This is a genomic window from Arthrobacter sp. AZCC_0090, from assembly GCF_014207375.1.
Classification (GTDB): Bacteria; Actinomycetota; Actinomycetes; order Actinomycetales; family Micrococcaceae; genus Arthrobacter.
This window is the reverse complement of record NZ_JACHEE010000002.1, coordinates 1-57,671: the sequence shown is the minus strand read 5'-3', so window position 1 is coordinate 57,671 and position 57,671 is coordinate 1. Positions and strand designations below refer to the sequence as shown.

Annotated in this window: 51 protein-coding genes; 38 read left to right on the top strand and 13 right to left on the bottom strand. The window is 64.1% G+C overall.

Features of this window, described 5'->3' with window-relative positions; all coding sequences use genetic code 11:
* Window positions 1-217 precede the first annotated feature (217 nt).
* From recA to dapF, 6 genes are all read left to right on the top strand, one after another.
* Window positions 218-1,267: a recombinase RecA gene (recA, locus tag HNP00_RS02995; protein WP_184735784.1), complete on the top strand. Its 1,050-nt coding sequence runs from the start codon at window positions 218-220 to the stop codon at window positions 1,265-1,267.
* Window positions 1,268-1,367: 100 nt separating this feature from the next.
* Window positions 1,368-1,985: a regulatory protein RecX gene (locus tag HNP00_RS23120; protein WP_395893775.1), complete on the top strand. Its 618-nt coding sequence runs from the start codon at window positions 1,368-1,370 to the stop codon at window positions 1,983-1,985.
* 130 nt (window positions 1,986-2,115) lie between these two features.
* Window positions 2,116-3,282: a lytic transglycosylase domain-containing protein gene (locus HNP00_RS02985; protein ID WP_311770484.1), complete on the top strand. Its 1,167-nt coding sequence runs from the start codon at window positions 2,116-2,118 to the stop codon at window positions 3,280-3,282.
* A gap of 127 nt (window positions 3,283-3,409) precedes the next feature.
* Window positions 3,410-4,879 carry a tRNA (N6-isopentenyl adenosine(37)-C2)-methylthiotransferase MiaB gene (gene miaB / locus HNP00_RS02980; RefSeq protein WP_311770499.1) on the top strand — a complete coding sequence of 490 codons (1,470 nt, stop codon included), beginning with the start codon at window positions 3,410-3,412 and terminating at the stop codon, window positions 4,877-4,879.
* Between the two features lie 6 nt (window positions 4,880-4,885).
* Entirely contained in the window at window positions 4,886-5,827 is a 942-nt protein-coding gene (miaA, locus tag HNP00_RS02975; RefSeq protein WP_184735780.1) for a tRNA (adenosine(37)-N6)-dimethylallyltransferase MiaA, read from the top strand.
* 31 nt (window positions 5,828-5,858) lie between these two features.
* Window positions 5,859-6,827 carry a diaminopimelate epimerase gene (gene dapF / locus HNP00_RS02970; RefSeq protein WP_184735778.1) on the top strand — a complete coding sequence of 323 codons (969 nt, stop codon included), beginning with the start codon at window positions 5,859-5,861 and terminating at the stop codon, window positions 6,825-6,827.
* Here dapF and HNP00_RS02965 read toward each other — a convergent pair.
* Entirely contained in the window at window positions 6,808-7,422 is a 615-nt protein-coding gene (locus tag HNP00_RS02965) for a class I SAM-dependent methyltransferase (protein ID WP_184735776.1), read from the bottom strand. The genes dapF and HNP00_RS02965 overlap by 20 nt on opposite strands.
* A gap of 388 nt (window positions 7,423-7,810) precedes the next feature.
* Here HNP00_RS02965 and hflX point away from each other — a divergent pair, with 388 nt between their 5' ends.
* Window positions 7,811-9,373, top strand: a complete 1,563-nt coding sequence (gene hflX / locus HNP00_RS02960; RefSeq protein ID WP_184735774.1) for a GTPase HflX — start codon at window positions 7,811-7,813, stop codon at window positions 9,371-9,373.
* Window positions 9,366-11,429 carry an ATP-dependent DNA helicase gene (locus tag HNP00_RS02955; protein ID WP_184735772.1) on the top strand — a complete coding sequence of 688 codons (2,064 nt, stop codon included), beginning with the start codon at window positions 9,366-9,368 and terminating at the stop codon, window positions 11,427-11,429. Before hflX ends, HNP00_RS02955 begins: the two co-directional genes overlap by 8 nt.
* Here the strand turns inward: HNP00_RS02955 and lexA are convergent.
* The gene (gene lexA, locus HNP00_RS02950; protein WP_184735769.1) at window positions 11,426-12,175 is read right to left on the bottom strand and encodes a transcriptional repressor LexA; all 750 of its coding nucleotides are present in this window, start codon (window positions 12,173-12,175) and stop codon (window positions 11,426-11,428) included. The genes HNP00_RS02955 and lexA overlap by 4 nt on opposite strands.
* A gap of 369 nt (window positions 12,176-12,544) precedes the next feature.
* On the opposite strand from lexA, the gene HNP00_RS02945 reads away from it, so the two are divergent.
* The 8 genes from HNP00_RS02945 to HNP00_RS02910 all read left to right on the top strand — a co-directional run bounded on the left by HNP00_RS02945 (window position 12,545) and on the right by HNP00_RS02910 (window position 18,798).
* On the top strand, window positions 12,545-12,904 hold the full coding sequence (locus HNP00_RS02945) for a LysM peptidoglycan-binding domain-containing protein (RefSeq protein WP_260404739.1): 360 nt from the start codon (window positions 12,545-12,547) through the stop codon (window positions 12,902-12,904).
* Window positions 12,905-12,994: 90 nt separating this feature from the next.
* Window positions 12,995-14,113 carry a histidinol-phosphate transaminase gene (locus tag HNP00_RS02940; RefSeq protein WP_184735767.1) on the top strand — a complete coding sequence of 373 codons (1,119 nt, stop codon included), beginning with the start codon at window positions 12,995-12,997 and terminating at the stop codon, window positions 14,111-14,113.
* 43 nt (window positions 14,114-14,156) lie between these two features.
* On the top strand, window positions 14,157-14,783 hold the full coding sequence (gene hisB / locus HNP00_RS02935) for an imidazoleglycerol-phosphate dehydratase HisB (RefSeq protein WP_184735765.1): 627 nt from the start codon (window positions 14,157-14,159) through the stop codon (window positions 14,781-14,783).
* On the top strand, window positions 14,780-15,535 hold the full coding sequence (gene hisH, locus HNP00_RS02930; RefSeq protein ID WP_184735763.1) for an imidazole glycerol phosphate synthase subunit HisH: 756 nt from the start codon (window positions 14,780-14,782) through the stop codon (window positions 15,533-15,535). The genes hisB and hisH overlap by 4 nt, the downstream gene beginning before the upstream one ends.
* On the top strand, window positions 15,528-15,695 hold the full coding sequence (locus tag HNP00_RS02925; protein WP_184736768.1) for a hypothetical protein: 168 nt from the start codon (window positions 15,528-15,530) through the stop codon (window positions 15,693-15,695). Before hisH ends, HNP00_RS02925 begins: the two co-directional genes overlap by 8 nt.
* A gap of 61 nt (window positions 15,696-15,756) precedes the next feature.
* Window positions 15,757-16,503, top strand: coding sequence for a bifunctional 1-(5-phosphoribosyl)-5-((5-phosphoribosylamino)methylideneamino)imidazole-4-carboxamide isomerase/phosphoribosylanthranilate isomerase PriA (gene priA, locus HNP00_RS02920; protein WP_184735761.1), 747 nt, complete (start codon window positions 15,757-15,759; stop codon window positions 16,501-16,503).
* Window positions 16,503-17,405, top strand: a complete 903-nt coding sequence (locus HNP00_RS02915) for an SseB family protein (protein ID WP_184735759.1) — start codon at window positions 16,503-16,505, stop codon at window positions 17,403-17,405. The genes priA and HNP00_RS02915 overlap by 1 nt, the downstream gene beginning before the upstream one ends.
* Window positions 17,406-17,463: 58 nt before the next feature.
* Complete coding sequence (locus tag HNP00_RS02910) at window positions 17,464-18,798, top strand: MFS transporter (protein ID WP_184735757.1); 1,335 nt, start codon at window positions 17,464-17,466, stop codon at window positions 18,796-18,798.
* Between the two features lie 73 nt (window positions 18,799-18,871).
* Here the strand turns inward: HNP00_RS02910 and HNP00_RS02905 are convergent, their stop codons facing one another.
* Window positions 18,872-19,258: a DUF1844 domain-containing protein gene (locus HNP00_RS02905; protein WP_078105657.1), complete on the bottom strand. Its 387-nt coding sequence runs from the start codon at window positions 19,256-19,258 to the stop codon at window positions 18,872-18,874.
* A 380-nt stretch (window positions 19,259-19,638) separates the two neighbouring features.
* Between HNP00_RS02905 and infC the strand changes: the two genes are divergently transcribed.
* The 5 genes from infC to HNP00_RS02880 all read left to right on the top strand — a co-directional run bounded on the left by infC (window position 19,639) and on the right by HNP00_RS02880 (window position 23,641).
* Window positions 19,639-20,709, top strand: a complete 1,071-nt coding sequence (infC, locus tag HNP00_RS02900; protein ID WP_395893774.1) for a translation initiation factor IF-3 — start codon at window positions 19,639-19,641, stop codon at window positions 20,707-20,709.
* Between the two features lie 117 nt (window positions 20,710-20,826).
* The gene (rpmI, locus tag HNP00_RS02895) at window positions 20,827-21,021 is read left to right on the top strand and encodes a 50S ribosomal protein L35 (RefSeq protein WP_059387794.1); all 195 of its coding nucleotides are present in this window, start codon (window positions 20,827-20,829) and stop codon (window positions 21,019-21,021) included.
* A gap of 117 nt (window positions 21,022-21,138) precedes the next feature.
* Complete coding sequence (gene rplT, locus HNP00_RS02890) at window positions 21,139-21,669, top strand: 50S ribosomal protein L20 (protein WP_184735755.1); 531 nt, start codon at window positions 21,139-21,141, stop codon at window positions 21,667-21,669.
* 53 nt (window positions 21,670-21,722) lie between these two features.
* A complete protein-coding gene (locus HNP00_RS02885; protein WP_184735753.1) occupies window positions 21,723-22,619 on the top strand; it encodes an RNA methyltransferase in 897 nt (298 codons plus the stop codon).
* 104 nt (window positions 22,620-22,723) lie between these two features.
* The gene (locus HNP00_RS02880) at window positions 22,724-23,641 is read left to right on the top strand and encodes a cation diffusion facilitator family transporter (protein ID WP_184735751.1); all 918 of its coding nucleotides are present in this window, start codon (window positions 22,724-22,726) and stop codon (window positions 23,639-23,641) included.
* Window positions 23,642-23,810: 169 nt separating this feature from the next.
* Here HNP00_RS02880 and HNP00_RS02875 read toward each other — a convergent pair whose 3' ends face one another.
* Window positions 23,811-25,019, bottom strand: a complete 1,209-nt coding sequence (locus HNP00_RS02875; protein WP_184735749.1) for an MFS transporter — start codon at window positions 25,017-25,019, stop codon at window positions 23,811-23,813.
* Window positions 25,020-25,166: 147 nt separating this feature from the next.
* Between HNP00_RS02875 and HNP00_RS02870 the strand changes: the two genes are divergently transcribed.
* A complete protein-coding gene (locus HNP00_RS02870; RefSeq protein WP_184735747.1) occupies window positions 25,167-25,607 on the top strand; it encodes a (deoxy)nucleoside triphosphate pyrophosphohydrolase in 441 nt (146 codons plus the stop codon).
* Here the strand turns inward: HNP00_RS02870 and HNP00_RS02865 are convergent.
* Window positions 25,604-26,698, bottom strand: a complete 1,095-nt coding sequence (locus HNP00_RS02865; protein ID WP_184735745.1) for an Rv2578c family radical SAM protein — start codon at window positions 26,696-26,698, stop codon at window positions 25,604-25,606. The two genes, HNP00_RS02870 and HNP00_RS02865, sit on opposite strands and share 4 nt — an antisense overlap.
* Window positions 26,699-26,796: 98 nt before the next feature.
* Here HNP00_RS02865 and pcp point away from each other — a divergent pair, with 98 nt between their 5' ends.
* A complete protein-coding gene (pcp, locus tag HNP00_RS02860) occupies window positions 26,797-27,462 on the top strand; it encodes a pyroglutamyl-peptidase I (protein WP_184735743.1) in 666 nt (221 codons plus the stop codon).
* Between the two features lie 28 nt (window positions 27,463-27,490).
* On the opposite strand, the gene HNP00_RS02855 is transcribed toward pcp, so the two are convergent.
* Both HNP00_RS02855 and HNP00_RS02850 read right to left on the bottom strand, forming a co-directional pair.
* Window positions 27,491-28,141, bottom strand: coding sequence for an SIMPL domain-containing protein (locus HNP00_RS02855; protein WP_184735741.1), 651 nt, complete (start codon window positions 28,139-28,141; stop codon window positions 27,491-27,493).
* The gene (locus tag HNP00_RS02850; protein ID WP_184735738.1) at window positions 28,138-28,584 is read right to left on the bottom strand and encodes a hypothetical protein; all 447 of its coding nucleotides are present in this window, start codon (window positions 28,582-28,584) and stop codon (window positions 28,138-28,140) included. The genes HNP00_RS02855 and HNP00_RS02850 overlap by 4 nt, the downstream gene beginning before the upstream one ends.
* Before the next feature lie 184 nt (window positions 28,585-28,768).
* On the opposite strand from HNP00_RS02850, the gene pheS reads away from it, so the two are divergent.
* The 3 genes from pheS (at window position 28,769) to HNP00_RS02835 (ending at window position 33,074) form a co-directional block, all read left to right on the top strand.
* Window positions 28,769-29,830, top strand: coding sequence for a phenylalanine--tRNA ligase subunit alpha (gene pheS / locus HNP00_RS02845; protein WP_184735736.1), 1,062 nt, complete (start codon window positions 28,769-28,771; stop codon window positions 29,828-29,830).
* A 2-nt stretch (window positions 29,831-29,832) separates the two neighbouring features.
* A complete protein-coding gene (pheT, locus tag HNP00_RS02840; RefSeq protein ID WP_184735733.1) occupies window positions 29,833-32,382 on the top strand; it encodes a phenylalanine--tRNA ligase subunit beta in 2,550 nt (849 codons plus the stop codon).
* Window positions 32,383-32,462: 80 nt separating this feature from the next.
* Window positions 32,463-33,074, top strand: coding sequence for a 4'-phosphopantetheinyl transferase superfamily protein (locus HNP00_RS02835; protein ID WP_184735731.1), 612 nt, complete (start codon window positions 32,463-32,465; stop codon window positions 33,072-33,074).
* Here HNP00_RS02835 and HNP00_RS02830 read toward each other — a convergent pair.
* The 4 genes from HNP00_RS02830 to HNP00_RS02815 form a co-directional block, all read right to left on the bottom strand.
* Entirely contained in the window at window positions 33,071-34,468 is a 1,398-nt protein-coding gene (locus HNP00_RS02830) for a M1 family metallopeptidase (protein WP_184735729.1), read from the bottom strand. The two genes, HNP00_RS02835 and HNP00_RS02830, sit on opposite strands and share 4 nt — an antisense overlap.
* An 81-nt stretch (window positions 34,469-34,549) precedes the next feature.
* Window positions 34,550-38,482, bottom strand: coding sequence for a Pls/PosA family non-ribosomal peptide synthetase (locus tag HNP00_RS02825; protein WP_184735727.1), 3,933 nt, complete (start codon window positions 38,480-38,482; stop codon window positions 34,550-34,552).
* 107 nt (window positions 38,483-38,589) lie between these two features.
* A complete protein-coding gene (locus tag HNP00_RS02820; RefSeq protein ID WP_184735724.1) occupies window positions 38,590-39,555 on the bottom strand; it encodes a quinone oxidoreductase in 966 nt (321 codons plus the stop codon).
* Window positions 39,556-39,691: 136 nt separating this feature from the next.
* On the bottom strand, window positions 39,692-40,780 hold the full coding sequence (locus tag HNP00_RS02815) for an acyl-CoA desaturase (protein WP_184735722.1): 1,089 nt from the start codon (window positions 40,778-40,780) through the stop codon (window positions 39,692-39,694).
* Between the two features lie 174 nt (window positions 40,781-40,954).
* Between HNP00_RS02815 and argC the strand changes: the two genes are divergently transcribed.
* The 9 genes from argC (at window position 40,955) to HNP00_RS02770 (ending at window position 50,592) form a co-directional block, all read left to right on the top strand.
* The gene (argC, locus tag HNP00_RS02810) at window positions 40,955-41,986 is read left to right on the top strand and encodes an N-acetyl-gamma-glutamyl-phosphate reductase (protein ID WP_184735720.1); all 1,032 of its coding nucleotides are present in this window, start codon (window positions 40,955-40,957) and stop codon (window positions 41,984-41,986) included.
* A complete protein-coding gene (gene argJ, locus HNP00_RS02805) occupies window positions 41,983-43,149 on the top strand; it encodes a bifunctional glutamate N-acetyltransferase/amino-acid acetyltransferase ArgJ (RefSeq protein WP_184735717.1) in 1,167 nt (388 codons plus the stop codon). Before argC ends, argJ begins: the two co-directional genes overlap by 4 nt.
* A 12-nt stretch (window positions 43,150-43,161) precedes the next feature.
* Entirely contained in the window at window positions 43,162-44,121 is a 960-nt protein-coding gene (gene argB, locus HNP00_RS02800; RefSeq protein WP_184735715.1) for an acetylglutamate kinase, read from the top strand.
* On the top strand, window positions 44,118-45,425 hold the full coding sequence (locus HNP00_RS02795; protein ID WP_184735713.1) for an acetylornithine transaminase: 1,308 nt from the start codon (window positions 44,118-44,120) through the stop codon (window positions 45,423-45,425). Before argB ends, HNP00_RS02795 begins: the two co-directional genes overlap by 4 nt.
* On the top strand, window positions 45,422-46,432 hold the full coding sequence (argF, locus tag HNP00_RS02790; protein ID WP_184735711.1) for an ornithine carbamoyltransferase: 1,011 nt from the start codon (window positions 45,422-45,424) through the stop codon (window positions 46,430-46,432). The genes HNP00_RS02795 and argF overlap by 4 nt, the downstream gene beginning before the upstream one ends.
* Window positions 46,432-46,968, top strand: a complete 537-nt coding sequence (locus HNP00_RS02785; RefSeq protein WP_184735709.1) for an arginine repressor — start codon at window positions 46,432-46,434, stop codon at window positions 46,966-46,968. Before argF ends, HNP00_RS02785 begins: the two co-directional genes overlap by 1 nt.
* 119 nt (window positions 46,969-47,087) lie before the next feature.
* A complete protein-coding gene (locus tag HNP00_RS02780; RefSeq protein WP_184735707.1) occupies window positions 47,088-48,293 on the top strand; it encodes an argininosuccinate synthase in 1,206 nt (401 codons plus the stop codon).
* Window positions 48,290-49,705, top strand: coding sequence for an argininosuccinate lyase (argH, locus tag HNP00_RS02775; protein ID WP_184735705.1), 1,416 nt, complete (start codon window positions 48,290-48,292; stop codon window positions 49,703-49,705). The genes HNP00_RS02780 and argH overlap by 4 nt, the downstream gene beginning before the upstream one ends.
* A gap of 149 nt (window positions 49,706-49,854) precedes the next feature.
* Window positions 49,855-50,592: a maleylpyruvate isomerase family mycothiol-dependent enzyme gene (locus HNP00_RS02770; protein ID WP_184735703.1), complete on the top strand. Its 738-nt coding sequence runs from the start codon at window positions 49,855-49,857 to the stop codon at window positions 50,590-50,592.
* Here HNP00_RS02770 and HNP00_RS02765 read toward each other — a convergent pair.
* Entirely contained in the window at window positions 50,498-52,054 is a 1,557-nt protein-coding gene (locus HNP00_RS02765) for an AlkA N-terminal domain-containing protein (protein ID WP_184735701.1), read from the bottom strand. The genes HNP00_RS02770 and HNP00_RS02765 overlap by 95 nt on opposite strands.
* Before the next feature lie 95 nt (window positions 52,055-52,149).
* On the opposite strand from HNP00_RS02765, the gene HNP00_RS02760 reads away from it, so the two are divergent.
* Complete coding sequence (locus tag HNP00_RS02760; RefSeq protein ID WP_184735699.1) at window positions 52,150-52,800, top strand: DNA-3-methyladenine glycosylase; 651 nt, start codon at window positions 52,150-52,152, stop codon at window positions 52,798-52,800.
* 31 nt (window positions 52,801-52,831) lie between these two features.
* On the opposite strand, the gene HNP00_RS02755 is transcribed toward HNP00_RS02760, so the two are convergent.
* The gene (locus HNP00_RS02755; protein ID WP_184735697.1) at window positions 52,832-53,467 is read right to left on the bottom strand and encodes a GNAT family N-acetyltransferase; all 636 of its coding nucleotides are present in this window, start codon (window positions 53,465-53,467) and stop codon (window positions 52,832-52,834) included.
* Between the two features lie 158 nt (window positions 53,468-53,625).
* Here HNP00_RS02755 and HNP00_RS02750 point away from each other — a divergent pair, with 158 nt between their 5' ends.
* The gene (locus tag HNP00_RS02750; protein ID WP_184735695.1) at window positions 53,626-55,854 is read left to right on the top strand and encodes an AAA family ATPase; all 2,229 of its coding nucleotides are present in this window, start codon (window positions 53,626-53,628) and stop codon (window positions 55,852-55,854) included.
* A 44-nt stretch (window positions 55,855-55,898) separates the two neighbouring features.
* Window positions 55,899-57,209 carry a tyrosine--tRNA ligase gene (gene tyrS, locus HNP00_RS02745; protein WP_184735692.1) on the top strand — a complete coding sequence of 437 codons (1,311 nt, stop codon included), beginning with the start codon at window positions 55,899-55,901 and terminating at the stop codon, window positions 57,207-57,209.
* Window positions 57,210-57,671: the final 462 nt, after the last annotated feature.

The following is a 57,671-nucleotide window of genomic DNA, read 5'->3' as shown; positions in this document are numbered from 1 at the left end:
GCCTACCAATTGTTCGAATATCTGTTCGGATGAGGCTATGCTCCTTTCAGAGGAAAATTTACCCTGACGGACCGGTTTCCGCATCATTCGAACCTGTGGTTTTCCACATAGACGAAGTCGCACGCAATATTGTCGGCGGCCCGTACTAGCGTCGGATGAGACAGGAAAGCGGCCGTTCAGGCCAGTCCACAGCGAGAAAGCATCAGAGGTGTGAACCATGGCGGCAAATCAGGATCGTGAGAAGGCGCTCGAGGCGGCGCTTGCCCAGATTGACAAGCAATTCGGCAAGGGCTCGGTCATGCGTCTGGGTGACGAAGTCCGGGCGCCTATCGAGGTCATTCCGACCGGCTCCATAGCCTTGGACGTCGCTCTTGGCATTGGCGGACTGCCTCGTGGCCGTGTCGTCGAAATTTACGGTCCGGAATCTTCGGGTAAGACTACCGTCGCGCTGCACGCCGTGGCCAACGCCCAGCGTCAGGGCGGCATTGCCGCCTTCATCGACGCAGAGCACGCCCTTGATCCCGAATACGCGGCGAAACTAGGCGTCGACACCGACGCCCTTCTGGTTTCACAGCCGGACACCGGTGAGCAGGCGCTTGAGATCATGGACATGCTGATCGGCTCCGGCTCCTTGGACGTCATCGTGATCGACTCCGTCGCCGCGCTGGTTCCCCGTGCTGAAATCGAAGGCGAAATGGGCGATTCCCACGTCGGCCTCCAGGCCCGTCTCATGAGCCAGGCCCTGCGTAAGATCACTGGCCGGCTGAGCCAGACCAAGACGACCGCCATCTTCATCAACCAGCTCCGTGAAAAGATCGGCGTCTTCTTCGGTTCCCCGGAAACCACTACCGGTGGTAAGGCGCTGAAGTTCTATGCCTCCATCCGCATCGACGTCCGCCGCATCCAGACGCTGAAGGAAGGTGCGGATTCGGTAGGCAACCGTACCAAGGCCAAGATCGTCAAGAACAAGATGGCTCCGCCCTTCAAAATTGCCGAATTCGACATCATCTACGGCCAGGGCATTTCCCGTGAGGGTGGCATTATCGACATGGGCGTCGAGCACGGCATCATCAAGAAGTCCGGTTCGTGGTTCACCTATGACGGCGACCAGCTGGGGCAAGGTATGGAGAACTCCCGCCGCTTCCTGCGGGACAACCCGGAGTTGGCCGCGGACCTCGAGCGGCTCATCAAGGAAAAGCTTGGTGTCGGAGTAATCAAGCCTGCCGAAGCCGAGAAATCTCCGAAGCTGAAGGCCGTTGACGGCTAAGCGCCGAGGGCATTCACTGTCCTCAGGTTCGACACTGTCCTCTGGGCCGACGCAGTCCTCAGGTTCGAGACGGTCGTGGGGTCCATCCGCGGATTCGGCTGTGGCAGTGGGTGCCGACGCCAATCCGGAGGCGGTGGCCAGAGCCATTGTCCTCCGCCAACTGACTAACTCGCCGAAGAGCAGGCTTCAGCTGGCGCGCAAACTGGCTGAGCGGAACGTGCCTGAAACCGTGGCCGAAGCCGTGTTGGACCGTTTCGAGGAAGTCCGGCTCATTGATGATGCCGAGTTTGCCGAGATGTGGGTCCGCAGCCGCGCCCAGTCGAGGAAACTTGCCAGGGGTGCGTTGCGCCGCGAATTGGCGGACAAGGGGATCGACGCCGAAACGGCTGAGGGTGCCTTGGCGCAACTGAGCGATGAGGATGAGCGGAACGCGGCCAGGGATCTGGTTGCACGTCGGTTGAGGGCCGGCGTCGACCTTTCGGACAGGGCCGAACGCGACAAGCAGACGCGTCGGCTTGCGTCGATGCTCGCCCGCAAGGGCTACCAACCATCGGCTGCATTCCGGATCGTTGGCGAGGTCCTGGACGAAGCCTTGGCGAGGTCCTGGACGAAGCCTTGGCGGGGGAACCGGAGTCCCGGAACGCTCGGGAAAACAGCACTCCGGAGACGGAGCACATCGCTTAGGCAGGGAGCTTCCCAAACTGAGAGCTGCCTGTGAGTATCGTACCGAGCGGCGACGTCGGGTATGAGCATTGATCGCCTTCGGCTAAGGTTCTGGACTAGTGTTCCGATTCGGAAGCAGGTCAGATCCAATGAAAGCGTTGTCGTGGCGGCTTTCGGCAGTCGTTGTGCCTTTGCTTGTCGCGTCGTTGCTCCAAGCAGTCCCGGCCTCGGCCGACGACGCTCCGCCGTCGGGTTATCCCAGTTGGGCGGAGGTACAACAAGCCCAGGGAAATGAAGCGGCCGCGAGTGCCGAAGTGGCCCGCATCAACCAATTGCTCGTGGGACTGCAGCAGAAGTCAGGTGAACTGGGTGCGGCTGCCATCAAAGCGGGAGCTGAGTACGCCAAAGCGCACGACGCTTTGGCGCATCAGCAAGGCGTGACCCAGAAACTGGCCGAGGCGTCCCAGCAGGCCAGGGCGAAGGCGGATTCCCTGAAGAAGGCCACGTCCGCACTAGTGGTCAGGGCGTACGAGTCCGGCGGTTTCGATCCGGGCCCATGGACCCTCGCGAATGCCGCCATTCAACCTGATAATCTCCAGAGTTACGCCTTGCTGAACCGGGTGCTGGATCGTACGGCGAAACTGCACGCTGATGCGCTCAGTGCGGCCCAGGCATCTGCGGCCGCAACTGCCCAAGAGCAAGCTGCCCGCGATGTCTTGGCCCAGTTGGACAGTGACGCCGCGGCGAAGGCGCAGGCCGCAGAGTCTGCCAGACGCGCCGCCGAAGATAGCGTCGCCGCCACGGAGGGCCAGCGAAAGACCATGGTCGCCCAGCTTGCGTCATTGACTTCCACTTCTGCCGCTGTTGCTCAAAAATACCAAGAAGGCCAGGTGGCGCTTGCCGCCTACCAGGCTGCCCAAGAGGCCAAGCGAGAGGCGGCCCAGCGCGCCGCGGAAGCCGCAGCAGCGGCCAACCAGCAGGCCCAGCAGCCCGTGAGCAGCGGAGGCGGTGGCGGATTTGCGGGCGGCGGGGGAAGCGTCGTCAACGATCCGCCAGGGGCGCGGCAATATGCTTCTTCGCGACTTGGTGCCTATGGCTGGGGCCAGGATCAGATGCAGTGCCTGTCCCTGCTGTGGACGCAGGAATCGAGCTGGATGACAGACGCCACCAATCCGAGCAGTGGGGCCTACGGTATCGCGCAGGCACTGCCGCCGGACAAGTACTATTCCGCGGGCAGCGACTGGCTCAGCAACTACCGGACCCAGATCGATTGGGGCCTCGGCTATATCCGCGACCGTTACGGTTCCCCCTGCAACGCGTGGCAGCACGAGATGGGCTTCAACTGGTACTAGTCCGAGGGGCTACCCTAGATTGGTGAGTTCCCCTTCCGCAGCACCAGCACCAGCCCCCGTTCAGCAGCCCTCTCCGGCCCAGGTCGGCGACCCCGCACCCGCCCCTGGGGCGCAGCGCACCTACCAAGTGCGTACCTTCGGTTGCCAGATGAATGTCCATGACTCCGAGCGCATGGCAGGACTCCTGGAGGATGCAGGATACGTGCCCTTCGACGGAGGCGTCGCCGACGTCGTGGTTTTCAATACCTGCGCAGTCCGCGAGAACGCTGACAACAAGCTCTACGGCAACCTCGGGGAACTCAAGCAGGTCAAGGCGGCCCATCCGGGCATGCAGATCGCGGTGGGCGGATGCCTGGCGCAGAAGGACCGCGAAACCATTGTGCGCAAGGCTCCCTGGGTGGATGCCGTGTTCGGTACACACAACGTGGGCGCGCTCCCGGCATTGTTGGACCGTGCCCGCCACAACAACGAGGCCCAGCTGGAGATCTTGGAATCGCTGGACGTCTTCCCGTCTACCCTTCCCACCAGGCGCGACTCTGTGTATTCGGGTTGGGTTTCCATCTCCGTGGGCTGCAACAACACCTGCACGTTTTGCATCGTGCCGTCTCTGCGCGGCAAGGAGAAGGACCGCCGCCCAGGCGAGATCCTGGCTGAAATCCAGGCATTGGTGGACGACGGTGCCGTCGAGGTCACCCTGCTGGGCCAGAATGTGAACTCCTACGGTGTGGAATTCGGCGATCGTCTGGCCTTTTCCAAGTTGCTCCGCGCATGCGGTGACATCGAGGGCCTCGAGCGCGTGCGCTTTACGAGCCCGCACCCGGCTGCCTTCACCGACGACGTCATCGACGCGATGGCTGAGACCCCCAATGTCATGCCGCAGCTGCATATGCCTCTCCAATCCGGCTCGGACAAAGTGCTCAAGGAGATGCGCCGCTCCTACCGGTCTACCAAGTTCCTGGGCATCCTGGACAAGGTACGTGACAAGATTCCCCACGCAGCAATCACCACCGACATCATCGTGGGCTTCCCCGGCGAGACGGAAGAGGACTTCCAAGCCACGCTCGACGTCGTCGAGAAGTCACGCTTCGCCTCAGCCTTCACCTTCCAGTACTCCAAGCGCCCAGGCACCCCGGCTTCGGACCTTCCTGACCAGCTACCGAAGGCCGTTGTCCAAGAGCGCTACGAGCGCCTGACGGGCCTTCAGGACCGCATCGCGGCCGAGGAGAATGCGAAACAGCTCGGACGCCGGGTTGAACTCCTCGTCACGGCCCAGTCAGGACGCAAGGCCGAGGAAACGCATCGCTTGTCCGGTCGCTCCCAGGACCAGCGGCTGGTCCACTTCTCCGTGCCCGAAGGCGCAGAGACCCCACGGCCTGGCGACTTCGTCACCGTGACCATCACGGAGGCAGCGGCCTTCCACCTCGTTTCGGACCCGGCCACGACGGCGGACTACAGCTTGAGGCGCTCCCGTGCCGGCGACGCCTGGGACCGCTCCCAGGCTGACTCCTGTGGCGCTCCGGCCCCGCGTGCCGCCGGTGCCACAGGCCAGAAGGGCGTCTCCCTCGGCATGCCGTCGCTCCCCGCGCGACGCGGCTAGCTCGGCATGACAGCAGTACCGGCCGGCTCGACTGATCCGAATCCGCCCGTGATCGCCGTCGTCGGACCAACCGGGTCCGGCAAGTCCGATCTTGGCGTCGCTCTCGCCCTAGAGCTTGACGGCGAGGTGATCAACGCCGATGCCATGCAGTTTTACCGGGGCATGGACATCGGCACGGCCAAGATCAGCATCGCTGAACGCAGGGGAGTGCCCCACCATCTCCTGGACACCATGGACGTCACCCAAGAAGCCAGCGTCTCCGATTTCCAGGCCGAATGCCGGTCCGCTATCCGCGATATTCATCGCCGAGGCAAGCGGGCCATCCTGGTGGGCGGCTCCGGACTCTACGTTCGGGCGGCGCTGGATGTCCTGGAATTCCCGGGCACGGATCCTGACGTCAGGCAACGGCTGGAGCTAGAGCACGCAACATCCGGCCTCCTCGTGCTGCAGGAACGATTGCAGCGTGTCGACCCCATTTCGGCGGGCAGGCTCGGCGACGCGCGCCGCGTCATCCGGGCGCTGGAAGTCTTCGAGCTGACCGGACGTCCGTTCAGTTCCTTCATGCCGCAGCGCGAGTACTTTCAGCCGGCCGTACAGATAGGGCTCGACGTCGATCGCGACGTACTGCGCGATCGGCTCGCCGAGCGCGTCCATAGGATGGTCGACGCGGGACTTCTCGATGAGGTCGCGCGGCTGGACGCCGCCGGGCTGCGGCGAGGCAAGACGGCCTCGCGCGCCCTTGGCTACGCGCAATTCCTCAAGGTTCTCGACGGCGAATCGGACACGGCCACGGCGGCCGAGGAAACCATCGTGGCCACTCGCCAATTCGCCCGCCGCCAGCTCACCTGGTTCCGCGCCGACGCCCGGATCCGCTGGCTTGACTGGCAGGATCCCGATTTGGTGACCAAGGCCGCAGAAATCTGCGCAAGTCAGGCGTCGGCGATTTAGGCGCAACCCGCGGTACAGGTAGCCTTGATCCATGGACGAAACCCTTGCATTTACCGCCCCGCAGCCAGCCGCTGCCGGCGGTGCCGTACCCGCTTCCGGTCTCCACGGCCTGGCCTTCTCCAAGGGGCACGGTACGGGCAACGATTTCGTCCTCATCGCGGACCCCGAGGACGCGCACCAAATCTCTCCGGATCAAGTTGCAGCGCTTTGTAACCGCCACTTGGGCATAGGTGGGGACGGGCTCATCCGCGCCGTCCCCTCGCGGTTCCTCCCCGAAGGCCGCCAGCTCCTCGAAGCGGACTCCGACGCCGAGTGGTTCATGGACTACCGGAACGGTGACGGTTCGCTGTCCGAAATGTGCGGCAACGGCGTCCGTGTATTCATCCATTTCCTCATCGAGCAGGGTTTTGTCTCCCTCGACGCAGGAGAGTCCTTGACCATCGGAACCCGCGGCGGCATCAAGACGATTGTCCGCACCTCAGACGGCTATGCGGTGGACATGGGCCCATGGGAGTTCATTTTCCCCAAGGACGCCACCAGCAAGGCCATGGACTCCCTCGTCAGTGCCGACGGATTGGAGGTTGCCCGGCCGGCATTGTCGGTCAGCATGGGCAATCCGCACACGGTGGTGGCACTGGCCGAGCTTTCGGAGCTCACGTCCACGCAGCTCTTCAAGGCGCCCGTTGTAGATCCCAAACCAGTCAACGGCACCAACGTGGAATTCGTGGTTCCCGCGGAGCCTCTCGTGCATGACGGGACGGGCAACATCACCATGCGCGTTCATGAACGCGGCGTCGGGGAAACCCAGTCGTGCGGCACGGGTGCCTGCGCAGCGGCCGTCGCGATCCGCCACTGGGCCGGGGACGGCGCTCCGGACACGTGGCGCGTCAACGTTCCCGGCGGCGTCGTGGGTGTGCGGTTCTTCCCGGGCGCGGGCGGCCGGGAACATGTGGAGCTCAGCGGCCCTGCCGTGATTGTCGCTAGCGGGACGCTTTCCTGATTCGCAGGACGCGGAACGATTTCGACGTGCTTTCCCGGGAGACCGAGAAGGAACCGTCGAGAACGTCGGCAAGCCATCGCTGAAGCGAATCTGCGCCGAGGTTTTTCTGAACCACCAGCCACGCGTTTCCACCCGGGGCAAGCCGTGGCAGCCAGGTGAGCAGCAGTTCGTGGAGTCCATCTTTGCCGATGCGGATGGGCGGGTTGGACCAGATGGTGTCGAACATCACGTCCGGGTCGACGTCGTCGGGCAGGCTCGCGGTAACGTTCCCGAGGTCTAGCAGGGCGGCGTTTTCGTTGGTCAGGGTGATGCAGCGCTCGTTGACATCAACCGCGTGGACGCGCGCGTGCGGAGCCATGAGCCCCATGGTCAAGGCAATGGGTCCCCAACCACAGCCGATGTCCAGCAGGTTTCCCTGCGGAGCCGGTGGTGGAACTTCGGAGAGCAGGATTGCTGTTCCCTTGTCGATCCCGTCCGGGCTGAAGATGCCGCTCGACGTGTGGAGCCGGCGGGTCGCGCCGGCCAGTTCCACCGTGAGGGGTTTGCGGGTGAACGGCCCCGCGGGCTGTGCGCTGAAATAGTGAGCAGACTCCATAGCTTGCCAGATTAGTGGCCAGCAGCGGGCAAGGGAAACCGTGGATTGCTCCGAACGAGCTCAACCTGCACTTGACAGCGTCTGATAGCGTGGTGCGCATGTTCTTGATCTTTGAGTAGTCGGCACCGCCGGCGACGCAGGCCTGCATCATTCGCAGCGCCATTCCGCCTTGGCATGTCCGTTCCAGACGTTGTTTATTGACGCCTGGACACTCAGCAGATCGTCTCCCTCTCGTCCTGTGTTTTGTGCACGCAATCCGCGTGCGCAGCCCGGGATGGGGATCTCCGACCATCGGCAGAGCCTTGCCAGGCATCAGCCCTGCGCGAATTCCGCGCCACAAGACCCCAATCGGCACTATTCTGGATATGCCGAACCCCTAAAGGAGACCATGACCACGCAGAAGAACACCGGACCCGATTCCGCCGCCCAGGACCTGAGTCCTGAAGAAATCCAGGCTGTCATCGACCGGATTCTCTCCAAGGACGCACCTGCCGCAGTGCAGGAACGCGAAGAACCCAGGGGCGTGTTTGGCAAGGCCCAGGCGATTTCCCGCTTGGACGACGAACACAGCATCTACGACGGCGATCAAGAGGATCTGGCCGAGCGCCGGGCCCTGCGCCGTAGCGCGGGCCTGTCCACGGAACTTGAAGATGTCACCGAAGTCGAATACCGGCAGCTGCGCCTTGAGCGCGTCGTGCTGGCCGGTCTTTGGACCGAGGGCACCCTGGCTGACGCCGAGAACTCCTTGAGGGAACTCGCCGCGCTGGCCGAGACAGCTGGCTCGGAAGTCCTGGATGGGATCGTCCAGCGACGCATGAAGCCGGACCCAGGCACCTTCCTCGGCTCTGGCAAAGCCCTGGAGCTCAAGGACATTGTGCAGTCCACCGGCGCTGACACCGTGGTGGTCGACGCAGAATTGGCGCCGTCCCAGCGACGCGGCCTTGAAGACATCGTCAAGGTCAAGGTGGTGGACCGCACCACGTTGATCCTCGATATTTTCGCGCAGCATGCGAAGAGCCGTGAGGGCAAGGCCCAAGTTGAGCTGGCACAGCTGGAATACCTGTTGCCGCGCCTGCGCGGCTGGGGCGATTCCATGTCCCGCCAGGCCGGTGGCCAGGTGGGCGGCGCCGGAGCAGGTATGGGTTCCCGGGGTCCCGGCGAAACCAAGATCGAACTGGACCGTCGTCGGATCCGCACGCGGATGGCCAAGCTACGGCGTGAAATCGCCGCAATGAAGCCGGCCCGCGAGACCAAGCGGGCCAACCGCCGTCGTCATGCCGTTCCTTCAGTCGCCATCGCCGGATACACGAACGCGGGGAAGTCCTCCCTGCTCAATCGCCTCACGGATGCCGGCGTCCTCGTGGAGAACGCGTTGTTCGCCACCCTGGATCCTACCGTCCGTAAGGCACAGACCCCGGACGGGATCGGCTACACGCTTTCGGACACCGTGGGCTTCGTGCGTTCGCTGCCCACCCAGCTCGTGGAGGCTTTCCGCTCCACGCTGGAAGAGGTAGCCGACGCCGATCTGATCCTCCATGTGGTGGACGTTTCGCACCCGGACCCGGAAGGCCAGATCGCGGCCGTCCGCACGGTCTTCAGCGAAGTGGATGCCCGGAAGATCCCGGAAATCATTGTGCTGAACAAGGCGGACGCCGCGGATCCGTTTGTCGTCGAGCGGCTCAAGCAGAAAGAGCCACGCCATGTGGTCGTGTCGACCCGCACGGGACAGGGCATTGCCGAGCTCCTTGGGGCCATCAGTACGGCCATTCCGCGCCCCGGTGTGCGCCTTGAGGTTCTGATTCCATACAACCGTGGGGAGCTCATCAACAAGCTGCACAACACCGATGCCGAAATCCTGAGCCTTGAGCATGAGGAAGAAGGCACCCGCGTGGTGGCCATGGTCCATGAGAACCTGGCCGCCGAGTTGGAGTCGTTCGTCAGCAATGGTTGAACCGGAGGCGGGGGAGCGCGGCGAAACCGTGGGGGAAAGGACCGCCCTCGAACTCCTGGACAAGGCCGTGGCAGGCATGGGCGGCCAAAATCGCGTTGGCCAGCACCAGATGGCCAAACACGTGGCGCGGGCGATCGAGACTGGTGAGCACCTTTTGGTGCAGGCAGGCACGGGCACCGGCAAGTCCCTCGCGTACTTGATTCCGTTGATCGCGCATGCGATGGAGAGCAACAAGCCGGCGCTCGTGTCCACGGCTACCCTCGCGCTCCAGACGCAGATCGTGGGCCGGGACCTGCCGCGGCTCCTGGAAACCATCAATCCAGAGCTGGAGCGCCCGGTCAGCATCGCTTTGGTCAAGGGCCGGGCCAACTATGTGTGCCTGCAAAAGCTGGAAGGCGGTTTTCCCAGTGAGGAGCCTGCCGAGGGGCAGTTGTTCTCCCTCGGCGAGGACACCAGCGTGCCGCATCTCGCCGCAGCCATCGGCGGACCGGCCTCGCAGCTCGGAAAGGAAGTACTGAGGCTGCGGGAGTGGGCCGGGAAGACCGTCACGGGGGATCGCGACGAACTCATGCCGGGCGTGACGGACCGAGCCTGGCGCCAGGTATCCGTCACGTCCATGGAGTGCCTCGGCGCACAAAAGTGCCCGATGGCGGAAGCGTGCTTCAGCGAGCTCGCCCGCCACCGCGCCGCGGAATCCGACGTCGTAGTCACCAACCATGCGATGCTCGCCGTCAGCGCCTTCGAAGGCCTGGCGGTGCTGCCGGAGTACGACGTCGTGGTGGTGGACGAAGCCCACGAGCTCCAGGATCGCGTCACGGGCGCAGTGTCGGGGCAGCTGTCCGTGGCAATGATCCATGCTGCCGCCTCCAGCGCCCGCAAACACACGGCTATCACCGTTGACGCATTGAACGCTGCAGCGGACCGGCTGGAGCTGGCAATGACCGGCGCGCCGTCCGGCCTCCTGCCCAATGGGCTCAACGACGAACAGCTAGATTGCGTGGACCAGCTCCGGGAAGCCTGCCGCGCAGCGCTTTCCGATTCGAAGGGGGATTCGTCCAATGCGGTGGACGGAGGACGCCAACTTGCGCGCTCCCGGCTGACGTTGATCTTGGAACTGTGCGAACGGTTGCTCGCGGCCAGGGAAAACCAGGAAGTCGTATGGTTCTCCCGGAACAGCACTTTCGATCCCCAACAGGGCTACACAGCGCCGGACGAGGATTCGCCTGCGCTCATCAACATCGCTCCGCTCAGCGTGGCAGGACGTCTCCGGGACGGGCTCTTCGCGGGCCATACCGTGGTGCTGACCTCTGCCACTTTGGCTATTGGCTCCGCATTCGAGGCCACGGCCGGAGGGCTGGGACTGACTGGCCAAGGCGCTCCCAGCTGGACTGGCGTCGATGTCGGCTCGCCGTTCGACTACCCCAAGCAGGGCATGCTCTACGTCGCCCGGCACCTGCCCAAGCCCGGGCGTGGCACTTCGCCTGAGGCACTTGACGAGCTTGAAGAGCTCATCAAGGCATCTCACGGCGGGGCTTTGTGCCTCTTTTCTTCACGACGGGCAGCGGAGGACGCCGCGGACGCGATGCGGTCACGCTTGGACGTCGAGATCCTGTGCCAGGGTGAATCGACCATGGCCGCGTTGGTCAGGCAGTTCGCCGAGGAGGAAGACACGTGCCTGTTCGGCACCATGTCCCTCTGGCAGGGCGTTGATGTTCCCGGCGGTTCGTGCCGCCTGGTGGTGATTGATCGGATCCCGTTCCCGCGACCGGACGATCCCCTCATGACAGCACGGTCCCGCGCCGTGGCGCAGGCCGGCGGCAACGGTTTCATGGCAGTTTCCGCGACACATGCGGCCATCCGGCTCGCCCAGGGAGCCGGACGCCTCATCCGTTCAACCGGTGACAAAGGCGTCGTGGCAGTACTGGATTCAAGGCTTTCGACGGAGCGCTACGGCAACTTCCTGCGGGCCGCGCTGCCGCCCTTTTGGGCCACCACCGACCGTTCAGTGGTCCGCGGTGCGCTCGAACGGCTCTACGCAGATTCAGCGAAGGCTTAAAGCGAGCGCAGGACCGAGACGACCTTGCCCATGATGGTGGCATGGTCGCCCAGAATGGGTTCGTACTGCGTGTTCTGGGGGAGCAACCATGTATGGCCGTCGCGCTGACGGAAGGTCTTGACGGTGGCCTCGTCGTCTAGGAGAGCTGCCACGATGTCGCCGTTGAGTGCGTCGTTTTGGCGCCGCACTACCACCCAGTCGCCATCGCAAATGGCGGCGTCAATCATGGAATCACCGGTGACCTTCAGCATGAAGAGCTCGCCGTGGCCTACCAACTGACGGGGCAGTGGCAAGACGTCCTCGACCGTCTGGTCCGCCAAGATGGGTCCACCAGCGGCGATGCGGCCAACGAGGGGCACCATGGCCGTGTCGCTGGCACTGGCAAGCTCAGTGACGGCCAAGCCGCCGGCGCTACGGAGCTTCGCCGGCGCTTCAACCCCTGGTATGGCGGTGCCGCCATCCAAGGTCAATGGCATGAGGACTTCCATCGCCCGCGGGCGCTTGGGATCGCGACGGAGATAGCCGAGCTTTTCGAGCTGCGACAACTGGTGCGTGACGCTGGACAAGCTGGCCAGGCCAACGGTGTCCCCGATTTCGCGCATCGACGGCGGATAGCCGTGATCGTTGACGGAACGTTGGATGGTCTCCAGGATCTTCTTCTGGCGGACGGTCAGGCTCTTGGGAGCCTTCTGCGGCTGCTGGCTCCGCGGTGAGGCCGACCCGCTGCCAGTGGCTTTCGCTGCCATGTTCGCCAACGCCCTTCCGTTCCGCCCGGTCCACGCTGGAGGCGCTTGCCGGGACTGCTGGCCTGAAATGTCAGACCCTCCTGTTGCACTGATTCAGTGCTCGTTCCTTCACTCAAACGTAGGGCAGGCACAGGCGTTTATCAAACATTTGTTCTAGCGAGTCTCGACACCGTTCGTTGATAAGTGCTAAAAATGTCATAGCAAGGTTCGAATATGTGTTCTATAAAAGTGTTGCAGGGTCCGGGTGTTCGCTCGCATCGTTCGAAGACAACGACGAACAGCCGATCCGCAGACACTGACTGAAGGCAAGAATTGGCAGCCGCACTCCAGGGTTCCGGAATGCGGCAATTGTTCAGAAGGGCTCGGCTCATGTCCGCATTCACCACCATCAACGCCCCCGGCCGCAATGTGGCACCAGGCCGGCTTCGGCTGACTCGCCGGGGCCGCATTGTCTTTTTCGGCGTCCCCGCAATGCTCTTGGTTGCAGCGCTTCTCAGCCTGGTCGGGTTCCTGAACTCGCCTGCCAAGGCCGCGGATTCCGCGGCCCAACTGCAGCCCACCTCCACCACCAGTGTCACGGTGCAAACAGGCCAATCGCTGTGGGGGATTGCCGGGGTGGCTGCACCTTCCCGGGATCCGCGCGATGTCGTTGCCGAGATCATCCAGTTGAACAACCTCCAGGACGGCCGCATCGTACCGGGCCAGCAGTTGTTCGTTCCGGCCGTTTGAACACAGTTCCGTCCGTTTGATCACAATCTTGAGCGGACGCTTGGCCGTCACAGTTTCAGGGCATCAGCTGCCGCACCTTAAACTGTCATGGTGAGTGACCAGCTTGAGCGACTTGACCGACTTCCCCTCCGGACCAACCTCCGTGGCTTGAGCCCCTATGGCGCGCCGCAGCTTGATGTTCCGATTTTGCTCAACGTCAATGAAAACACCCATGGCGTACCGGCGGATGTCCAAGCGGCTATCACGGAAGCCGTTGCGGCGGCCGCCACGGGACTGAACCGCTACCCGGACCGAGAGTTCACCGAATTGCGTGAGGCCCTCGCCGAGTATCTAGGCCATGGAATGGCGGCCGAGAACATCTGGGCGGCCAACGGCTCCAACGAGGTTCTGCAGCAGATCCTCCAGGCTTTCGGTGGCCCGGGGCGCACCGCGCTTGGCTTCCCGCCCACGTACTCCATGTACCCCCTGCTTGCCAGCGGGACCGACACCGCATACATCGCCGGGGTCCGGGCCGAGGATTATGGCCTTGACGCGGCCTCGGCAGCCGCGCAGGTTCGTGAGCTCCAGCCGAACGTCGTGTTCTTGTGCTCTCCGAACAACCCCACCGGCACGGGACTTGGCCTTGACGTTGTCGAGGCTGTCTACGAAGCCGGAGAAGCAAGCCAGGCGATTGTGATCGTGGACGAGGCTTACCACGAGTTCGCCCACGACAACACTCCAAGTGCGTTGACCCTGCTCCCTGGCCGTGAGCGTCTCATCGTTTCCCGCACCATGAGCAAAGCCTTCGCCCTCGCTGGTGCGCGCATCGGCTACATGGCGGCGGCCCCCGAGGTCGCCGACGCGATCCGTTTGGTCCGCCTCCCTTATCACCTCTCGGCCATCACCCAAGCAACCGCGCTGGCCGCACTGCGGCACCGCGAAGCCCTGATGGCAGATGTCGAGGACATCAAGATCCAACGGGACCGAATTGTCAACGAGCTGACCCGTATGGGGCTCAAGCCGGCCGCCTCGGATTCCAACTACGTGTTCTTCGGCGGACTCAAGAACCCGCATGCCCTATGGCAAGGCCTGCTGGAACGCGGAGTCCTCATCCGTGATGTCGGCATACCGGGCCACCTCCGGGTCACGGCCGGTACCGAGCCGGAGACCACGGCCTTCCTCGAGGCGCTCGAAGCCTTGCTGGACGGCCAAGTCGCCGCACCGGCCTAGACTTGAACCCAGACCCACACCTCCTTCCTCCTAAGGACCATCAATGAGCGAAAACGGCGCCAGCACGGCGGCCGCCCGGACAGCACGCATGGAACGCGCCACCAGCGAGTCCTCCGTCCTGGTTGAAATCAACCTCGACGGCACTGGAGTCTCGGATATCAGCACTTCGGTGCCGTTCTATGACCACATGCTGACGGCGCTCTCCAAGCATTCGCTCATTGACATGACCGTCAAGGCCACGGGAGATACCCACATCGACGCCCACCACACCGTGGAGGACGTTGCCATCACCTTCGGCGAGGTCCTGCGTACCGCCCTCGGGAACAAAGCGGGCATCCGTCGCTTCGGCGAGGCCACGGTCCCGTTGGATGAGGCTCTTGCCCACGCCGTGGTCGACGTTTCCGGACGGCCATACCTGGTCCACGGCGGGGAGCCCGCCGGTCAGGAATACCACCTGATCGGTGGACATTTCACCGGTTCACTGACGCGCCACGTCTTTGAAGCCATCACGCTGCACGCCGGTATCTGCCTCCACATGAACGTTTTGGCTGGTCGGGATCCGCACCACATTGTGGAGGCCCAGTTCAAGGCCTTCGCGCGTGCACTCCGTTCCGCCGTCGAGCCCGACCCCCGTGTCGAAGGCATTCCGTCCACCAAGGGTGCCCTGTGAGTACGCACATCCTCAAGGATGGTGCCATCGTGGATCCCAAGGCTGCCAGCCGCATTGTCTCGCCTGAAGGAAAGCCGACCGTCACGGTCCTTGACTACGGCTCGGGCAATGTCCGCTCGGCGGTTCGGGCGCTTGAACGTGCCGGAGCGGATGTCACGCTGAGCGCCAAGCCTGAAGACGTCCTGAACGCTGATGGACTCCTGGTCCCCGGCGTCGGTGCCTTCGAAACGGTCATGCGCGAGCTCAAGGCGGTGGACGCCATCCGGATGATCGGTCGTCGCGTTGCCGGTGGCCGCCCCGTTTTGGGCATCTGTGTCGGCCTCCAAGTCTTGTTCGAGGCCGGAGTGGAGCACGGAACGGAAGCCGAAGGCATGGGCGAGTGGCCCGGCAAGGTGGAACTCCTCCCTGCCCCCGTCGTCCCGCACATGGGCTGGAACACCGTGGATGTGCCGGAAGGATCAAAGCTGTTCGCCGGCGTCGAACACGAACGCTTCTACTTTGTGCACTCATATGGCGTGCAGAAGTGGGAATTCGACGTCGTCCAGCCTCGCATGGCGCCGCCTAAGGTGACCTGGTCCGAACATGGTGCCCCATTCATCGCCGCCGTGGAAAATGGTCCGTTGTGCGCCACACAGTTCCACCCCGAGAAGTCCGGCGACGCCGGCGCCCGGCTCTTGCGCAACTGGGTTGAGAGCCTGCGTCCGCAGGCCAAGCCCCAGCCGCAGGCGCCAGAGGCCGGAGTTGTTGCCTAACATGTGGTCGGTGATCTTCATGGGTGCAGCGGGGCTGCTGGTTGGCGGAGGCATCTCCTTCCATCAGCAGAAACGTCCTGCCTGGGTTTCCATCTGCTTTTACGTACTCGCCGGCATGGCACTGCTGGCCGCCTACCTCTTCACTCTGCCCGCCAAATGATCCTGCCTGCCAAATGATTTTCCGGGCAACTAACGCCCGTCCCACAACACCGAGGACTTCAATGACCACCGCCTCCGAACTGCCTGTTCTGGAACTCCTGCCCGCCGTCGACATCGTGGACGGCCAGGCCGTCCGTCTCCTGCAGGGAGAGGCCGGCTCGGAGACCAGTTACGGCACCCCGCTGGAAGCAGCCCTGAACTGGCAGAATGCGGGCGCCGAATGGGTGCATATGGTGGATCTCGACGCGGCTTTCGGCCGCGGAAACAACGCTGACCTCATCAGCGAGGTCGTTTCACAGCTGAACGTCAAGGTGGAGCTCTCCGGCGGTCTGCGCGATGACGAGTCCCTCGAGCGGGCACTGGAGCTCGGCGTGGCCCGCGTGAACCTCGGTACTGCAGCCTTGGAGAACCCGGAATGGACCCGACGGGCCATCGACCGCTTCGGTGACAAGATCGCCGTCGGGCTCGACGTCCGCGGCACAACGCTCGCAGGCCGCGGCTGGACCAAGGAGGGCGGGGATCTCTGGGAGGTGCTGGCCCGCCTTGAGGACGCCGGTTGCGCCCGCTACGTCGTCACCGACGTCACGAAGGACGGAACATTGCAGGGTCCCAACGTCGAGCTGTTGCGCCAGATGGTGGAAAAGACCGGCAAGCCCGTGGTTGCTTCCGGCGGTATCTCTAGCCTGGAAGACCTTCGTGTCTTGCGCGAGCTCGTGCCGCTCGGTGTCGAAGGCGCGATCGTCGGCAAGGCGCTGTACGCCGGTGCCTTCACGCTCCCGGAAGCCCTGGACGTCGCCGGCCGCCGCTGATGTCGCACGATCCGCAGTCCTCGGCTGCTGACAAGGCTGCAGCTCCGGCCCCCCGGCAGTTGCCTGGGCACATCGCCGCGGCCCTGGCAGGTGCCGGGGGCGCAGGCGATTCTGCCGGCCAGCCTTGGGCGGGCCGGAGCCTGAGCGGCGATGCCGCCAAGATCCATAATTTCGAGGACGACGACGGAACGGCCGACGCCGGGTATGTCGCCGCGGTCGCGGCGCTCCTCGCCGGTACGGGAAGCGAAGCTGCGGTGGTGGCTTCCTTGGCCACGGCCAGGGTCTTTGTCCCGGTGGTCGCCCAGCTCGCGGAGGAAGCCGAAGGTGTGGACGGCCTTCACGCCGACAAACAGGCCGACATGGCTCTCGTGACACTGAAGGCGCCGGATGGCCGCACGGCCATGCCGGTCTTCACCTCGGCTGCTGCCCTGGAAGCTTGGCACCCGCAGGCTCGTCCCGTCGCCGTTTATGCGGCCAGGGCGGCACTGTCCGCCGTCTCCGAGGGAGCCCAGCTGCTCGTCCTGGATCCCGGTTCGGAGGTCACCTTCGTAGTGCGTCGCCCCGCCATGTGGTCACTGGCACAGCAGCGGGACTGGACGCCGTCGTACCTTGATGATGAACTGGAGTCTGCTCTCAATTCCATGGCGGGGATGTACCCGGCCGTGCGGCGCCTTGAGATCCGGCCAGGATCAGGTATGGCTTCGCGGACAGCCGACGGATCGACCATGGCCGGCGGGGGACCGGGACCCGAACTGCGCGTGGTGCTGTACCTCGAAGACGGCCTGGACGCCGTCGCGGTGCAGGATCTGGTCTCCGGGCTGAACGGGCGTTGGGCGCAGAACGAATTGTTCGCCGAGCGGGTTGACTCGATCGAAGTCAGCCTGCAGCGGGCGGCACAGTAGCCGAAGGCACAGGGGGAACGTCCTTGTCCTGCCGTCGGCAGAACAGAGGATGTAGCTCGTGAATTTCTCTCTCTACCGGGAGATGCTGTCTGTCACGTCGGTGCGGCGTCTTTTGCTGGTGGGCATGGTGGCCCGCATACCGCACTCGGCCGCGGGAGTTCTGCTCACCTTGCACATCGTGCTGACCTTGGGCAAGGGATACGCCGCCGCCGGTGCTGCCGCCGCGGTATTCACCATCGGCATCGCGATTGGCGCTCCGTGGCGAGGGCGGCGCGTGGACACTGTCGGCCTGCGGAAGGCGCTTATTCCTTCCGTGGTCTCGGAACTGGTCATTTGGTCCGTCGTGCCCCATGTGAGCTATGAGTGGATCCTGCCGCTCGTGTTTGTCGGGGGCCTGCTGACGCTCCCGATCTTCAGTGTGATCCGCCAGTCGCTCGGTGTCCTGGTAGATGGTGAGCAACGGCGTTCCGCGTACGCCCTCGACTCGATTGCCACCGAAGTGGTCTTCATGATCGGTCCCGCGGTGGGCGCGGTGGTGGCTACCAGCGGGTTCACTGTCCTCGGCCTGACCATCGTGGGCGTTTGCACCTCGGCCGCCGGGCTCTTCCTTCTGTGGTTCAACCCCCCCACCCGAAGCGATGATGTCCTGGATGCCAGCCAAACGGCCGACCGGGATGCCGATGAGCTCCATGCGGCTGAAGCCGCCGTTGTGGCATCGGCTCCGGCCCATCTCCAGGAAGCCGCTTCGGAGATGGCCCAGGCAGTTTCCCAAGCTTCCGGGCTGCGGGGAAAGATGGCCAGGAACTTCACCTGGTTCAGCGCGGCGGTGGCGGCGGTGTTTGCCGTTGCCGCAGGATCCGGCATGGTTCTGAGCGGTACCGACGTCGGTATCGTGGCGGTTTTGCAGCGCGGCGGGCACCAGAACGAGATTGGCATTGTTTTCTTCTTCTGGTGCGCCTCCTCGGTGGTTGGCGGACTCATTTACGGAGCGATGCACCGGCCCGTTTCACCGATCCTGCTCCTGCTGGGCATGGCGGCCCTGACCATTCCGATGGGCTTCGCCGGGGACACTTGGACTCTTGCCTGGTTGTCCTTGTTGCCCGGGGTGCTCTGCGCGCCGGTATTGTCCGCGGCCTCCGAAAAGGTCGCCGACATCGTGGAGGAGGACCGCCGCGGCGAGGCGATGGGCTGGTATGGCTCGGCTCTGACGGCTGGGGTGGCTTTCGGTTCGCCGTTCGCCGGGCTCTTCATTGACGGGGTAGGGCCTTGGGCCGGATTCGTGGCCATCGGAACGGCTGGAGTGGTGCTGTGCCTCGCCGGACTGGTTCTTCAACTACGTCGGCGCCGGATCATGACCAACGCCCAGGCCGGCGCAGTGGATCCAGCCGACTGAGCTGCCCGGATACGACGACGGCGGGCCGGCCAGAAGGCCAACCCGCCGTCGCTGTCTAACAGATGAGTCCGGGTCAGTTGACCGGACCGGTGAACTTTTCGCCCGGGCCCTTGCCCGGCTCGTCCGGGATCAGGGATGCTTCGCGGAACGCAAGCTGGAGGGAACGGAGGCCATCGCGCAAGGGGCCCGCATGCTGTGAACCGATTTCCGGTGCAGCGGCCGTGACTAGCCCGGCCAAGGCGGTGATCAGTTTGCGGGCTTCGTCCAGGTCCTTGAGCTCCTCGGCCTCGGGGTCGTCGGCCAAGCCCACCTTGACAGCCGCTGCGCTCATCAGGTGAACGGCGCCGGTGGTGATGACCTCAACAGCCGGAACTTCCGAAATATCGCGAATCTGCTGGCCTACCCCGGCGTCAGTACCGGTGGGCTCGTGGTCGAGGGAATTGCTGTCTGAAGTGCTCATGCTGGTAAGCTTGTCACAGACCGACTGGAAGTCGCCATTTTTCAATGGCACACGCAGTATTCGGCCACCCATCGTAAATGTGCGGTTGGCGGACGATTTCTGTAGAATTGGTTTTCAGTTTGCAAGCGGAGTTCTCTCCCACCCGCGTCAGCCGTTTCCCTTCGGGGATGTAAGTTGCCGGGTACCTGGTCGGACACCGTTCAAGGTAAGCCTTGGATGGTGCGAACGCCTCCATGGAGGGGCCGTATCCGATCTTTCGAGGCCTTCGATTGCGCCAGCAATTGGGGGCCTTCTCTATTTGCCGGTGGAATACTCATCACAACAACAGGAGCTTTGACATTAGCGAGCCAAGAATCAATGAGCGTATCCGCGTCCCCGAGGTGCGTTTGGTCGGCCCCGCCGGCGAACAGGTTGGAATCGTCCGTATCGAGGACGCCCTGCGTCTTGCTGCCGAGGCTGATCTGGATCTCGTTGAAGTTGCACCGCAGGCCAAGCCTCCGGTGTGCAAGCTGATGGACTTCGGCAAGTACAAGTACGAAGCCGCTGTTAAAGCCCGTGAGGCCCGCAAGAACCAGACCAACACGGTTCTGAAGGAAATCCGCTTCCGCCTGAAGATCGATACCCACGACTACGAGACCAAGCGCGGCCACGCGCTTCGCTTCCTGGGTGCCGGTGACAAGGTAAAGGCCATGATCCAGTTCCGCGGACGTGAGCAGCAGCGCCCCGAAATGGGCATCCGCCTGTTGCAGCGATTCGCCGAGGACGTTGCCGAAGTTGGCGTGATTGAGTCCAGCCCGCGCATCGATGGCCGCAACATGGTCATGGTGATCGGCCCGCTGAAGAACAAGGCCGAGGCCAAGGCCGAGGCCCGCCGTGCGGCGCAGCGCGCAGAAGCCAAAGCCCAGAACGAAGCGAAGGCTGCCGGCCGGATCGACGTTTCAGGCGAGGATGCTCCCTTGACGCAGTCCCTTGCGGACCTGCTTCCGGCGGAACTCTTGACCCAGGCTGAGGAAGCCCAGGCCGAGGAAACGGCGGCAGAAGTAACCGTGCCGGAATCTGTTGACGCCGAGGTTGCCGAAGCTGAAGAGGCAGCTCCTGCTGTTGAGGAAGCCGTTGAAGAGACGCCGGTTGGCGAAGCTCCCATAGTTGAAGAGACGCCGGTTGGCGAAGCTCCCATAGTTGAAGAGACGCCGGTTGTCGAAGAGGCTCCCGTAGTTGAAGAGACGCCGGTTGTCGAAGAGGCTCCCGTAGTTGAAGCAGCGCCGGCGGCCGCACCGGCGCTGGCAAAGGCTCCGGAGCAGGCAGCTCCGAAGCCTGTTGTACCGGCTGCTCCCAAGCCTGCTGCTACACCAATGCCGAAGCCGATGGCGAAGCCCGCGGTTCCGAAGCCTGCAGCTCGACCGGCAGCCCCCAAAGCTGCTCCGAAGCCTGCGGCACGCAAGACCAACTAGTCACGCCGCAGGAGGTGCCCCCTCCGCCCGGCAAGAAAGCAGCGGCCACCCCCTATGGGGTGGTTGCACGAAAGAACTGCAGACCCAGTCTGTGGACACGTAAGGAGATCGGTTCCCATGCCGAAGATGAAGACCCACAGTGGTGCTAAGAAGCGCTTCAAGCTGACCGGTACCGGCAAGCTGAAGCGTCAGCAGGCCAATCGCCGCCACTACCTGGAGCACAAGTCCTCCACCCTGACCCGTCGCCTTGCCGGCGACAAGATCGTCTTCAAGGGCGATGCCAAGGTCATCAAGAAGATGCTCGGCGTCTAAGTTCCAAGTTTTCTGGTTGCTGCCATCCGGTAGCCGCCGACTACACCAAAGCCTTCTCAGGCCGGCCGGGTTTCCGGCAGTAGCAGCTTGGGATAAGAATTTTGAAGGAGTACGCACGTGGCACGTGTGAAGCGGGCGGTAAACGCCCACAAGAAGCGTCGGGTTGTCCTTGAACGGGCCAAGGGTTACCGCGGTCAGCGGTCTCGCCTGTACCGCAAGGCAAAAGAGCAGCTGCTGCACTCGTTTGTGTACAGCTATGGCGACCGCCGCAAGAAGAAGGGTGACTTCCGTCGCCTCTGGATCCAGCGTATCAACGCTGCGTCCCGCGCCAACGGCCTGACCTACAACCGCCTCATCCAGGGCCTGAAGGCTGCTGAGGTAGAGGTTGACCGCCGCATGCTGGCAGAGCTGGCCGTTTCCGACGCCAACGCTTTTGCTGCGCTCGTCAAGGTCGCCAAGGACTCCCTGCCTGCCGACACCTCCGCCCCGGCCGCCAAGGCCGAGGCTGCTCCGAAGGCTGCCGCCAAGACTTCCGCGGCTACCAAGGCTGCTCCGGCAGTCAAGGCCTCCGTGTCCGAGGAAGAGCCCGCTGCCAAGGCTCCCAAGGCCAAGGCTGCGAAGAAGCCGGCCGCTGAAGCTGCTGAGTAGCACGCGTAGCCTCAGTTCATGGGACAGTGGCAACTGCCACTAAAGTTCTGTATATGAACGAAACCGGGCGCCCGCAAGAATTTCCGATGTCCAACCCCCGAGCCGATCGGGTGAAGGATGTCGCAAAGCTTGCAGGGCGCCCGGCCCGTTTAAAGCGGGGCAGGTTCCTCGCGGAGGGCCCCCAGGCTGTTCGCGAGGCACTGGTCCTGCATCGGGAGCGGACAGCGGCGGGGCAGACCGGCGTTGTACACGAAGTCTACGCAAGCGAAAGCTGCCTGGACCGGCTTCCGGAACTGGCCGAGCTCGCCGATGGCGTTGCCTTGCGCCTGGCGAATGACGATGTGCTGGCCGCCATGGCGGACACGGTCAACCCCCAGGGCATTGTGGCCGTCTGCGGTTTTGTGGATGTGAGCCTTGAATCAGTGCTCGACGCCGGTCCTCGGCTGATCGCCGTCATGTGCCAGGTACGGGACCCCGGCAACGCGGGAACAGTGCTTCGGGCTGCCGATGCTGCAGGGGCGGATGCAGTGGTGCTGACGGCCTCGAGCGTGGATATTTACAATCCGAAGGCTGTGCGCTCCACCGCGGGCTCGCTCTTCCATTTGCCGGTTGTCCTGGGAGCAGACGTCGAGGAGCTCGTGGCCCTCTGCAAGGAGCGTGGCATCGGGATCCTGGCCGCGGACGGCTACGGCACCCTCAATCTGGATAAACTTCAGGATGAGAACGCGGCACGCCGCCTGGGCGCGTCGGCAACTCCTTCTGACTACGCACTTGAGGCCCCGACGGCCTGGTTGTTCGGCAACGAAGCGCAAGGACTATCAGACTCCGAGCTGGCACTCGCAGACCATCGTGTTGCGGTGCCCGTCTACGGCTCGGCTGAAAGTTTGAACCTCGGCACTGCCGCTACTGTTTGCCTTTACGCCAGCGCGCGCTCTCAACAAGGTTCCTGACAATTTCGCTATAGGTACGGTAAATGCTTGCAGGGATGCGATCCCGGGGTCCGTTCCTGTCGATTCACTCACATCCCCTGAACCGAAGAAGAGGTGGAGCTTTCGTGGCTGCAAATGGCGGTACCAAGGCAATCGTGGCGGCATTGAGTGCCAACCTGGCGATTGCTGTGCTCAAGTTCGTCGCTTTCGTCCTAACGATGTCGTCGTCCATGTTGGCCGAGGCAATCCACTCCGTAGCCGACTCCGGCAACCAGTTGCTCCTGCTGCTTGGCGGGAAGCGGGCGCAGCGGGCCGCAAGTCCAGAACACCCGTTTGGCTATGGCCGTGAGCGCTATATTTACGCCTTCATCGTCTCGATCGTGCTATTCAGCGTGGGCGGTCTTTTTGCCCTCTACGAATCCTGGGAGAAATTCCAGCACCCGCATGCCATTGAAGGCGATTTCTGGTGGGTGCCGCTCGCCGTGCTGCTGGGTGCCATTGTGGCGGAATCCTTCTCGTTCCGCACTGCAATCCACGAATCCAATCCCTTGCGCGGCAAGCAGAGTTGGATCAAGTTCATCCGCAACGCCAAGCAACCGGAATTGCCCGTGATCCTCCTCGAGGACTTCGGAGCTCTCCTGGGCCTCGTTTTCGCGCTGTTCGGCGTGAGCCTGACCCTCATCACGGGCAACGGCCTGTGGGACGCCGCGGGCACAGGAATGATCGGGCTGCTTCTTGTGGGAATCGCCGTGGTGCTTGCCGTGGAGACCAAGTCCTTGCTGCTCGGCGAATCGGCCACCAGAGAGGACAACGCGCGCATCACGGAAGCCATTGAGTCCGATGGCACCCGCATTATCCACCTCAAGACCATGCACTTGGGCCCGGAGGAGTTGCTGGTCGCTGCGAAGATCAGCGTGGGCGCGGCAGATACCGGCCAGGCGATTGCCAAAGCGATCGACGACGCCGAACTCAGGATCCGCACTGCGGTGCCGATCGCCCGGGTCATCTACCTTGAACCGGACGTGGAGCGCGTCCAGGTCTGAGCAGCACAGGGGCGGGGGCGCGTTATCCGGCAGCATGCGTCTAAGCAACGAAGGAGCGAGCATGCATGGGCCCACGCCGCGCAGGTTCCCTGGCTGAGCTTGCGAGGCGAGGGCAGCGGTGGGGAGGATGATGCGCTTTCGTCGCGTAGCCAAGCACGCGAAGGCAGCACTATGCCGCCAGTGGCCTTTTTCGTTCCAACCAGCCGCTGATGCTTGCGACGCCGAGGCCCAGGACTGCCAGGACAGCACCAACGAGGGCCGGAGCCACGTAGCCCCAACCCCAAGCGATGACCACGCCGCCAAGGAAAGCGCCAAGGGCGTTGGCGATGTTGAGTGCAGAATGGTTGAGGGAAGAAGCCAGCGACGGTGCGTCCGGCGAAGCGTCGAGGAGCCGCGTCTGCAGGGGCGGAATGAGCATGGAGCCGATGCCGCCCACGATGAACACCATGACGAATGCAGACCACGCCCAGTGGGCCGCGATGGCGTAGACCACCAGGGCCAGTGCGATGGCGGGAAGAACCCGATAGATGGTCCCCATGACGGACTTGTCGGCGATCCGGCCGCCCAGAATGTTTCCTGCCACCATACCGAGTCCGTAGAGGGCCACCACTAGGGGTATCAGCGACTGCGGGATGCCGGCCACGGATGTCATGGTGTGGGCGATGTACGTATAGGTGGCGAAGAACCCGCCAAAACCGATGATTCCGATCAGCAATGCCAGCCACACTTGGATGCGCTTGAGGGCGCCAAGTTCCCGGCGAATGCTCGCCTCGGGGTGGGCAGGTTCAAAGGGGACGAACTTCCACAGCAGCACACTAGTGGCCAGGCCGATGACGCCGACCATCACAAAGAGCAGTCGCCAGCCGAAGGTCTGACCAAGCCAGGTGGCCGCGGGAACGCCGATGACGTTGGCGATGGTGAGCCCGCCCATGACCATCGAAATCGCCCACCCACGCTTGGTGGGCGCAACCAGGCTCGCAGCGATGACTGCAGCGATCCCGAAGAAGGCGCCGTGGGGCAGGCCCGAGGCAAACCTCGTGATCACCATGGTTCCGTAGTCCGGGGCAAGGAAGGACGTCAGGTTGGCTATGGACAGGAACAGCATGAGCCCCAAGGCAAGTTGCTTTCGGGGGAGGCGGGCGCCAAGTGCCGCGAAGATCGGTGCGCCCACCACGACGCCCAAGGCATAAGCGGAAATCAGATTGCCGGCCTCGGGAGTGCTGATGTTGAGTCCCTGCTCGATCTCCTTGAGCAAGCCCATCATGGTGAACTCCGTGGTCCCGATAGCGAATCCACCCATGGCGAGGGCAAAGATGGCCAGTGCCATGTGGCGGCTTCCGGCCTTTTGGGAGGTCTTGCTGACTGCAGTGGTGGTCATTGTCCTGTTTCTTGGGGATGAGCTGGGCGCCGCACGAACGGGATTAAATCCGACTTTCAAGCTTAGTGCGAGACCCATGCGAATGTCCCTGTATGTGACCACTTCCATAGGCAAGATGCTTGGCCTGACGGCCAATAGACTGTTGCGGTGACTGGACTGATAAGTGTGGCGGGCGCCGCCGTCGTCGATTCCCTTGAAAACCCGAGCCGGCTGTTGGTCGCCAGGCGCAGCGCTCCGCCGCAATTCGCTGGAATGTGGGAGTTCCCCGGCGGCAAGCTCGAAGCCGGGGAGTCCTTCGAGGACGCGCTGCACCGGGAACTGATCGAAGAACTTGGGGTCACTGTCCGGCTCGGTGCCGAAGTGGTCGCGGACGACGGTGCTGGGTGGCCGCTGAATGAGCGGGCCGTGATGAGGGTATGGTTCGCTGAACTGCTCGACGGCGAACCGCGTCCGCTCCAGGACCACGATGAACTCCGCTGGGTCCCCCTCGGCAACGGCGACGAGGCGTTCGCGTTGCCCTGGATTCCCGCTGACCTGCCGATTGTCCAGGCCCTGCTGGAACAGGCGGATTCAGGACTGCTCGGCTAGAAAAGCGTCGACTGGCCCGTTGTTGGAAAAGGAGAGGGTGGAAGGGGCGCTGGCTTTTCCCTGCTGGCAGCTGCGTTCCGGTGGCTGAAACCGCTGCTCCCTGAAAAGCCGTGACGAGCCTTGAAGTAATTGATGCGGCCGCTCAACCAGGTCCTGTATTCCTTTGACGCATACGAGCCTTGGCCATAGAGACGCCGATACTTGCCGACGAGGCCGGGATGATTGGACGCCAGCCACTGCATGAACCATTCACGGGTGCCCGGCTTCAGATACAACGCTCCGGCGGTCACTCCGGTGGCACCGGCCTCGGACAGGGCCGTGAAGAGTGACTCCAAGGCGTCGTCGCTGTCGGTTAGCCACGGCAGGATGGGCATGGCCATGACTCCGCAGGGCAAACCCGCCTCGCGCAGCCGGCGGATGAGTTTGAGCCTGGCGCGTGGTGCGGGCGTGCCCGGTTCGACGGCCGAGGCGAGGGTTTCGTCGGTCATGGCCAAGGAGATGCCCAAATCCACGGGTACCTGACTGGAAGCGTGCTTAAGCAGGGGGATGTCGCGGCCCATGAGGGTTCCCTTGGTGAGGATGGAGAGCGGCGTCCCGGAATCGGCCAGTGCCCGGATGATTCCGGGCATGAGTTGGTAACGGCCCTCGGCGCGCTGGTATGGATCCGTGTTGGTGCCCAGGGCGACATGATGGTGCCCCCATGACGGCTTGGACAGTTCCTTGCGCAAGACCTCCGCCGCGTTGATCTTCACTATCACTTGCGAATCGAAATCGTGACCGGCGTCGAAGTCCAGATACGTGTGGCTTTTGCGCGCGAAGCAGTACACGCAGGCGTGGCTGCATCCACGGTAAGGGTTGACGGTCCATTCGAAAGGCATCTGGGAACCGGACGCCACCTTGTTGAGCACCGATTTGGCGGTGACCTCATGAAAGGTGACTCCGGAGAACTCGGGGGTTGAGATGGAACGCACAAGCCCGGCCAGCGGCAGCAGGGCATCCGAAGCTGGGGCGGCTCCGGACGGAACGCTGTTGCTGTTGTCTCCGGGTGCCGGACCACGTTGTGGTGAAAGTGCCTGTGCGTCCCATCTCATGGGCTCCATTCGAATATATGTTCGAACGGTTGTCAAGGCCTGCTGAAAGATCGGAGCCGGGGCCTCGAAGCGGGGACGGCTGTTGCTAGGGTGGATCCATGATTCTGCTGACAGGATTCGAGCCTTTTGGCGGCGACTCGAGCAACCCCTCGTGGGCTGCAGTCCTGGTAGCGCAGGAAGTCCTGCGCGCTGAAGGACATGAGGTGGAGGCGCTTGAGCTACCGTGCGTTTTCGGTGAGTCCGCTGCGGTCCTCCGCGAGGCCGTGGGGCGGCTGCGTCCTGAACTGGTCATCTGTGCGGGTCTCGCCGCTGGACGGGACCGGCTCTCCCTGGAGCGCGTGGCCATCAACGTCGATGACGCCAGGATTCCGGACAATGCAGGAAACCAGCCCATCGACGAACCTGTCATTCCGGCAGGTCCTGCAGCGTACTTCAGTACCCTGCCGGTGAAGTCCGCGCTTCGAGCGTTGCAGATCGCCGGAATCCGCGCGGAAGTCTCGCAGACAGCCGGGACGTATGTCTGCAACCACGTGTTCTATGCCCTGATGCACGAACTCTCAAATGCCGAAGGTGCGGCCGGTGCGCGGGGCGGCTTCATCCACGTTCCCTACGACGAAGCCCACCTCCCGCAGGGGAGTGCCGCGCCGGCCGTGGCGGCGCGGGCGATGTCGGTCCGGGACATGGGCGAGGGGATCGCCGTCGTCGTGCGCACTGCCCTCGCGACTTCTGTGGACGCGAAGCTGTCCGCAGGAGCCGTTCACTAGGCTGGCGCCGCCAGCAAAGAATGCTGGATCAGCCAGCGCCGAACTCCGCAGACTCCAGCTCCCATTGCACCGCCACGTTCGCCGAAACTGCCACGGATCCTGCCTCGATGGCCACACCCTGGGTGGCAAAGGCGCGCTTCATGTCGCCCATCATCGGCACGGGCGATCCGTGTTCCGGCCGCTGATCGATAGACAGTACTTGTCCCAGCCGCGCGCCGGCGAGTGCGGCAAACCGGGCGGCTTTCGCCTCGGCCTCCCGCCACGCGGCCTCCTGTGCCAGCGCTGCAACGGCGGAGGAATCCGTGAATCCTTGTTCGATCCCATTGATGCGGAGGCTGTCGCCACCCGCGGCGACTGCAGCGGATATGGCTGCGGGGGCCGCTGAAGGCGGGCTGACCCGGGCAACCAAGGTGGTTGATGCAACATACCCAGTGACCTTTTGCCCTTGGTTTTCGGCCCAGACGAGCTCTGCCCGCAGATTGAGGCCGCTGGTCCGCAGGTCACGCTCCGCTACCCCGTTCCCGCGCAGCGCGCCCGTCACCGCGGAGGCGACCTCTCCGGCGTCGTCATAGGCCGCTCCGGCGGCATCGCGCCTGACCTCGACGGCGAGCGTCAGCGTGAGAAGATCGGGAACGGCTTCAGCTGTTCCCTCCCCGGTGACAGTGATGGTGCGGGTCATTGTTGTGCCTCGTTTCGCTGGTGCGTTGGGCGGACTGGAATCTGTTTGCCGGGGTAGCCACCCGCAGCCAATCCGGCCTGCCTCTCGAAGAAGTTCCGGGTGCCGGGGTTGCCCGTCCGGAGGAGGGACCAGATTGCGCAGAGCAGATACAACGGCAGGAATGGCAACCCCAGGCAATAGGCGTACTGCGTGCTGTGCCGCTCTTCGTGACCCAGCAGAACAGGGTCCGTTCCCGCGCTCGCCGACCCCGCGCGGAACAAGACCACATTGCCCACGGTGAATGCCGCTGCCTTGGGCAGGGTCCAGCCGTAGCCGCTGGCGATGATGAGTCCCCTCGGTCCGCGGGTCCGCGGCGCGTTGGCGGCGCGGGCAATCATCACGCCCGGAAGGGTGGAGAGGTTCAAGGCGTTGGCGATCTGGCGAAGCCGCTCACCGGGTGTCATGAGGCCATGCTAGCCCCGGGCGGCGATGAAACGATGAGACGGGGTCACGGGTTAAATCCCAGCCGAAGCCTTCAACTAGACTGGGGGTTAGTGCCCGCCGGACGCGTCTGGCGAGCACTGCTCCTGCCTTTGCCATGGCCCCGCCTGGTGAAGACCATTTCCGACTCGTAGCTAAGAACAGTAGATGACTGACACTTTGCCGGGCGCTGCCATCCCGAACCCTCTGGATGAAGCTGCCATCACCGCTGCCGTTGAGGAAGCAGTTTCCGCGATTGCCGCTGCATCCTCCCTCGAAGAACTCAAAGCCGTCCGCCTGGCGCACACCGGCGAGAAGTCACCTTTGAGCCTTGCCAACCGTGAAATCGGGGGCCTGGCCAAGGAACAGAAGGCCGCTGCAGGCAAGCTCATGGGTTCTTCCCGTGGCCGCGTCAACCAGGCGCTCGCAGCACGGACCACCGTGCTCGAAGCCGAAAACGACGCCCGTATCCTCGTGGAGGAAACAGTGGACGTCACGGCAGCGCCGCGGCGACGCCGCGCCGGTGCGCGCCACCCGTTGTCCACGCTGCAGGACCGAGTGGCGGACATTTTCGTCGGCATGGGCTGGGAAATCGCCGAGGGCCCGGAGGTCGAATCCGAGTGGTTCAACTTTGACGCCCTCAACTTCAAGCCGGACCACCCGGCCCGCGAAATGCAGGACACCTTCTTCGTGGAACCTCCCGAGGCGCACCTGCTCATGCGCACGCACACCTCCCCGGTGCAGGTCCGGTCCATGCTGGAACGCGAAGTGCCAATTTACGTGCTGTGCCCCGGCAAGGTGTTCCGCACCGATGAACTCGATGCCACCCACACGCCCGTGTTCCACCAGTTCGAAGGCCTGGCCATCGACAAGAAGCTGAGCATGGCGGACCTCCGCGGCACCTTGGAGCACTTCGCCCGGCAGATGTTCGGCGACGAGGCACAGATCCGCCTGCGTCCCAACTACTTCCCGTTCACCGAGCCTTCAGCGGAGCTGGACATTTGGCACCCCGGTGCCAAGGGCGGCCCCCGCTGGATCGAATGGGGCGGCTGCGGCATGGTCAATCCCAACGTCCTGCGCGCTGCCGGCATCGACCCGGACGAGTATTCAGGTTTCGCCTTCGGCATGGGCATCGAGCGCACGCTCATGTTCCGCAACGAGGTCGGCGATATGCGCGACATGATCGAAGGCGATGTACGTTTCAGCGAGCACTTCGGGATGGAGATCTAACAGTGCGTATCCCACTTTCATGGCTGCGTGAATTCGCGCAGGTTCCGGCCGACGCCACGGCCGAAGACGTCATGGCGGAGCTCGTCAAGGTCGGTTTTGAAGAAGAAGCCGTCCACCGCCCCACGGACGAACTCAAGGGTCCCATTGTGGTGGGCCAGGTCCTGAGCCTGGTCAAGGAACCGCAGAGCAACGGCAAGACCATTAACTGGTGCCAGGTCCGCGTGGTCCCCGAAGGGCAGGAGCAGACCCTCACCGGCAAGGGCATCGACCCCTCCGGCGTGCAGGGCATCATTTGCGGTGCCCACAACTTTGTCGAGGGAGACAAGGTAGTTGTGACCCTCCCGGGCGCCGTGCTCCCGGGTGAGTTCCACATTTCCGCGCGCAAGACTTACGGGCACCTGTCCGCAGGCATGATCGCCTCCGTACGTGAACTCGGCATTGGCGAGGACCACGACGGCATCTTGGTGCTCTCCCGCATCGGCCTGGATCCCGAAATCGGCACTGACGCCATGACGCTGCTGGGTCTCTACGACGAAGCCGCGGAAATCAACGTCACTCCGGACCGCGGCTATGCGTTCTCGATTCGTGGCGTCGCCCGCGAATATGCCCATGCCACCGGGACCGTCTTCACGGACCCGGCCGCCAAGGTCGCCGCTCCGGCTTCCCTGCAGGGCGGCTACGGCGTCAAGCTCAACGACGATGCTCCCATCTACGGCAAGCCTGGTTGCGACCGCTTCGTGGCCCGCACGGTCCGTGGCGTGGACGCCACCCGTCCCACGCCGCCATGGATGGTTTCACGGCTGCGTTTGGCCGGGATCCGCTCCATTTCGCTGCCGGTGGACATCTCCAACTACGTGATGCTCGAACTCGGCCAGCCGAACCACTGCTATGACCTCGACAAGCTCTCGGGCGACATCGTGGTCCGCCGCGCCGTGGCAGGGGAGAGGATCACCACCCTTGATGATAAAGTGCGTGTGCTCGACGTCGAAGACCTCCTGATAACGGACGACTCCGGGGCAATCGGCATCGCCGGCGTCATGGGCGGGGCCAACACCGAGGTCTCCGATTCGACCACCAACATCCTGGTCGAGGCCGCACACTTCGACGAGGTTTCGATTGCACGGTCCCGTCGCCGGCACAAGCTGCCGTCAGAGGCTTCCAAGCGCTTTGAGCGTGGCGTCGATTGGCAGGTTGCCAATATCGCCGCCCAGCGCGTCGTTGACCTGCTGGTTGAATTGGCGGGCGGGACTGCTGACGAAGCCGGTACCGACGTCGGGACTGCTCCGGACGCCGTGACGATCGATCTGCCGGCGGGCTACGCGGCCTCCCGGATCGGCATCGACTTCACGGAAGAACAGATCACCGGCTCCCTGAAGGACCTGGGCGCCATTGTTCTCAAGGACGATGCGAACGGCTCCTACTCAGTCACCGCTCCGAGCTGGCGCAATGACCTGGAAACCAAGGAAGACCTCTCCGAGGAAATCGCGAGGCTGGTTGGCTACGATAACATCCCGGCCACCTTGCCTGTGGCCCCTCCCGGCCGCGGCTTGACCCGGACCCAGCAGCAGAAACGCCGCGTGGTCCAGGCCTTGGCGGACGCTGGGCTGACAGAGGTCCTCTCGTACCCGTTCGTCTCCAAGTCTGCCAATGACACCTTTGGCGTGGCCGAGGAAGGCGGGGCGCGCACCGGCCTGAAACTGGCCAACCCGATCAGCGAAGAACACGGCTACCTGCGTACCTCCGTGCTTCCAGGCTTGATCGAGGTGGCCCGCCGCAACCACTCCCGCGGGTTCCGCGATCTTGCCCTCTTCGAGGCCGGCTCGGTGTTCCTTCCCGACGGGCAGCTGGGCACGGCGTCCATTCCGCCGTTGGGCGTCAAGCCTTCCGACGAGGTGCTTGATGGACTGTACGACGGCGTCCCGGACCAGCCGCTGCACATCGCCGCTGTTTTGACCGGCCATGATTCCCCGGCTGCCGCGGCCCACACGCCGCGTGCCTGGGATTGGGCGGACGCCCTCGATGTGGCCCGGCTCATCGGCGACGTCCTTGGCGTGGAGCTCGTGGTCAGCCAAGGCAGCCACCAAGCGTTCCATCCGGGCCGTGCCGCCCAATTGGCGCTCCGCTCCGGCGACATCGTGGGCTACGCCGGCGAACTGCACCCGAAGCTCCTTGCTGCCCACGACATGCCAGCCCGCTCCGTCGCGCTCGAGCTGAACGCGGACGCGATCTTCGAGGTCGCCCCCGATGTGATTGTTGCCAAGCACATTTCCGGATTCCCCGTGGCCACGCAGGACGTCGCCCTTGTGGTGCCGCGGGACATTCCAGCGGACGCCGTCTTGGCCGCCCTCCGGGAAGGCGCAGGCGAACTGCTTGAGGACGTCGCATTGTTCGATGTCTACGCTGGCCAAGGCATCGAAGACGGCAAGAAGTCGCTTGCTTTCGGGTTGCGATTCCGCGCCACGGACCGCACGCTGACGGCCGATGAGGCATCGGAGGCCCGTGAGGCCGCCGTCGCCGTCGCCGCAGAACGGTTCGGAGCAGTCCAGCGCTGACCCGCATCAACACCGGGATCGAGGGGCTGGATGTCCGCATCCAGCCCCTCGATACTGCCGATTCCGCCGCTATCGAGCAGATGGCGGCGGAATTGTTGTCTCCGGCCGAGATCCTTCGCGGAAACGCCATGGCCCCGGTCCTGCGCTCGAAGTTCTTGGCATCCAGGGTGGCTCAGCAGAACATTGCCGCCAACCTACTGGGTGTTCCGGCCTCGAAGCTCCAGGCGGCCTATGAGTGCCCGGAATGCGGTGCCGGGCCGGACATTGCGCATGGCCGGCCCGGATACCTGTTCGACGACGGTCCCGCGCCGCTGGTGCTGAGCGCCTCGCGAGCGTCGGGCTGGGTGCTGTTTGCCACCGTCGTGCACCCGGAACCCGGGCTTCGGCTGGGAGTCGATCTGGAAAATGCGGTTGGTACGGAATTCGCAGGCTTCGACGACGTCGCCCTGACCGCAGGTGAGCACCGCCATCTCAACGCGATGGAACCCGGGGACCAAGCGCAAGAGCGCACACGATTGTGGGCGCGAAAGGAAGCCTGGTTGAAGATGACAGGCGAAGGACTCAGGGTGGACCCGAACTCCCTCGACGTGTTGGAAAGGCCAGGGCTATGGGATCTCAAGCTCCCGTACAATGCTGATGGCCAGGAGCTTCCGGCCGGACTGGTTGCCGCAGTCGCGATAACACCGTCTTAGCTGAACCCCTTGGATGAGCCGAAAGCGGGGAGTCTTGCCCGGTAGAGCCAGGGCTCCAGCACACTGGCGGCGTCGAGCCCCGGAACGTAGGCGTCGGCCGTGGCGATGAATTCCGCCGTGGACACCGAGCCGTGGCGCATGGTCTCCGTCCAGTGCCGCAGCAAACCGAAGAACGCTGTGTCACCGCACGCAAGACGGATGGCGTGGAGAGCCAGCGCCCCACGCTTATAGACGCGGTCATCGAACATTCGCTCCGGCCCGGGGTCGCCGATCACCAGATCCTGGGCGCCGGCGTCGAGCTTGCGCCACGCGGCCCTCGTTCGGTTGGCGAGGGACATGACGCCGGCCTCCTCGGACCAGATCCATTCCGCATAACAGGCGAAGCCCTCGTGCAGCCAGATATCCCGCCAACTGCTCGCAGTGAGCGAGTTGCCGAACCATTGGTGTGACAGCTCGTGGGCGATCAGGCGCTGCGCCTCCCACGATTGCTCCATGTGGTTCCGGCCGAAGATGGAAAGCGTCTGTGCTTCAAGGGGGATTTCGAGTTCATCGTCGGTGACCACGGCCGTGTATTCCGCAAAAGGGTACGGACCGAAACAGTCCACAAAGGTTCGCATCATGTCGGTTTGCCGTGCCAGGCCTTCCCGGGCCTCTGCCAACAAGCTGGGGGAGACGGCAACAAACTGGGGCACTGGAGTGTGCCGCGGGCCTTCGGCATGGTGGGCCGTCCCGGCGTCCGACCGGTTGGGGGAGGGGTTCAGCTGGTGGAGCCGATAACGGCCGATCTGAACCGTGGCGAGGTAGCTCGCCATCGGCTCGCTTTGTTCATATACCCAGGTCTCACGGCTTGATTTCCGGCTGTGTGAGACGAGGCGGCCGTTGCATATGGCGCGGTAGTTGTCGTCGGTCGTGATACTGATCAAGTAGCTGGATTTGTGCCGCGGGTGGTCCTTGCACGGGAACCAGGAAGCGGCGCCGTTCGGCTGGCCCGCAACCAGCACGCCGTCGTCGAGCTCCTCCCAACCGACTTCGCCCCATAGGCCGCGGCGCGGCTTCGGATTGCCGTCGTAGCGGAGCTCGACAGTGAACGACTTGCCAGCCCGCAGCCGGTCCTTGACGGAGATCACGAGGTGCTCGCCGCGGGGGCTGAACTTCGGTACCTTCTTGCCGTCGACCAGGATCTTGGAAGCCTTCAATCCCACCAGATCGAGGACCACGGAATCTGTGTCTTCGAGCGCCATGCAACGAAGCATCGCGCGGCCGTTGAGTCTATTGCTGCCCAGGCTGTAGTCCAAGTCCAGTTCATACCGCAACACCTCGAATGCCGTACTCCCGTGGTGCAGGGTGTAGGGATCGGCGGCAGTTCTGATCGTTCCCGGTTCGCTGCGGCTCATGTGCGCTGGCTGCCTCCGTGTAGCTTGCTGTGCTGCTGTCGTCATCGGCTGGTTTCCCACCGGTCCTCTTGCCAATCTACGCTACGGCCCGGACCAGGGGCTGACGGGGTTGCCCATCCAGTATGTGCCCGCAGGAACAGTTTCACCCCGCATGACGAGCGACGCCGGCCCTACGGTTCCGCCCGCCCCGATGCTGGCGCGAGGCAGGATGACGCCGTGCGGGCCCATCGTGGCACCGTCCCCGAGAACCACGGTGTCGATGCTCATGATGCGGTCGTGGAAGAGGTGGGTCTGGACCACGCAGCCACGGTTGACCGTGGAGCTTTCGCCGAGCGTGACAAGGTCGGCTTCGGGCAACCAGTAGCTTTCGCACCAAGTACCCCGGCCGATTTTCGCACCGAGTGCCCTGAGCCACCACACCAGAGCCGGCGTGCCGGATGCTGAACGCGCGAACCATGGGGCGCTCACCATCTCGATGAAGGTATCCACCACTTCATTCCGCCAAATGAACGAGCTCCACAGCGGATGCTCGCCCTCCCTGATGCGGCCCACCAAAATCCATTTTGCGGCGACCGAACTTGCCGCGGCCACGGCACCCGCGGCAAGGACCACGACGCCTCCCAGGACGGCCGCCAGCCAGTATGAGGATTCCGAGGCGATCCAGTCGAGGACCAGCATGGTCCCGACCGCGATCGCCACCGTCAGGATGACCGGCACCAAACGGCACAGTTCCCACAGGGCGCGCTTGGCCTTGAGGGCCAACGGCGGGTTGAAGGTGAGGCTCTGGTCGGCATTCACGGCGGTGCGGCGCAGCCTGACGGGCGGACTGCCCAGCCAAGAGGTGCCCGATTTTGCCTTGGCCGGCGTGGCAGACAGCACCGCGACCAGTGAATTCTTGGGTACGCTGCGGCCCGCGGCCGTCATGCCCGAATTGCCCAGGAAGGAGCGTTTGCCGATCTTGGCCGGCCCAATCTTCATCCAGCCCCCGCCAAGCTCGTAAGAGGCCACCATGGTGTCGTCCGCCAGGAACGCGCCTTCGCCGATGGTCGTCATGCGCGGCAGCAGAAGAACCGTGGAAGCCTCCACGTTGCGGCCTACTTTGGCACCCAGCAGGCGCAGCCACACGGGGGTGAAAAGGCTCGCGTAGATGGGGAAAAGCAGGTCCCGCGCCATGTCCAATACACGTTCAGTGGCCCAAACTTGCCAGCCAACGCGGCTGCGAACTCGGTAGTACCCCTCCTTGAGACCGATGCCCAGCATCCGGGTGGTCGCCAGGATCAGCAGGAGGTTGCACAGGAACCATGCAAGCGCAGCCAAAGGGATGGCAGGCAAGAGTTCCGGGAAGGCATCTTGCAGGGAACTCCTGCCTTGGATGAAGGCCAGGACCACGCAGGCGCCGGCGAATGCCGAGACGTAGGGTATCAAGGCCAGCAGCGCCGAAGCCGTTGCGAACGCCGCGAACCAGAGCCGGCCGATCAGATGGTGGGACGACGGGGTCTCCGGCCATTCATTCTTGGCTTTGCCACGCCGTTCGGCAGGGGAGCCAGCAACAAGGTGCCCGGCCTTGACCTTGCCCAAAACTGCTGAGCCGGGTTCTACACGCGCGCCTGCGCCGATGCTGGTTCCGGGCATAAGGGTGCTTCGGGAGCCCACTGTGGCGCCGGCACCCACATGGATGGCGCCGATGTGGACGTAGTCACCGTCGATCCACCAAGCGGAGAGATCCACCTCGGGTTCGATGTTGCATCCGCTGCCCAGGGAAAGCAGTCCGGTGACCGGAGGCAAGGAATGCAAATGGACGTTGTTCCCGATCTTCGCACCCAGCGCCCTCGCGTAGTAGGGAACCCACGGCGCGCTGGCGAGGCTGATGGCGCCCGAGAGGTCCTGGATCTGTTCAGCAAGCCACAGCTTCAAATGAACTTTGCCCGAGCGGGGGTAGGTTCCGGCCTGGACCCCACGCAAGAGGGTTCGCGCAGCCAGAATCGAAATCGCCATGCGGCCCGGCGGACTGACGAACACCAGCCAGGAAGCCAAAATCCACCACCAGGACACCACGGGTGCTGCAGAAAATCCGGCGAAGTCCGCCAGCAAGTGGTTGGCAGCCATGAGGTAGGTGAGCCAACGCATGCCCACCAGGATGTTGAGGAAAAGGCCCATCAAGGTCTGGAAGATCTGCGATTTCCGGGAGGTCGGGCGAACCGTGCGTTCGGCTGCGGGCCCCTGGATGCCGCCTTCCGGCAGCGACTGCCGCGCGGCATCGATCAGTGCGCCCACCCGGGGGGTCGCGTAGATCTCTGCGACCGTGATGGTGGGGTAGTGCACGCGCAGGGCCGAGACGAGCTGGGCCGCGGCGAGGGAGCCGCCACCGTAGGCGAAGAAGTCCGCGTCAAGCGACGTGACGCGGGAACCCAAGATGCTTTCCCATTGCTCAACCACCCACTGGGCGTCCTCGGGAAGGTTGAGCGGTGCCTTGTCCGCATCGGCTGCTCCGGCGCCCGCCAACGGCCAGGGCAGCGAATGCCGGTCCACTTTGCCGCTCGTCTTCGTCGGAAGGGAATCCACCACCGTCAGCAGTGGGATCAGCGCAGCGGGAAGGCTCTCGGTGAGCAACTCCCGGGAAGCCGCGAGGTCAATGTCCTCAGGTCCGGCAGGCGCCAGGTAGCCGACCAGTATCTGGTTCCCGGCCGCCGTCGTACGGACGGCCGCGGCGGCCCCGGCAACGCCCGGCAGGGCCTGCAGAGCGGCGTCGATCTCACCGAGTTCGATCCGCCGGCCACCCAGCTTGACTTGTTCGTCTGCTCGGCCCTGGAAAATGAGGCCGGCGTCCTCGTAGCGCACGAGGTCGCCGGAACGGTACGCCCGTTCCCATCCCAAGGACGGCATGGGTGCATATTTTTCAGAGTCTTTAGCAGGATCGAGGTAGCGCGCCAGCCCCACGCCGCCAATGATCAATTCGCCCGTCTCACCTTCGGCGACGGGAACTCCGGCGGGGTCGACAACAGCAAGGTCCCAGCCGTCCAGCGGCAAGCCGATCCGGACGGGACCGTTGCCATCGAGGGGAGCAGCGCAGGCCACGACGGTTGCTTCGGTGGGGCCATACGTGTTCCACACTTCGCGGCCGTCCACCGCGAGGCGCTCGGCGAGTTCGGGAGGGCAGGCTTCGCCGCCGAAAATGAGCAGTCGCACGTTCTCGAGGGCTTCCGCCGGCCACAGGGCCGCGAGCGTGGGAACGGTAGACACTACTGTGATGCCATGGTTGATAAGCCACGGGCCAAGGTCCATGCCTGAACGCACCAGGGCACGCGGAGCCGGGACCAGGCAGGCGCCGTGCCGCCACGCCAGCCACATCTCTTCGCATGAAGCGTCGAACGCCACGGAAAGACCGGCGAGAACGCGGTCCTGCGGCCCGACGGGATCCTCCTGGAGGAAGAGCCGGGCCTCGGCGTCAACAAACGCTGCGGACGATCGGTGCCGCACTGCTACACCCTTGGGCGTTCCGGTGGAGCCAGACGTGAAGATGACCCAGGAATCGTCATCCAGCCCTGGTCCACGCGGGGCTGGGTGCGGTGTTGGCCGCTCCCCGGTGACTTCGATCTTTCGGCCCTTTGCGATGACGGCAGACACTTTGGCCTCTGCGAAAACCAGCCGTGCCCGTTCCTCGGGATCATCAGCGTCAACTGGCACGTAGGCGGCAGAAATCGAGAGAATCGCCAGGATGGCAATGTAGAGATCGTTGGTGCCGGAGGGAATCCGGACGCCGATCTTGTCTCCGGGGCCAAGTCCCGCTGCGTTGAGCGTGGCAGCAAAACTGCGCACCTGCGCCATGAGTTCGGAGTAACTCAGCGACTTGCGCCCGTCATCGAGGGCAGAGGCTTCGGGAAACGACCGTGCCGTGTCATCGATGATTTCGATGAGCGTGCGCGCTGGCGGCGCGGCTGACGCACCTGGCAGCTGGGGCAGATGCACGGCTTGGAGTTCCAAGCGGTCCGCCGGAATTTCATGTTCCTGGGTCACGTTCGAAGTTTCGCGGATAGAGGTGAACAGAAAGTGTCAGCGGTCGTCTGGCCGTTGCTGTGGCTTAGCCCAATATTAACTGAAAAATCATTTTGCGGTTGTCGCAATCATGGAACCAGGAGCAACTTGCCTGTGGTCTTGCGGGCTTCCAAGTCACGATGGGCCTGGGCTGCTTGAACGAGGGGGTAAGTCCCGCCAATCCTGACTTTGAGCGCTCCGCTCGCGGCGGCGCCGAAGATTTCGGCCGAACGCCAGCGCCGCTCCTGCGGGTTCTGCAGGAAATGGCTGATTGTGGGACGTGTCAGGGATAGTGATCCGCCCGCGTTCAGCCGCTGGGGATCAAAGGGAGGCACGGGTCCGGAGGCTGCCCCGAACAGGACCAGTGAGCCGCGGATACGCAGGCTCGCAAGGGAATCGTCGAAAGTATCCTTGCCAACGCCGTCGTACACGACATTGACTCCTTCGCCGCCCGTCAGCTCGCGGACTTTGGCGGCGAATCCTGCATAGCGCAGGACCACGTCTGCGCCCGCCTCCCGGGCCAGGACTTCCTTCTCATCCGAGGAGACGGTGGTGATGACGCGCGCGCCGCGTGCCTTGAGCAATTGCGTCAGGATGAGTCCCACACCGCCAGCACCGGCGTGGGTCAAGACCGTGTGGCCAGGTTCCACCCGGAAGGAGGAATTGATCAGGTAATGCGCTGTCATGCCTTGCAGCGGAAGGGCTGCGGCCGTGTGGTCGTCGACGCCGTCAGGCACGGGAAGCGCTTTGTCGGCGTCTACCAGAGTGTACCCGGCGTAGCTGCGGGAACCTTCTGCGGTAGCCACCCGGTCTCCGACAGCGAAGTCATCGACGTCCGCACCGATAGCCTCCACGGTGCCGGCCGATTCGGAGCCGGGGGTGAAAGGGTATTCAACCTTGTAGATGCCACTGCGCTGATAGGTGTCGATGAAGTTCACTCCGGCGGCTGCAACCCTGACGAGCAGCTGGCGCGGGCCTGGGGTTGGAACCTCTGCCTCGGTGAGTTCGAGGACTTCCGGTCCTCCGGCGTGCCGGGCAATGATCGCGTGCGTCATGAGTCTCCTTCTCCGTCGGGGCACTTTCGTGCCCGCATTCACACAACCATCCTAGGGAGCGGAATCCGTCGGGTGTCCAGTCGGGGCCCGCCCGGTGATTTGCCCGTAACGTGCGCAGTTGACCTTCTGGGAGTGTTCAGCCTCGTCCGTGAGCGGAAGCCACGGGGCAGTCAAAGCCGCGGCCGGCAGCGAGTCCTACCTCGTTGAGGTAACGCACGACGATTGCGTAGGACTGCATCAATGTGGTTTCGGTGTAGGGAATGGAGTGCTTTTCGCAGTAGTCCCGAACGATCTCCGAGGCGCGGCGCAGGTGGGGGCGTGCCATGTCCGGGAACAAGTGGTGTTCGGCTTGGTGGTTGAGGCCGCCGAGGAGGATGTTCATGAAGGGTCCGCCGGAGATGTTCCTGGCAGTCAGAATCTGGCGACGCAGGAAATCGACGCGTGAATCGGCTGGCAGGACCGGCATGCCCTTGTGGTTCGGGGCGAAGGAAGCACCCATGTAAAAGCCGAACACCATGATCTGGACGCCAAGGAAAGCGAAAGCCAGGCCAATCGGCAGGAAAGTGAAGGCGAGGACCGGCAGCGCGAGGAGCCGTGCCAGGAGAATGGGGGTCTCCACCCAGCGGTGCTTAATCGCCCCTGGACGGAGGATGTACATCAAGGATTCGAATTGCAGACTGATGCCCAGCAGCATCAGGAGGGGGAAGAAGAACCAGCCTTGCCTGCGGGTGAGGAACGCGAAACGTCCCTTCCTGCCTGCAGCGGCTTCAACGTGGAAAGCCAAGGCTCCGGTCTTGATGTCGGGGTCCTTGGAAATCACGTTCGGGTTGTTGTGGTGCGCGCCGTGTTTCTGTTCCCACCAGGAGTAACTGATGCCGGCAACCGAGGTAGCCAGGATGCGGGCAGACCAGTCATTTGCCCTCCGCGAGGCAAAAATCTGGCGATGGCCGGCCTCGTGTGCAAGGAAGCTCAGCTGGGTGCAGAGGATGCCAAGGGCGGCGGCGATGAGGAGCTGGTACCAGCTATGGCCGATGAGCGCAAAGCCAAACCAAGTGCCTGTCAGCAAGAGGACCAATGCCGCGAAAACGCTGATATAGAAGCCGACGCGGCGCTTCAAGAGCCCTTCCGCGCGGACTGTCTTGAGGAGTTCGGAATAGCTGAGCACGACCGTGTTGGGTGGCCGGACGCTCTTAAGGGGACGTTCCGTGGTGGAGGTCGGTGACATATGCAGTTGCCCCGTAACAATAACGGGCAACGCTGCAACCGACGATCGGCTGCACGGTCTAGATCACCCTCTATTCAGCATACGCCCCCTCTGCACGCTCCTAGACGATCGGCTGGCAAAGAGGACATGCATAAATATCGGCAATTGTGAATAGTTTTGCTGTATAGTCTTGCCATGACTATTTCTGTTGCCGTCTCCGGTGCCAGCGGCTACGCCGGGGGAGAGGTGCTGCGCCTCTTGGCGGGCCATCCGGACGTCACCATCGGTGCGATCACCGCACACAGCAATGCCGGTTCCAGACTAGGGGAGTTGCAGCCGCATCTCCATGGTTTGGCCAGCCGGATTCTCGAAGACACCAGCGTGGAAAACCTCGCGGGCCACGACGTCGTGTTCCTGGCGCTCCCGCATGGAGCCTCGGCTGAGATCGCTGCACAGTTGCCGGAGGGCACTCTGGTGATCGACGCAGGCGCGGATCACCGTCTCGAAGACCCCGCGGCGTGGGAAAAGTTCTACGGCTCCGCCCATGCCGGGACCTGGCCCTACGGGCTGCCGGAACTTCCCGGCCAGCGCGACGCGCTCAAGGGCGCGAAGCGGATTGCGGTGCCCGGTTGCTACCCGACGTCGGCTCTCCTCGCCCTCACGCCGGGCTTCGCCAATAAGCTTCTCCAGCCGGACGACGTCGTGATTGTCTCGGCCTCAGGCACCTCGGGCGCCGGCAAAGCGGCCAAGGTCAACCTCATCGGCTCCGAGGTCATGGGCTCCATGAGCCCCTACGGCGTTGGCGGCGGCCACCGCCACACGCCCGAGATCGAGCAAGGCCTCTCCAACGCCGCCGGTGAACAGGTCACAGTGTCCTTCACCCCTACCCTCGCGCCCATGAGCCGCGGCATCCTGAGCACGGCAACGGCCAAGGCCAAGCCAGGCGTCACCGCTGCCGAACTCCGTAGCGCCTGGGCCGAAGTGTACGACGACGAACCGTTCGCCCACCTGCTGCCCGAAGGCCAATGGCCCACCACCAAGTCGGTGCAGGGTTCCAACCACGCCGTCATGCAATTGGCATTTGATGAACATTCCGGCCGCGTCATTGTCACGTGCGCCATCGATAATCTGACCAAGGGGACAGCCGGCGGCGCCGTGCAGTCCATGAATATCGCCCTCGGCCTGGACGAATCCGCCGGCCTCAACGTCCAAGGAGTTGCTCCGTGACCATCACTGCCCCCCAAGGATTCCGGGCCGCCGGCGTCAAAGCCGGTATCAAGGCATCGGGTAATCCCGACCTCGCCTTGGTTGTCAACGATGGCCCGCTCAAAGCGGCAGCAGCCGTTTTCACGTCCAACCGCGTGGCCGCGGCTCCCGTGCACTGGTCGCGCCAAGTTGTCTCCGACGGGCGCGTGGATGCAGTCGTGCTGAATTCCGGCGGGGCCAACGCCTGCACCGGGCCCCAGGGATTCCAAAATACGCACGCAACTGCCGAGAAAGTGGCGGCTGTCCTCGGGATCTCCGCCTCCGACGTCGTGGTCTGCTCTACCGGGCTCATCGGTGAGCAACTGCCTATGGATAAGATCATTCCGGGCATCGACGCGGCTTTCGCGGAGCTTTCCGAAGACGGCGGCCTCGCAGCCGCTACGGCGATCATGACCACGGATAGCGTTGCGAAGGAAGCAGTCTTCAGCGGCACCGATGCCGAAGGCAACACCTTCACGGTCGGGGGCATCGCGAAGGGCGCCGGCATGCTGGCACCCGGCCTCGCCACCATGCTGGTGGTGCTCACCACGGATGCCCAGGTCCCGGCCGAAGAGCTCGACGTCGTCCTCCGCGACGCTACCCGCGTCACCTTTGACCGGGCGGACTCGGACGGTTGCATGTCCACCAACGACACGGTCGTCCTGCTGGCCTCCGGTGCGTCCGAGGCCATCCCATCCGCCGAACAGCTGGGTGCCGGAATCACCCAGGTGTGCGCCGAACTTGCCCGCAAGCTGATCGGCGACGCCGAAGGCGCCAGCCACGACATCGCCATCCGGACGTTCAACGCGGCGAGCGAGCGCGACGCAGAAATCGTCAGCCGTTCCGTGGCCCGCTCCAACCTCTTCAAGACCGCGATCTTCGGCAAGGATCCCAATTGGGGCCGTGTCCTGTCCTCGGTGGGCACCACGGATGCCGTCTTCGAACCGGACCAGCTCAACGTTTCCATGAACGGCATCCAGATCTGCCGCAACGGCAGTATCGGCGACGACCGCAACCTTGTGGACCTTGAACCCCGCGAGGTGCTTGTGGAGATCGACTTGCAGGCCGGCGACGCAGAGGCCACCATCTGGACCAACGACCTCACGCACGAGTACGTGCATGAGAACAGCGCCTACTCGAGCTAGACGGGGATGACCATGACTGCGCACACCCGCGAAAATACGTCGATCGGCGCCGATTCGGCAAAAACAGCCCAGGACAAGGCTGCGACCCTGATCGAAGCATTGCCCTGGATCCAGCGTTTCGCTGGCACCACCATGGTGATCAAGTACGGCGGGAACGCCATGGTCAACGAGGAACTCCGCCGGGCCTTCGCCGAGGACGTCGTGTTCCTGCACCACGTGGGCATCCACCCGGTGGTGGTGCATGGAGGCGGCCCGCAGATCAACTCGATGCTCAGCAGGCTCGGCATCGAATCCGAATTCAAGGGAGGCTTGCGCGTCACCACCCCGGAGGCCATGGACGTGGTCCGCATGGTGCTCACCGGACAGGTGGGGCGCGAACTCGTGGGCCTCATCAACTCCCACGGGCCTTATGCCGTGGGCATGTCCGGTGAAGACGGCGGCCTCCTCCGCGCGGTGCGCACCGGCACTGTGGTGGATGGCGAGGAGGTGGACCTCGGCCTCGTTGGCGAAGTGGTAGGTGTTGATCCCACGGGTATCGAGGACATCCTCGACGCCGGCCGGATCCCGGTGATTTCCACGGTCGCCCCCGAGATCCTTGACGAAGGGGACGGTACGGGCTCCACTACGGGGCAGGTCCTCAACGTCAACGCGGACACCGCTGCAGCGGCGGTCGCCTCAGCGCTGGGGGCATCCAAACTCGTCATCCTGACCGACGTCGAAGGCCTCTACGCCAACTGGCCGGACAAATCCTCGCTCATCTCCTCGCTGACGGCCACGGAGTTGCGGGAGATGTTGCCGCGCCTCGAGTCCGGCATGATCCCGAAAATGGCCGCTTGTTTGAAGGCCATTGACGAAGGAGTGGAGCGGGCGCACATCGTGGACGGCCGCCTGCCGCACTCCATGCTCCTGGAAACCTTTACGACCGCAGGCATCGGAACCCAAGTAGTCCCCGACGAGGAAGTGAACTCATGAGTCACACCGAACTAAGCCATCCCGCCGAAACCACGCTCGTTTCCCAGAGCACGGGAAGTGACTGGCTGGCCCGCTACTCCTCTTCACTCATGGGGGTCTTCGGCACCCCGCAGCGGGTCTTGGTCCGCGGTGCAGGGGCGCTGGTATGGGACGCCGACGGCAAGGAATACCTGGACCTCCTGGGTGGCATTGCCGTCAACGCCCTGGGCCACGCCCACCCGTTCGTCACCTCGGTGATCGCCAGCCAGCTCGCCACCCTGGGCCATGTCTCGAATTTCTTCACGAGCCCCACGCAGATCGCGCTCGCCGAGAAACTGCTGGCCATCACCAAGGCTCCTGCCGGATCCAAGGTGTTCTTCGCCAACTCCGGCACGGAAGCCAACGAGGCCGCTTTCAAGCTGGCGCGGCGCAACAGTGAAGGGCCCGGTGCAAAGTCAGCCAAGCGCACCAAGATCATCGCCCTTGAAGGTGCCTTCCACGGCCGGACCATGGGTGCGCTCGCCTTGACCGCCAAGGAAGCGTACCGGGCGCCGTTCGAGCCGTTGCCCGGCGGAGTCGTCCACATCCCGTTCGGTGACATCGAGGCCCTCCGTGCGGCGATCGACGAAACCACGGCCGCAGTGTTCCTTGAGCCCATCCAAGGCGAAGCCGGCGTCCGCCCGCTCAGTGTCGAGTACTTGCGGGCGGCCCGCGAAGCCACCACCGCTGCCGGCGCGCTGCTGATCCTGGACGAGGTCCAGACCGGCATCGGCCGGACCGGCAAATGGTTGGCCAGCGAAGACGCCGGAATCGTCCCCGACGCCGTGACCCTCGCGAAGGGCCTGGGCGGCGGCTTCCCGGTCGGCGCGCTCGTCACTTTCGGCGAGCCGACGTCGTCGCTCCTGACCGCGGGTCAGCACGGCACCACATTCGGCGGGAATCCGGTGGCCACGGCCGCCGCCCTCGCCACCTTGCATGCCATCGAAAGCCAGGGCGTGCTGGCGAACGTGCTCGCCGTCGGCGCCCGGCTGCGGGCCGGACTGTCCGACGTCGGCGGCGTCACGGAAGTCCGTGGCGAAGGCCTCCTGGTCGGTTTCGACGTTGACGCCGACATCGCGCCCGCCATGGTGACCGCCGCGCTCGACGCAGGCTTCATCATCAACAGTCCCGGCCCGCGCACCATCCGGCTGGCTCCGCCGCTCATCCTCACAATCGAGCAAGCCGAGAGTTTCCTCGATGCGCTGCCCGGCATCATCAAAGCGGCGGCAGCCCTGACCGCTGCATCCCAGACCGCTGCATCCCTGACCGCTAAGGACGCACAGTGAACACCTCCACACGTCACTTCCTCAAGGACACGGATCTCACCCCTGCCGAGCAAGCCGAAGTGCTTGACCTCGCAGTCCGGATGAAGGCCGCCCCGTACAGCGTCCAACCATTCGCAGCGGACGGCAACGGGCGCAAGACCGTCGCCGTCATCTTCGACAAGACCTCCACGCGTACCCGGGTGTCCTTCGCAACCGGAATAGCCGACATGGGCGGCAACGCGCTCATCATCAATCCCGGCGAGGCGCAGATCGGCCACAAGGAATCCGTGGAAGACACTGCGAAGGTCCTCGAACGCATGGTCTCCACTATCGTGTGGCGCACCTCGGCGCACTCCGGCCTCGTAGCCATGGCTGAAAACTCCAAGGTTCCCGTCATCAATGCCTTGTGCGATGACTACCACCCCTGTCAGCTCCTGGCCGACCTGCTGGCGGTCAAGGAACACAAAGGCGAACTCAAGGGTCTGACCATCGCCTACTTGGGCGACGCCGCGAACAACATGGCCAACTCATACCTCCTGGCCGGCGTCACGGCGGGCATGCACGTCAGGATCTCAGGCCCGGAAGGCTACTTGCCGGCTGCCGACATCGTTGCCGCAGCGGAGGAGCGCGCCGCAGAGACCGGCGGTTCCGTGCTCATCACGACTGACGCGGCCGAGGCACTCAAAGGCGCCGACGTCGTCGCCACCGACACATGGGTGTCCATGGGCCAGGAGGCCGAAAAGGAAGCCCGGATGCAGCTCTTCCGCGAGTACTCCGTGGACGAGGCCGCGATGGCGCAGGCGGCGCCCGACGCCGTCGTGCTCCACTGCCTGCCCGCCTACCGCGGCTACGAAATCTCCGCAGGCGTTATCGATGGGCCGCAGTCCATCGTCTGGGATGAGGCCGAGAACCGCCTGCATGCCCAGAAGGCACTCATGGCCTGGCTCATGCACCAGTCCGGGCTGGCCCTTGTGGAAGGCCTCGCACCATTGGTGGCGTCCGCGGTGCCCGCGGAGGGCAGCAACTAGTGTCCACCCATCCGGCGTCGCAAGGCGCCAGCCCCGCCACCAAGACGGCCCGGCAGGCGCGGATCACCGCGATCCTGACGGGACAGTCCGTGCGCTCGCAAGCGGAGCTCGCGGCCTTGCTGGCGGACGACGGCGTCCAGGTCACCCAGGCGACCCTCTCCCGGGACCTGGTGGAACTGGGGGCTGTGCGCGTGCGCGGCAAGGAAGGCGCACTGGTCTACGCGGTGCCCGGCGAAGGCGGTGAGCGCAATGCCAAAAGCGGCATCACCCAGGAAATCCTTGATGCCCGCCTGTCGCGGCTTTGCGGTGAGCTGCTGGTCACCGCGGAGGCTTCGGGCAATATCGTGGTGCTGCGGACGCCGCCGGGCGCCGCCAACTTCCTCGCCCTGGCCATCGACCACTCGGTGATGCCGTCTGTATTGGGTACGATCGCAGGCGATGACACCTTGCTTTTGGTTGCCAGGGATCCCGATGGCGGCGCCGAACTGGCGGCTCGATTCCTCCAACTGGCCCAGGAAGCCGGACCAAGCAACTAAGCGATTCGGGCAACTGATCCAGCCCGGCAACTGAACCATTCCGGCACTGTTATACCCGGGCCTTCGGCCCGACCCAAGCATTGACCCAAAGAACCAAGCAACAACAAAGGAGCACTCTCGTGACTGAGCGCATTGTTCTGGCCTACTCCGGTGGCCTTGATACTTCCGTAGCCATCGGCTGGATCGGTGAAGCCACCGGCGCCGAGGTCATCGCCGTGGCGGTCGACGTCGGACAGGGCGGCGAGTCGCTGGAGACCATCCGCCAGCGCGCCCTCGGCTGCGGCGCCGTCGAGGCCTACGTGGCCGACGCCCGCGACGAATTCGCCAATGAATACGCCATGCCCACGCTGAAGGCCAACGCCCTCTACCAGGGCCACTACCCGCTGGTTTCGGCGATCTCCCGTCCGGTGATCGTCAAGCACCTCGTCAAGGCCGCCCGCGAATTCGGCGCCACCACAGTTGCGCACGGCTGCACGGGCAAGGGCAACGACCAGGTCCGCTTCGAGGTCGGCATCCAGACCCTAGGCCCGGACCTGAAGTGCGTCGCACCTGTCCGCGACCTCGCCCTGACCCGCGACAAGGCCATTGCCTTCGCCGAGGAAAAGGGACTCCCGATCGAAACCACCAAGAAGAACCCGTATTCGATCGACCAGAACGTCTGGGGACGCGCCGTCGAGACCGGTTACCTCGAGGACATCTGGAACGCTCCCACCAAGGACATCTACGACTACACGGCCACCCCGGAATTCCCGCCGGCACCGGACGAGGTCACCATCACCTTCGAAGCCGGCGTACCGGTGGCGATCGACGGCGTCAAGCGCACCCCGCTGCAGGTCATCCAGGAGCTGAACCGCCGCGCCGGAGCCCAGGGCGTTGGCCGCATCGATGTCGTCGAGGACCGCCTTGTCGGCATCAAGTCCCGCGAAATCTACGAAGCTCCGGGTGCAATGGCCCTCATTACGGCGCACAAGCACCTTGAAGATGTGACCATCGAGCGTGAGCAGGCCCGCTTCAAGGCTACCGTCGGCCAGCGTTGGTCCGAGCTGGTCTACGACGGCCAGTGGTTCTCCCCGCTCAAGCGCTCGCTGGACGCCTTCATCGAGGACACCCAGAAGTACGTCTCGGGCGAGATCCGTATGGTCCTGCACGGTGGCCAGGCCATCGTCAACGGCCGCCGCTCCGACACCTCGCTCTACGACTTCGACCTCGCCACGTACGACACCGGCGACACCTTCGACCAATCGCAGGCCAAGGGCTTCATCGAGCTGTGGGGCATGTCCTCCAAGGTCGCCGCAGGCCGCGACCTGCGGGTTGCGGGCAAATGACGTCGGCAACAAATGAAGGCGCACTGTGGGGTGGCCGGTTCGCCGGCGGCCCTGCAGATGCGCTTGCCGCACTGAGCAAGTCCACGCATTTTGACTGGCGGCTGGCCCGCTACGACATCGCCGGCTCCAAGGCGCATGCCCGCGTGCTGCACAAGGCGGGGCTGCTCGACGACGGCGAACTCGAAGGCATGCTCGCGGCGCTCACCCAGTTGGATGACGACGTCGCGAGCGGCGCCTACCAGCCTGCCGAGAGCGATGAGGACGTCCACGGTTCCCTCGAACGCGGACTCATTGAGCGGGCTGGAACCCATCTGGGCGGCAAGCTCCGGGCAGGGCGTTCGCGCAACGACCAGGTGGCCACGTTGGGCCGGATGTTCCTGCGCGACCACGCCCGCATCATCGCCCGCGGCGTGCTCGCCACGATCGACGCCCTTGTGGAGCAGGCCAAAGCCCACCAGGGCGTTGCCATGCCCGGCCGGACCCATCTGCAGCATGCCCAGCCGGTCCTGTTGAGCCACCACCTGCTGGCCCACGCTTGGGCACTGTTGCGCGATGTGCAGCGGTTCCAGGATTGGGACAAGCGTGCCGGCATCTCGCCGTACGGTTCCGGTGCCTTGGCGGGTTCCTCGCTCGGCCTGGATCCTGAGGCCGTCGCCGCGGACCTCGGCTTCTTCTCGGCGGTTCACAACTCGATCGACGGCACCGCTTCGCGCGATGTCTTCGCCGAGTTCGCGTGGATCTGCTCGATGATCGGCGTGGACTTGTCGCGGGTTTCCGAGGAAGTCATCCTGTGGGCCACCAAGGAGTTCTCCTTTGTGACGCTCCATGATTCATACTCCACGGGGTCTTCGATCATGCCGCAGAAGAAGAACCCGGATGTCGCCGAGCTCGCCCGCGGCAAGGCAGGGCGCCTCATCGGCAACCTGGCCGGCCTGTTGGCGACGCTCAAGGGGCTGCCGCTCGCGTACAACCGCGATCTGCAGGAGGACAAGGAGCCGGTCTTCGACGCCGCAGATACCTTGGAAGTGCTGCTCCCGGCGGTCTCCGGCATGATCGCCACGCTCACCTTCAACACCGAGCGCATGGCTTCCTTGGCACCGCAGGGCTTCGCGCTTGCGACGGACATCGCCGAATGGCTTGTCCGCCAGGGCGTGCCGTTCCGGGAGGCCCACGAGCTCTCCGGTGCCGCGGTGAAGCTCGCTGAAGGACGAAGCGTCGAACTATGGGACCTGACCGACGAGGAGTACGCGAGCATTTCGCAGCACCTGACCCCCGAGGTCCGCTCCGTGCTCAGCACCGAAGGTTCGCTCAACAGCCGCAACTCGCAGGGCGGCACGGCTCCGGCCGCCGTCGAGCGCCAGCTGACGGCGCTTGAGGCTGAACTCGGCCTGGTACGCGGGTACGCGGGCTAGCGTCCAAGACGCTCCCTCAGCTTTGGCCCCGTTTCGGCCGACGCTCCTTCAGAAAGTGCTGGAGTGTCGGTGGTTTCACGCCAAAGCCGAGGGGGCATTGTCCGTTTTGTCCGTTAAGAGTCGTTAACTCTGTCGGATACTATGGCGCTATGACCGAGATCACTACCTCAGCGCTTCTTGCCGAGCTCCACAAAGCAGCCGGCACTGTCACCGAAGTCGTCTCCAAGCTCGACGACGCTGATGTCAAAGCTCCCTCCCAACTGCCCGGGTGGACCCGCGGCCACGTGCTGGCGCACATTGCCGGCATCTCCAACGCCATGGCGCGCCAACTGGAATACGCCGCCCGGGGCGAGACCATCGACATCTACGACGGCGGCTACGAGGGCCGCACGAAGGCCATTGAGCTGGCGGCCAGCCACAGCCTCGCCGAACACCGAGACGAGACAGAAGCCGCCCTCGCCCGGGCCTTGAGGGCCTTCGACGGTCTCGTGGAGTCCGGTTGGAACACCCGGATTAGCTTCCGGAATGGAACAGTGCTCGACGGCGGTCTGGCGCTCTGGCGCGAACTGGTTATCCACGTCACGGACCTGGGAACGGGCCGCGGCCCGGAGACCTGGAGCAGGCAGTTCTGCGAGCACCTCTTCGATTTCCTCTCCGCGCGAGTTCCGGCAGACCACAAGTTCGTGCTTCAGCCCTTGGGCTTGCCGCAGCTCGTCATCGGCTCGGGCCGGCAGTCGGTCGCCATCAACGGCATGATCACGGATATCGCGGCCTGGCTCGCCGGCCGGACGCCTACCCTGGGGAGCTTGCGGGCTTCTGCCGACGCGGACGGTGTTGACTTGCCGGAGCTGCTGCCCTGGCCGTCGAGCACTCAAGTGGTGAAGTAGCGCTCCTGCGTTTGCTTGCCGCTGCCCGCCAGAGGTGCATTGTGGCATAGGAACGCCACGGGCTCACATTGTGGAAGTCGGCGGGCAATCCCTCCGCGGCCTCGAGATTCTTGAGTCCGTTCCGGACCGCTGCATCGTTGGCCAGGAAAACATCCGGATCGCCGATGACCCGCATCGCAACATAGCCAACCGTCCAGGGCCCGACGCCCGGCAGCGGCAGCAGTTTGTCGGCCAGTGTTTGGGGGTCGTCGCCGTAGTCGAAGTCGAGTTCCCCGCTGGCGATGGCCCCCGCAGCGGCCAGCACGGAATCAATGCGGCGCTGCGGCCCCTTCAGCAATCCTGCGCCGGAGCCGGCGATTTCCTCCGCGGTGGGGAACAAACGGTCCAGGCCCAGTGCATGTCCGGCGTGCCCTTCCGGCAGGCGGGTTCCGGCGTCGGACAGATGGGTCAGCGCCGTGCGGGCGGCCGCCACCGTGATTTGCTGGCCGATCATCGCCCGGATCAGCAGCTCCTGGGGGTCCACGGCGCCCGGGACCCTGATCCCCGGGGTCCCGCGCACGGATAGGCCGAGCCGGGCATCGGCGGCCAGTGCCTCGTCCACGGCTATGGGATCGGCGTCGAGATCGAATAACCGGCGCACGCGGCTCAACAGGACCGGAAGATCGTGGAGATCCAGGGCGCTGACGGCGAGCGTCAGCGCACCGCCGCGCGCCCGGGCGTCGTACTCCACCGTGAACGCGGCATTGCCGCGCGGCAAGCGGAGGGTTCGCGCGTAGCTGTCCGCACCCGCCAGCTCGATTCCGGGAACCGCGCGGGCGGCGAGGAAATCGAAAATCCTAGTATCAAAAGGCTTGCGGTACGGAAGGTTGAGGGTCAAGGAGGTGGCCCCGCCCTGATGGCCAAAGGGCTTCGCGGTGGCCCGGAGCGCTGTAGGAGTCAGGGCGAAGACTTCGTTGATGGTGTCGTTGAACTGGCGGACACTGTTGAACCCGGCGGCGAACGCGACGTCCGCGAGCTTCATTGAGGTGGATACCAAGAGTGTCCTGGCTGTCTGGGCCCGGCTGGCCCGTGCCAGGGACAGCGGCCCGGCGCCGAGTTCATGGCTGAGGATCCTGTTGAGTTGGCGGGAAGAGTAGCCCAACCTGGTGGCGAGTCCTTCGACGCCCACCCGGGAGATTGCGCCATCGTTGATGAGCCGCATGGCCCGGCCGGCGACGTCCGAACGAAGGTTCCACGCCGGCGTGCCGGGAACGGCTTCAGGGAGGCACCGCTTGCACGCCCTGTACCCGGCCTCGTGCGCCGCGGCCGAGGTCTCGTAGAACGTCACGTTTTCGGCCTTGGGCGTCCGGGCCGGGCACGACGGCCGGCAGTAGATGCCCGTCGAGCGGACGGCGGTGAAGAACTGGCCGTCGAACCGGGGATCCCGCGCATCGATGGCACGGTAACGTTGCCAAAAGTCCATGACTTCATCCTCGCAGCCTCCGCATGCCGGTCCTAGCGGAAATCGGACATGGTCGCCGGAGGATTTCGCCAGCGGATTTTTGTTAGGGTCTGGGCATGACCACACAGGGTGCAGCTCCAGAAGCCATCCGCGCCATCCTTTCCGGGGATCCGCGGGATGTGGCACCCTTGCTCCTTGGCGCCGTGCTGAGCCACCGGTCACCTGAAGGAACCGTGTCCGTGCGGTTGAGCGAGGTTGAGGCCTATCTGGGGCCGCGGGACTCCGCCCAACCCGATCCCGGCTCGCACACGTTCGGCGGACCCACTGCCCGCAACGCACCGATGTTCGGTCCGGCAGGGCACCTTTACGTTTACTTCACCTACGGCATGCACTATTGCGCCAATATTGTTTGCGGTCCCGAGGGCGTCGCGTCCGCCTTGCTGCTGCGGGCAGGCGAGGTGGTGGCCGGGCAAGCCCTGGCACAATCCCGCCGTCCGGCGTCGAGATCGCTGACGGACCTTGCCAGCGGACCGGCCCGGCTTGCCTCAGCCCTGGGGCTGACCACGGCGGATAGCGGCCGCGATGCCCTGGCGCAGCCGTTCGGACTCGAACTTCCGGTGACACCGGCGGCGCAATCAGCAGTCGCGAGCGGCCTCCGGGTAGGAGTATCCGGCGACGGCGGTTCCGCCGACTACCCGTGGCGGTTCTGGCTCTCCGGGGACCCCACGGTGTCCCGTTACAAGCCGGGCCGGAGTCGCGCCGTCTAGAAGCCTTTGTAGAACCCCGGGGAGGAATCCTTCAAGCGGCGTGTTCGGTCCGGGTCGGCTCGGCGACATAGGCGCAGTGGTTGTCGGGCACTTCGAAGGGCGCCAAGCGGCCCAGCAACGACTCACGTACCTGGGGCCATTCGTCGCGCAGGATCGAGAAAACGGCGGTGTCGCAGCGGCTACCGTCGGGAGCGAAGCGGTGCCCGCGCAGTGTGCCCTCGTAGCTCGCGCCGAGCCGCTGAATGGCCGAGGCGCTGCGCGTATTGCGCGCATCGCAACGGAAGCCAACCCGGTGGACGTCCAACACGTCGAAGGAATAGGCCAGAAGCAGCTGTTTCGCGGCCGGATTGACGTGGCTGCCCCAAAACGGGCGCCCGTAGAAGGTCCCGCCGATCTCCAAGCGCTGCTGGCGGGGGCTGTACTCGCAGAGGGATGTGGTTCCGAGCAGCGCCCCCGTCCGCTGCTCGACGACGGCGAACGGTATGGTTGCCGGATCTTCGAGGCGGGCCGCGAAGAGTTCGGCCAGTTCCGCGGCGCTCAAAGGCTGCTCGGCGGCCATGCCGGACCACATCCCGGAGTCCACAAAATCGAAGAGCGGACCGGCATGCGCGGGGGAGAGCGGGACCAGGCTGATGCCGTGTCGGGCCAGGGCAACGTCGTGCTGCATTGCAGCATTGAAGCACCACCGGGTGCGGAGTGAAAAGCTCTGGAGGTTAGCGCCGGGTGAACATTGCGTGACGCACCGGCGTGCGGGCAGTTTCACGCACGTCAAGCAAAACCGCTGTAGAATGGACGGTCCGTCTTTTTCGATAGGGGAACGTTTCGATGCATGACGCTGATTTGCTCCACGAGCGGGAGTATGTGGCCGGTCTCTACTCGCGCCTGGATGAGTTGCGGGAGGAAAAGCGCCAGCAGCTGGCACAGGTCCGGCGCGCCGGAGCGGTGGGCACCATGCAGAACGTTTCCGAGCGTGACGCCTTCGCGGCTCTCTACGAGGACCGCCTCGCCCAGCTCGACGCCGTCGACGACCGTCTCGTGTTCGGACGCCTTGACCTGGACACCGGAGAGGCGCAGTACATCGGACGCATCGGTCTCTCCACGGCGGATCTTCAGCGGCTCATGGTCGACTGGCGCGCCCCCGAAGCCGGCCATTTCTACCAGGCCACCGCCTTCGATCGGCAAGGCGTCCGCCGTCGTCGTCACCTGATCCTGCAAGGTCGCGAGGTCAAGGCGATCGAAGACGATGTCCTGGATGCCAGCATGCTGGCGGACAACGCCTCGCTCCAAGGTGAGGGCGCACTCCTTGCAGCGCTGAATTCCAAGCGCACGGGCCGTATGTCGGACATCGTGGGCACCATCCAGTCCGAGCAGGATCGGATCATCCGTTCGTCCATCTCGGGAGCCTTGGTTGTCCAAGGCGGCCCCGGTACCGGCAAGACCGCCGTCGCGCTTCACCGTGCCGCCTACCTGCTGTACACCCACCGTGACCGCCTGAAGTCCGCGGGCGTCCTTCTCGTTGGCCCGTCGTCGTCGTTCATGCACTACATCGAACGGGTCTTGCCTTCGCTCGGTGAGACCGGCGTCGTCATGGCAAGCCTGGGCCGCCTCATGCCCGGGATCCATGCCGTGCCGGAACCAGATCCAGATGTCGCAGCGCTCAAGGGCAAGCTGAACATGGCGGATGTCATCGCCAATGCCGTGGCCAACCGGCAGCGGATACCCGCCGAGGACCGCATCCTCGAGGTTGACTCCCGGAAGCTCACCTTGTCCGTCCGGCAGGTGCGCCGTGCCCGCGACAGGGCGCGCGCCACGGGCAAGCCCCACAACGAAGCACGCGTGACGTTCGTGAAGATCCTGCTGCGCGAGCTCACAGAGCAGCTGACGGAGATCGTCGAGGAATCGAACATCGGCAACAACGCCGATCGTTCCTACCTCGCCGAAGACGTCCGCTCGGCGCGCGACGTCAGGATTGTCCTGAACCTGTGCTGGATGCCGCTGACGCCCGAGAAGCTCGTGTCCGAGCTCTTCAGCAAGCCTGCCATCCTGGAAGCCTGCACGCCGCACCTCACGCCGGCGCAGCGTGCCCTGCTGCTCCGTCCCGCGGATGCCCCGTGGACGGAAGCCGATGTTCCGCTCCTCGACGAGGCCGCTGAGCTCCTGGGCGAGCTGGATCCTGCCGCCGGCAGGGGCCTGGCACAGCAAGAGCACGACCGTGCCCGCGACATCGCCAATGCCAAGCAGACCCTTGTCAACATGGAGGCCATGGGCGTCGACGTGTTGATGACGGCCGAGGAACTGGCGGACCAGAACCAGGAACGCGAAACGCGATTGACCGCGGCAGAACGAGCCACGAGCGACCGTTCGTGGGCGTTCGGACACATCGTGGTGGACGAAGCCCAGGAACTCTCGCCCATGCAGTGGCGGCTTTTGGTCCGCCGCTGCCCGTTGAAGTCCTTCACGATCGTCGGCGACATCGCCCAGACGAGTTCCTCTGCCGGTGCGAATTCGTGGCAAAGTGCCCTCGCGCCGTCGTTCGGGGACCGCTGGCAGCTCGAAGAACTCACCGTCAATTACCGCACCCCCTCGCAGATCGCCGAAGCGGCGGTCCGCATGGCGAACCGCGCAGGGCTGGTTGTATCGGCTCCAAAGGCCGTCCGTGAAGGCAAATGGTCGCCCATCGTGGACCGCGTGGACAAAACCGGGATGGTGGACAGGCTCGTCGAAATCCTTCCGGAAGAACTGGAAGCGATCGACGGCGGCCTCCTCGCCGTGATTGCCGACGGCGCCCTCCTGCCTCAGGCCGCAGCCGCCCTTCGTGGGGTCTATGGCCACCGTGTGGGCACCGGAGCGGGCAGCTACTCCCAGGACATCGTGGTCATCAGCCCCAAGGAAGCCAAGGGACTGGAGTTCGATGGCGTGGTTGTTCTTGAGCCTGCTGCCATGCTGAACCACGAACACGGGAAGGTGGGCGATCTTTACGTCGCCATGACGCGTCCGACGCAGCGGCTGCGCCTCATTACCGCGGCACCGTTGCCTGCGGGTATCGAGCGCTGAGCCATGCAAGCAAGCCCCACGGCAACCCTGCTAACTTAGAACTCGTGTCACACGTAAACAACCTCGAGTCCCAGCACAACGACCCGGGCTTTGCCAATATCTGGCAAGAGCTCAAATGGCGCGGCCTTATCCACGTTTCCACTGATGAAACGGAATTGGAAAAGCTGCTCGGCGGGGACCCGATCACGTATTACTGTGGCTTCGATCCCACGGCTCCATCCCTGCACCTTGGCAACCTTGTCCAGCTCCTGCTCATGCGCCGCCTGCAGTTGGCCGGCCACAAGCCGCTCGGCCTGGTGGGCGGGTCGACCGGCCTGATCGGCGATCCGCGCCCGACGGCGGAACGCACCTTGAACACCAAGGACACCGTTTCGGAGTGGGTTGGGTACCTTCAGGCCCAGGTCCGCCGCTTCCTCAGCTTCGAGGGAGACAATGCGGCACGCATGGTGAACAACCTTGACTGGACCGCGCCCTTGAGTGCCATCGATTTCCTGCGCGAAATCGGCAAGCACTTCCGCGTGGGCACCATGCTCCGTAAGGATGCTGTTGCCTCCCGACTCAGCTCCGATGAGGGCATCAGCTACACCGAGTTCAGCTACCAGATCCTGCAGGGCATGGATTACCTCCAGCTCAACCGCGACTACGATTGCGTGCTGCAGACCGGCGGCTCGGACCAGTGGGGCAACCTCACGAGTGGCACGGAGCTGATCCGTAAGGTCGATGGGAAGACTGTCCACGCCTTGGGCACGCCCCTCATTACCAATTCGGACGGTACCAAGTTCGGTAAGAGCGAGGGCAACGCCATTTGGCTGGACGCTCACATGTGCAGCCCGTACGCCTTCTACCAGTTCTGGCTCAACACTGCAGACGCCGACGTCGTTGACCGCCTCAAGGTCTTTACTTTCCTGAGCCGAGCGGAGATTGAGGAACTCGGGGCAGCCGTTGCCGAGCGTCCGTTCGCTCGCGAGGGCCAGCGGAGGCTCGCCTACGAAGTCACGTCGCTGGTGCATGGGGTGGACGCGACGGAGAAAGTGATTGCTGCTTCGGCCGCGCTGTTCGGCAATGGCGATCTTTCTGTTCTGGACGAAGTGACCTTGGCGTCGGCGACGGCGGAGCTGCCGTCTGCCTCGATCGGCGCGGATGGCCTGGGCATCGTCGACCTCTTGGTTGCTTCCGGGTTGTCGGAGAGCAAGTCCGCTGCTCGGCGCACGGTGGGGGAGGGCGGCGCTTACGTGAACAACAGTAAGGTGACCGACCCCGATGCCGTGATCGACCAGGCGGAACTGCTTCACGGACGGTACCTGTTGTTGCGACGGGGGAAGAAGAATCTGGCGACCGTCGAGGTGACCGTCTGACGGTTCCTTGACTCCAGGGCGCGGCGGGTTTGTTCCGCTGCGTGGGTACGCCAAGACTGACTATTGCACGCTCCCCCGGGGCCGACTTGCGCGGCTCCGGGGGAGCGTGTATCGTTTTCTGAGTTGCTGCCGCTGATGCGGACAAATTGCGACAAAATCCCATTGAATTGTGAATGATCCGGCTTGGACGAAAGTCTGGAAATCGGACGATTTATCGACTCTTTGGGGAAATTTGATTCACTTGGGTGAATTTCGGGAGAAATCCTGGATTTGCAAAGTTGAAATGAATGAAATAATGTAGAAACATCGCAGCGAAGAAATGCGGAATGTAGAATTCGATTGAATTTATTCCGGCAAGTATTCGGATTGTGTCTGTTGTTTGAGAACTCAATAGTGTGCCAAGTTTGTTGATACCGATTTGTTTTTATGAATTGGTTGTTTTGGCTGGTCCTGTGTCACCTC

What these genes read in the sequence shown, in the direction of transcription:
- recA (WP_184735784.1), top strand. Translation starts at nt 218, where the DNA reads ATGGCGGCAAATCAGGATCGTGAGAAGGCGCTCGAGGCGGCGCTTGCC.
- miaA (WP_184735780.1), top strand. Translation starts at nt 4,886, where the DNA reads ATGACAGCAGTACCGGCCGGCTCGACTGATCCGAATCCGCCCGTGATC.
- dapF (WP_184735778.1), top strand. Translation starts at nt 5,859, where the DNA reads ATGGACGAAACCCTTGCATTTACCGCCCCGCAGCCAGCCGCTGCCGGC.
- HNP00_RS02965 (WP_184735776.1), bottom strand. Translation starts at nt 7,422, where the DNA reads ATGGAGTCTGCTCACTATTTCAGCGCACAGCCCGCGGGGCCGTTCACC.
- hflX (WP_184735774.1), top strand. Translation starts at nt 7,811, where the DNA reads ATGACCACGCAGAAGAACACCGGACCCGATTCCGCCGCCCAGGACCTG.
- HNP00_RS02955 (WP_184735772.1), top strand. Translation starts at nt 9,366, where the DNA reads ATGGTTGAACCGGAGGCGGGGGAGCGCGGCGAAACCGTGGGGGAAAGG.
- lexA (WP_184735769.1), bottom strand. Translation starts at nt 12,175, where the DNA reads ATGGCAGCGAAAGCCACTGGCAGCGGGTCGGCCTCACCGCGGAGCCAG.
- HNP00_RS02945 (WP_260404739.1), top strand. Translation starts at nt 12,545, where the DNA reads ATGTCCGCATTCACCACCATCAACGCCCCCGGCCGCAATGTGGCACCA.
- hisB (WP_184735765.1), top strand. Translation starts at nt 14,157, where the DNA reads ATGAGCGAAAACGGCGCCAGCACGGCGGCCGCCCGGACAGCACGCATG.
- priA (WP_184735761.1), top strand. Translation starts at nt 15,757, where the DNA reads ATGACCACCGCCTCCGAACTGCCTGTTCTGGAACTCCTGCCCGCCGTC.
- HNP00_RS02915 (WP_184735759.1), top strand. Translation starts at nt 16,503, where the DNA reads ATGTCGCACGATCCGCAGTCCTCGGCTGCTGACAAGGCTGCAGCTCCG.
- HNP00_RS02905 (WP_078105657.1), bottom strand. Translation starts at nt 19,258, where the DNA reads ATGAGCACTTCAGACAGCAATTCCCTCGACCACGAGCCCACCGGTACT.
- rpmI (WP_059387794.1), top strand. Translation starts at nt 20,827, where the DNA reads ATGCCGAAGATGAAGACCCACAGTGGTGCTAAGAAGCGCTTCAAGCTG.
- HNP00_RS02885 (WP_184735753.1), top strand. Translation starts at nt 21,723, where the DNA reads ATGAACGAAACCGGGCGCCCGCAAGAATTTCCGATGTCCAACCCCCGA.
- HNP00_RS02875 (WP_184735749.1), bottom strand. Translation starts at nt 25,019, where the DNA reads ATGACCACCACTGCAGTCAGCAAGACCTCCCAAAAGGCCGGAAGCCGC.
- HNP00_RS02865 (WP_184735745.1), bottom strand. Translation starts at nt 26,698, where the DNA reads ATGAGATGGGACGCACAGGCACTTTCACCACAACGTGGTCCGGCACCC.
- pcp (WP_184735743.1), top strand. Translation starts at nt 26,797, where the DNA reads ATGATTCTGCTGACAGGATTCGAGCCTTTTGGCGGCGACTCGAGCAAC.
- HNP00_RS02855 (WP_184735741.1), bottom strand. Translation starts at nt 28,141, where the DNA reads ATGACCCGCACCATCACTGTCACCGGGGAGGGAACAGCTGAAGCCGTT.
- HNP00_RS02850 (WP_184735738.1), bottom strand. Translation starts at nt 28,584, where the DNA reads ATGACACCCGGTGAGCGGCTTCGCCAGATCGCCAACGCCTTGAACCTC.
- pheS (WP_184735736.1), top strand. Translation starts at nt 28,769, where the DNA reads ATGACTGACACTTTGCCGGGCGCTGCCATCCCGAACCCTCTGGATGAA.
- HNP00_RS02835 (WP_184735731.1), top strand. Translation starts at nt 32,463, where the DNA reads ATGGCGGCGGAATTGTTGTCTCCGGCCGAGATCCTTCGCGGAAACGCC.
- HNP00_RS02830 (WP_184735729.1), bottom strand. Translation starts at nt 34,468, where the DNA reads ATGAGCCGCAGCGAACCGGGAACGATCAGAACTGCCGCCGATCCCTAC.
- HNP00_RS02820 (WP_184735724.1), bottom strand. Translation starts at nt 39,555, where the DNA reads ATGACGCACGCGATCATTGCCCGGCACGCCGGAGGACCGGAAGTCCTC.
- HNP00_RS02815 (WP_184735722.1), bottom strand. Translation starts at nt 40,780, where the DNA reads ATGTCACCGACCTCCACCACGGAACGTCCCCTTAAGAGCGTCCGGCCA.
- argC (WP_184735720.1), top strand. Translation starts at nt 40,955, where the DNA reads ATGACTATTTCTGTTGCCGTCTCCGGTGCCAGCGGCTACGCCGGGGGA.
- argB (WP_184735715.1), top strand. Translation starts at nt 43,162, where the DNA reads ATGACTGCGCACACCCGCGAAAATACGTCGATCGGCGCCGATTCGGCA.
- HNP00_RS02795 (WP_184735713.1), top strand. Translation starts at nt 44,118, where the DNA reads ATGAGTCACACCGAACTAAGCCATCCCGCCGAAACCACGCTCGTTTCC.
- argH (WP_184735705.1), top strand. Translation starts at nt 48,290, where the DNA reads ATGACGTCGGCAACAAATGAAGGCGCACTGTGGGGTGGCCGGTTCGCC.
- HNP00_RS02770 (WP_184735703.1), top strand. Translation starts at nt 49,855, where the DNA reads ATGACCGAGATCACTACCTCAGCGCTTCTTGCCGAGCTCCACAAAGCA.
- HNP00_RS02765 (WP_184735701.1), bottom strand. Translation starts at nt 52,054, where the DNA reads ATGGACTTTTGGCAACGTTACCGTGCCATCGATGCGCGGGATCCCCGG.
- HNP00_RS02760 (WP_184735699.1), top strand. Translation starts at nt 52,150, where the DNA reads ATGACCACACAGGGTGCAGCTCCAGAAGCCATCCGCGCCATCCTTTCC.
- HNP00_RS02755 (WP_184735697.1), bottom strand. Translation starts at nt 53,467, where the DNA reads ATGCAGCACGACGTTGCCCTGGCCCGACACGGCATCAGCCTGGTCCCG.
- HNP00_RS02750 (WP_184735695.1), top strand. Translation starts at nt 53,626, where the DNA reads ATGCATGACGCTGATTTGCTCCACGAGCGGGAGTATGTGGCCGGTCTC.